The organism is Crossiella sp. NPDC003009 (genome assembly GCF_053591555.1).
Map to the genome: position 1 here is coordinate 1 of NZ_JBSFUA010000020.1, position 55,780 is coordinate 55,780.

Genomic DNA, 55,780 nt, shown 5'->3' on the forward strand with positions numbered 1-55,780 from the left:
GGCTGGCCGCGTCGCCGTGGCCGGCAGCGGGGGCCACGGCGAACGCGGGGTCGGTGTCCGCCGGTTGCCCGGCGAAGGTGGAGCCGGCCAGGGCGTGGTCCGTCGGCACGGCCTGTGCGGCTGGCGCCGCGGCGGCCAGCGCGAGGGCGAGTGCCAGGGTGGTGAGCAGGGGGCGGGAGCGAGCAGGGGTTACCGGCATGACCGTGCTTCCGTCTCGAAGGGGAAGGTGCTCCGGGTCACAAAAGTGAGCGCTAACATAACCAGGGCTCAGAGAGGTGTCAACGTCGCGACATTCCCGTTACCGACAGCTTGACGGGGAAGTTGTGAACGCTCACTCTTGTGGCCCACCAACCGCTCCATCGGAGGAATCCGTGCTGAAGAAGATCACGACCGCCGCCAGCGTGGTCCTGTTGAGCGCACTCGCCGCCTGCGCCGGTGGCCAGCCCGCCGGTCCGGGTGGCGCGACCACCATGGGCTTCGCCCAGGTGGGCGCCGAAAGCGGTTGGCGCACCGCCAACACCAAGTCGATCCAGGAGGAGGCCAAGGCCGCGGGGATCGAGCTGAAGTTCTCCGACGCGCAGCAGAAGCAGGAGAACCAGATCAAGGCGATCCGCTCCTACATCCAGCAGAAGGTCAGCGTGATCGCGTTCAGCCCGGTGGTGGAGACCGGCTGGGACACCGTGCTGCTGGAGGCCAAGCGGGCCAACATCCCGGTGATCCTGACCGACCGGGCGATCGACTCCGAGGACACCTCGCTCTACCGCACCTTCCTCGGCTCGGACTTCGTCGAGGAGGGCCGCAAGGCCGCCGACTGGCTGCTGGCCAACTCCCAGGGCCCGGTGAACGTGGTCGAGCTCCAGGGCACCACCGGCGCGGCCCCCGCCATCGACCGCAAGAAGGGCTTCGAGGAGAAGATCGCCGCCCGGCCGGAGGTCAAGGTGGTGGCCTCGCAGACCGGTGACTTCACCCGCTCCGGCGGCAAGCAGGTGATGGAGGCCTTCCTGAAGTCCACCCCCAAGATCGACGTGGTGTACGCGCACAACGACGACATGGGGCTGGGCGCGATCGAGGCGATCAAGGCCGCGGGCAAGACCCCTGGCAAGGACATCCGGATCATCACCGTGGACGCGGTCCGGGACGGCATGCAGGCGCTGGCCAACGGTGAGATCAACTTCATCGTGGAGTGCAACCCGTTGCTGGGCAAGCAGCTGATGGAGCTGACCAAGAAGGTGCTCGCGGGCGAGCAGGTGCCGGCCCGGGTGGTCACCGAGGAGGGCACCTTCACCAGCGAGCAGGCCAAGGCCGCGCTGCCGACCCGCCAGTACTGACCCAGGAGCCGGACGACGAAGGCCGATCCATGACCGAGTCCCCGACACCCGCCACCGAGCCGGTCGTCGACATGCGCGGGATCTCCCTGTCCTTCCCGGGGGTCAAGGCGCTGCAGGAGGTCGACTTCCGGCTGTTCCCCGGCGAGGTGCACGCGCTGATGGGCGAGAACGGCGCGGGCAAGTCCACCCTGATCAAGACCCTCACCGGCGTGCACACCGCGGACGCCGGAGTGGTGCGCCTGCACGGCGAGGTGGTCGAGTTCTCCTCGCCGGGGCAGGCCCAGCAGGCCGGGATCAGCACGGTGTACCAGGAGGTGAACCTGTGCCCCAACCTCACCGTGGCGGAGAACATCCTGCTCGGCCGGGAACCGCGCAGGTTCGGCCGGATCGACGGCAAAGCCATGCGCGCCAAGGCCGCCGGGCTGCTGGCGCGGATCGGGCTGGACATCGACCCGGCCTCCGCGCTACACGTGCACCCGATCGCGGTGCGGCAGCTGGTCGCGATCACCAGGGCGATCGCGGTGGACTGCCGGGTGCTGGTGCTGGACGAGCCGACCTCCAGCCTGGACACCGAGGAGGTGGCGGAGCTGTTCCGGATCATCCGGGTGCTCCGCGCCGAGGGGGTGGCGATCCTGTTCGTCTCGCACTTCCTGGACCAGGTCTACGCCATCGCCGACCGGATGACCGTGCTGCGCAACGGTTGCCTGGTCGGCGAGCACCGCACCGCCGAGCTGGACCGGCGGTCGCTGGTGGCCGCGATGCTCGGCCGTGAGCTGGGCACCCTCGCCGAGATCGAGCGGGCCGCGCACCAGGAACGCCCGGCCGCGCCGGTGCTGCTGCGCGCCGAGGGACTGGGCCGCAGGGGCGCGATCGCGCCGTTCGACCTGGAGGTCAGGGCCGGGGAGATCGTCGGGCTGGCTGGGCTGCTCGGCTCCGGCCGCACCGAGCTGGCCAGGCTGCTGGCCGGGGCCGACCGCGCCGACTCCGGCAGGCTGCTGGTCGACGGCAGGCCGCTGCGGGCACGCGGGCCGCGCGGCGCGATCGCGGCCGGGATCGGCTTCTGCTCGGAAGACCGCAAGGGCGAGGGGCTGGTCGCCGACCTCAGCGTGCGGGAGAACCTGGTGCTGGCCAGCCAGGCCGCCCGCGGCTGGGCCCGGCCGCTGCCCCGCCGCACGCAGGACGAGCTGGTGGCGGAATACCTTGCCGCACTGGACATCCGCCCGGCCAACCCGGAGGCGCCGGTGGGTTCGCTCTCCGGCGGCAACCAGCAGAAGGTGCTGCTGGCCCGCTGGCTGGTGACCAAGCCCCGGCTGCTGATCCTGGACGAGCCGACCCGCGGCATCGACATCGGCGCCAAGGCGCAGATCCAGCAGCTGGTCACCGACCTCGCCGCGGACGGCATGGCGGTGCTGTTCATCTCCGCGGAACTGGAAGAGGTGGTCCGGATCGCCGACCGGGTGGTGGTGCTGCGCGACCGGCACAAGGTCGCCGAGCTGGACGGCGCGAGCACGAGCGTGGACGAGGTGGTCGAGCTGATCGCCAGCGGAACGGCGCCGGAAAGGGCGGTCTCGTGAAGTCCCGGCTGTGGTGGCCGCTGCTGGCCCTGGGCGGGCTGCTGGCGCTCAACCTGGTGCTGGCGCCCGCGTTCTTCGCGCTGCGCTTCCAGGACGGGCACCTCTACGGCAGCCTGGTCGACGTCCTCAAGAACGGCGCGCCCACCCTGCTGGTCGCGCTGGGCATGACCCTGGTCATCGCCACCCGCGGGGTGGACCTCTCCGTCGGCGCGGTGGCCGCCATCGCGGGCGCGGTGGCCTGCACGCACCTGGCCGGCTCGGCCGATCCCGGCGGAGTGGGCACCGCGGTCACCGCGATCGCGCTGGCGCTGGGCCTGTGCCTGGTGCTGGGCCTGTGGAACGGGTTCCTGGTGGCCGCGCTGGGCATCCAGCCGATCATCGCCACGCTGGTGCTGATGACCGCGGGCCGTGGTCTGGCCATGCTGCTCACCGAGGGCCAGATCGTCACCGTGGACAACAGCGCCTACCGGGCGGTCGGCGCCGGTCACCTGGTGCTGCCGGTGTCGATCCTGATCAGCGCCGCCGCGGTGGCCGCGATCGCGCTGCTGACCAGGCGGACCGCGCTCGGCCTGCTGATCGAGTCGGTCGGGGTGAACCCGGAGGCGAGCAGGCTGGCCGGGGTGCGCTCCCGCCGGATCATCTGGACCTGCTACGTCTTCGCCGCGCTGTGCGCGGGCGTGGCCGGGCTGATGATCAGCTCCAACGTGAGCGCGGCGGATGCCAACAACGCCGGGCTGTGGATCGAGATGGACGCGATCCTGGCCGTGGTCATCGGCGGCACCTCGCTGGCCGGCGGCCGCTACTCGGTGGCCGGGACCGTGCTCGGCGCGCTGATCATCCAGACCTTGACCACGACCATCCACACGGTCGGCGTCGCCCCGGAGGTCACCCTGGTGCTCAAGGCGATCGTGGTGATCTGCGTGTGCCTGGCCCAGGCGCCGAAGGCCCGCGCGCTGCTGCTGCGCCTGGCGCCCGCCCGTGCCGAGACCACGAAGGCGGCCACGCCGTGACCAAGACCTTCCTGCCGGCCCGGTTCCGACCGGTGCTGATCACCTACGCCCTGTTCGCGCTGGTCTTCGGGGTTGGCGCGGTGGCCTACCCGGGTTTCGCCAGCGGTCAGGTGCTGCTGAACCTGTTGGTGGACAACGCCTTCCTCGTGGTGCTCGCGGTCGGCCTGACCTTCGTCATCCTCACCGGCGGCATCGACCTCTCGGTCGGCTCGGTGGTGGCGCTGTCCACCATGGTCACCGCGACCGGGCTGCGGGCGGGCTGGCCGGTGCCGGTGGTGGTGGCCGCGGTGCTGGCCATCGGCTCGGTGCTGGGCCTGCTGATGGGGCTGGTGATCCACCACTTCGACATTCAGCCGTTCATCGTCACCCTGGCCGGCATGTTCCTCGCCCGCGGCCTGTGCTTCGTGATCAGCGTGGAGTCCATCCCGATCAAGGACCCGGCGTTCCGCGCGGTGGCCACCGCCACCCTCGGCCTGGGCGGGCTGAACATCACCTACGGGGTGCTGATCGCGCTGCTGACGGCGGCGGTGGCGGCCTACGTGCTGCACCTGACCCGCTTCGGCCGCACCGTCTACGCCGTCGGCGGCAGCGAGGCCTCCGCGCGGCTGATGGGCCTGCCCGCCGGGCGGGTCAAGGTCGGCGTGTACGTGATCAGCGGGTTCTGCTCCGCACTCGGCGGGCTGCTGCTGAGCGTGTACATGCTCTCCGGCTACAGCCTGCACGCGGTGGGCATGGAGCTGGACGCGATCGCGGCGGTGGTGATCGGCGGCACCGTGCTCACCGGCGGCGCGGGCTACCTGGCCGGATCGCTGGCCGGGGTGCTGGTGCTGGGCGTGATCCAGACCCTGATCTCCTTCCAGGGCACGCTCAGCTCCTGGTGGACCAAGATCGTGATCGGGCTGTTGCTGCTCGCGTTCGTGGTGGTACAGCGAGTGCTGCCGGGCGCCCGGCGGGCAACTGATGCGGTCACACCGGCGGGTCGGTCCGCCATCGCGGCACGGTGACCAGGTTGACTACGGACATGCTGGAGATCAGTCTTCTCACCTGGTCGGTGACCATCAGCCTGGTCATCGCCCTGCTCGCGATCGACCTCATCCTGGCCGCGGTTCGCCCGCACAAGGTCGGCTTCGGCGAGGCGACCACCTGGTCGGTGATCTACGTCCTGGTCGCGATCGGCTTCGGTATCTGGTTCGCCTGGCAGTACGGCGGGCAGTTCGGCACCGAGTACTTCGCCGGTTACATCGTGGAGAAGAGCCTCTCGGTCGACAACCTGTTCGTCTTCGTGATCATCATGACCACCTTCGCGGTGCCGGAGGAGCACCAGCACAAGGTGCTCACCTTCGGCATCGTGCTCGCGCTGGTCATGCGCGCGATCTTCATCGCGCTGGGCGCCACGCTGCTGTCGCTGTTCTCCTTCATGTTCCTGCTCTTCGGCCTGCTGCTGGTCTTCACCGCGGTGCAGCTGTTCCGACACCGCAACGAGGACCCGGACGTGGAGAACAACATCATGGTGCGCACCGCGCGCCGCCTGTTCCCCACCACCGACACCTACGTCGGCGGCAGGCTGTTCACCAAGGTCGACGGCAAGCGGCTGGCCACCCCGCTGTTCGTGGTGCTGCTGGCCATCGGCAGCGTGGACCTGCTCTTCGCGCTGGACTCCATCCCCGCGGTCTTCGGCGTCACCGAGCAGCCCTACATCGTCTTCACCGCCAACGCCTTCGCCCTGCTCGGCCTGCGCGCGCTGTACTTCCTGGTCAAGGGCCTGCTGGACCGGCTGGTCTACCTGTCCACCGGTCTGGCGCTGATCCTGGCCTTCATCGGCGTGAAGCTGATGCTGCACTGGGCGCACGTGGACATCGACGAGCGGGTGCCGGAGATCTCCACCGCGGTCAGCCTCACCGTGATCATCGGCGTGCTGGTGGTGGTCACCGTGGCCAGCCTGCTCAAGACCCGCCGCGACCCCACCGCCAAGGCGCACGCCGGTTCCCTGCGCGCCCACCGGGAGGACTCAGACTGAGCCCAGCGCCCGCTCGAACCGCAACCCGGGACGGCCACTGAGCACCACCTCACCGGTGACGGTGAACCCCGCCTTGGTGAGCACGGCCCGCGACCCGGCGTTGTCCACCGCCGCCCGTGCCCACAGGGAGGTCAGCCCGTAGTCCGTGGCCGCCAGCGCGCAGATCTGGTTCACCGCGCTGGTGGCCAGGCCACGGCCAGCCGCCTTCTCCGCGATCCGGAAACCCAGCTCGGCCGAGCCGTCGGCCAGGTCGAGCAGGTTGACCCGGCCGAGCACCTCGCCGTCCTCGGCCACCAGCAGGTGGAAGCGGCAGATCCCGGCTTCCTGTTCGGCGAGCAGGGCCTGGTGGCGTTCGGCGAAGCGGGCGAAGTAGTCGTCGCCGCGGTCAGGCACGGAGGCGGCGAAGTAGGCGCGGTTGGCCCGCTCGAAGGCGAGCACGGCGGCCTCGTGATCGGCGCGGAGGCGGTGCAGTTCCGGCATCAGGGCACTGTATCGCGCGACCCGGACCGTCCACTGTGGTCGGCTGGAGCGGACCGCGGGAGGAGCCGATCGCCGGGGAATCTTTCCACGACGGCGTGCGGAGTTCGGAGGTGGCACAGTGGGAACGCACAACCGCCGGTCGTTCGCCGAGCGCTCGGAAAGGTCACCCATGCCGATGCCTCGCCTGGAGCACGCCCTCATCCTGGGCGGCGGCCTGGCCGGAACACTGGCCGCCTTCGCCGTGGCCGGGCACGCCGACCGGGTCACCGTGGTCGACCGCGACCGGTTCACCGAGGGCAGCGCCCACCGCAAAGGCGCCCCGCACGCCCGCCACACGCACGTGCTGGTCTCCGGCGGCGCCCGCGCCATCGATGCACTGGCGCCCGGCACCACCGCGAGCCTGCTGGCGGCCGGGGCCCAGCTGATCGACATACCCGGCCGGTACCTCACCATGGCCCCGCAGGGCGGCTGGTTCCCCCGGTTCCCTGGCAGCCAGTTCATCCTCGGCTGCAGCCGGGCCCTGCTGGAAACGACGCTGCGCGCACGGCTGCGGGAGCACGAGCACGTCAGGCTGCTGGAGAACACCGACGTGGCCGGCCTGACCGGTGACCACACCGCGATCACCGGGGCTCGCCTGCGCACCCGGCCCACCGGCGAACTGGGCGCGGTAGCGGCCGATCTGGTCGTCGACGCCACGGGCCGCGGTTCCGGCGTCCTCGACTGGTTGACCGAGCTCGGCGTGCCGGCTGTGCCGGAGTCCGTGGTCGATCCCGGCATCTTCTACGCCACCAGGATCTACCGGGCGCCAGCCGCGGCCGGATCGGCGTTTCCCGGCGTCAACGTGCAGACCAGTCCGGCGCGCGATCCCGGTGTCCGGCGCGGCGGGACCCTGATCCCGATCGAGGACGGCCTGTGGACGATCACCGTGGCCGGTGCCACCGGCGACCACCCCGGCCTCGATGACGAGGGCTTCCACGCGTTCGCGGCGAGTCTGCCCGATCCGGTGCTGGCCGAGCTGATCGCCGCCGCCGAACCGGTCGGACCGGCCTTCGGCTTCCGCGCCCACGCCAACCGTCGCCGTCACTTCGAGCGGCTCCGCCCAGCGCCTGGCGGGTTTCTCGTGCTCGGTGACGCCCACGCCACCTTCAACCCGATCTACGGCCACGGGATGTCCGTGGCGGCCCTGGCAGCCCTCGCCGTCCGGGACGGCCTGCCGGGCCACGGCACCGCGGCGATCCAGCGGGCCATCGCCCGTACCTGCGACAGCGCCTGGCGGATGGCCACCGGCCAGGACCTCCGCTACCCCCAGACCACCGGCCCGCGCCCAGGGCCGGCCTCCCGCCTCGCCCACCGGGTCCAGGACTGGATCAATGCCAAGGGCATGCACAGCCGGACCGTGGCGACCACGCAGATCGACATCTTCAGCCTCACCGCCCCGCTCACCCGCGCTCTGCGGCCGCGGTTCCTGCTGAGCGCGCTGTTCAGCCCCCAGCGTCCCGGCCTGCCCGCGCCACCGTTCACCGACCAGGAGCGTCGCGTGCTGGACTGATCACCGCGGGCGGGACCAGCCGCACCAGCTCGCTGGGCACGTCGAAGGCCATGGCCTGCCGCTCGTCAAGGGTGTAGCCGGGCCAGCCCGCGTCACCGGTGCGGGCGAACCGGACCCACGCGGTCTGCGCCGCCGCCACCAGCTCCCGCTGCTGCTCCGGCGGGCCGGCCAGCAGCGGCGACCCGGCGAAGGCGTCCAGCGTCCCGAACACGTAGGGCAGTTCGGCGCAGTGGTAGACGCCCTCGTCATCGGGCCAGCGCCACCAGTAGAACGGGGCCGGCCTGCCGAGCTCGGCCCGGCGTTCGGCCAGGCCGAAGCTGCCCGCGACGAAGTGCGCGGCGAAGGCCCGCGGCGGGATGTGCGGGGGCAGGCCGTCCATCCGCTCCCCCGCGGTGCAGCCGATCATCAGCTCCAGCCCGGGCAGGCCACCGGCGATCGCGGCCGCGCCGGGAGCCGTGGTCAGCACCCGGCCGTCCACGTGCGGGACGAACGCCGGGCCGCCGGGTGAGATGGTGCGCCACTCCGCGGCCGCGGCCAGCTGCGCCGTCAGGACCTGGTCGGCGGACAGGGCGCGCAAGGCCGTCAGGTCGCCGTCGGGCACGCCGGCCGCGGTGTGGAAGACCTCTGATGCCAGGGTGGCGCGGTCCTGCTGGCCCGCGTCGACGTCGAACGGGGTGCTCTGCAGGATCGCGCGCCGGAACAGGCCGCGGGCACCGGGCAGGGTGGCCAGGGCGAGGATGGAGTAGGCGCCCGCGGACTGTCCGGCGAGGGTGACCTGGGCGGGGTCGCCGCCGAAGGCGATGATGTTCTCGCGCACCCAGTTCAGCGCGGCGAGCTGGTCCAGCAAGCCGAAGTTGCCCTCACCCTCGGCGGTGCGCAGGTAGCCGAGCGCGCCGAGGCGGTAGTTCACCCCGACCACGACCAGGCCGCGGCGGGCCAGGTGTGCGCCGGAGTAGCAGGCGGCCGAGGCCGAGCCGAGCTGGAACAGGCCGCCGTGCAGCCACACCAGCACCGGCAGGCCCTCGGCGTCCGCCGGCGCCCAGACGTTGACGGTGAGGCAGTCCTCGCCGAAGCCGGGCACCGCCTTGGGCACCAGCCGGCTGGGCGCGGGGTCCTGGAGCGCGGCCAGGCCGGGCGCGACGGCCGGGCGGACGCCGGTCCACGGCAGGACCGGCGCGGGGGCGGCCCAGCGCAGGTCGCCGACCGGCGGGGCGGCGTACGGGATGCCCAAATAGGCGCGGACGCCGCTGGTCAGGACGCCGCGCAAGGCACCGGAGGTGATCGACACCGTGGTCATGCCCGCATTCTGCCAGCCGTTGTGTCGTTTGGCCCCAAACGTTATAACTGGGGCATGCAGGGCTTCCTCTACCCGCGCACCCCCAGCGGCCGGGCCGCGCTGGTGCCGCCGCCCCCGTGGCACTACTCCGGCGACCTGCTTACCGTGGAGTACCGCACCGACCCGGCCAAGGTGGCCGCCCTGCTCCCGCCGCCGCTGCGGCCCGCGCCCGAGGATCCCGGTGCGGTGGCGGTGATCTGGGCCGACTGGCAGTCCTGTTCGGACGGTCGGGCCGAGCTGCTGGACCCGGTGCGCAGCCAGTACCGGGAATGTTTTGTGGTGGTGCGCTGCGAGTTCGAGGGCCGGGTCTACTCGCGGTGCGTCTACATCTGGGTGGACAAGGACTTCGCCATCGCCCGCGGCCTGCACCAGGGCTACCCCAAGAAGCTGGGCAGCATCCACCAGACCCGCCCGCACCCCTACGGCCCGGCCCCGCGGATCGAGCCGGGGGCCCGCTTCGGCGCGACCCTGGCGGCAGCAGACCGGCGACTGGCCGAGGCGGTGGTGGAGCTGGTGGAACCCGCTGAGCGCAACGGTTTTGTCAACGCCCACCCGATGGCCCACCACCGCTGGCTGCCCGGCATCGAACGCGGCGGCCCGGATGCGCTGGCCCAGCTCATCTCCTCCGGCGCGGCCTCGGTGGAGACCGGGCAGCCCTGGCGTGGCACGGCGGAGCTGCGCCTGTTCGACTCCCCCACCGAGGAGCTGGCCGACCTGACCGTCGAGGAGCCGCTGGGCGCCTACTTCTGCCAGGTCGGCGCGGCCTGGGACGGCGGCGCGGTGCTGGCCGAGCGGGTCACGGCAGGCTGATCCACGTCGTGGTCAGATAGGGCGCGCGGGTCCTGGGCGCGAGTCCGGACCAGCGCGGGAAGGCCGCCCGCGCCGCCATCACCGCACTGTCCATTTCGGACTCTCCAGCCACCCCGACCTCGGCTAACAGCCTGCCGTCCCGGGGCGAGAACACCGGCAGTGAACCCGTCACCGGCACGAAGTCGCCACCGAGGCACACCCCGGCCGGATGCCGCAGCGCACCGGCCCGTTCCACCCACTGCTCCCGAGTCAGCACCGCGCCTGCACCCTTGACCCATCCGGCCGCACTCCGTACCGTTTGGACCCAAACGATATTCCGGGAGGCAGCGAAATGCCACAGCAGGCCGGGCTCGCGGTGGACCCCGGACACTGGATCGGCGGCCGCAGGCACGCCTCGGCGGCGACCTTCGCCGACCACTCCCCCATCGACGGCACCCCGCTCGGCGAGTTCGCCCGCGGCGGCGCGGCGGAGGTCGACGCGGCGGTCAGCGCCGCCCAGCAGGCGTTCCCGGCCTGGGCGCGGACCTCACGGGAGGAGCGCGCCCGGCTGCTGCACGCCATCGCCGACGGCATCGAGGCCCGCCTGGACGAGCTGGCCACCGCCGAGACCCTGGACAACGGCGCGCTCCTGCGCTCCCACCGCACCAGCGTGATCCCCAGGGCCGCGCACAACTTCCGGTTCTTCGCCGACTGGCTACTGGACGGCCTGCACCGTCCCGACCTGGACACCAGGGGCCACCGCAACCGGATCAGCTGGGACCCGGCCGGGGTGTGCGCGCTGATCACCCCGTGGAACGCGCCGCTGATGCTGGCCACCTGGAAGATCGCGCCCGCGCTGGCCGCCGGGAACACCGTGGTGCACAAACCCGCCGAGTGGTCCCCGCTGACCGCCTCCCTGCTCGCCGACATCACCGCGGACGCCGGCCTGCCCGACGGCGTGTTCAACCTGGTCCAGGGCCTGGGCGCGGAAGCGGGCGAGGCCCTGACCCGGCATCCCGGCGTGCGGCGGATCAGCTTCACCGGCTCGGTGCCCACCGCCAGGACGATCGCCGCCAACGCCGCCGCGCGACTGACCCCGGTCTCCCTGGAACTGGGCGGGAAGTCACCGCTGCTGGTCTTCGCCGACGCCGACCTGGACCTGGCGGTGGAACTGGCGATCGAGCAGTACGACAACGCGGGCCAGGTGTGCCTGTCCGCGGTCCGGCTGCTGGTCGCCGAGGAGGTGCACGAGGAGTTCCTGCACCGCTTCCTGGCCAGGGCGAGCCTGCTCCGGCAAGGCGATCCGCGACTGCCGGAAACCGACCTCGGCCCGCAGGTCCACCAGCGCCAGTTCGACCGGATCGACGGGTTTGTCCAGCGCGCACTGGCCGAAGGGGCGACCGCGCTGCTCGGCGGCGGCCCCAACACCGACCTCGGCGGCCTGTACTACCGGCCCACCCTGCTCACCGGCGCGGTGCCGGGCAGCGAGATTCTCACCGAGGAGGTCTTCGGCCCGGTGCTGACCCTGCAACGCTTCCGCACCGAGGCCGAGGCGGTGGCACTGGCCAACAACACCCGCTTCGGCCTGGCCGCCGCCGTGGTCACCGGCGATCCCGAACGGGCCGAACGGGTCACCCACGACCTGATAGCCGGCACGGTGTGGGTGAACTGCTTCTTCGTCCGCGACCTGCGCGCGCCCTTCGGCGGCAGCCGGGAGTCCGGGATCGGGCGCGAGGGCGGCGACTGGAGCTTCGACTTCTTCTGCGATGTGAAGAACACCGTGTTCGCGCCGAACGGCTGGGGGCAGTAGTGGGTGAGGTGGTGGGCGCCGGCCTGCTCTCGCACGTGCCGACGATCATGCTCGACGAGCGGGTCCGGCGAGAGCTCAACAACGGCAAGGACACCACGCTGGTGGCCGGGCTCCAGCGGCTGCGCGCCGAGGTGTTCGACACCCTGGACTACGACACCGTGGTGGTGCTCGACTCGCACTGGGCGACCACGGTGGAGTTCGTGGTCACCGCGCACGACCACCGCGCCGGGCTGTTCACCTCCGAGGAGCTGCCCCGCGGCATGTGCCGGATCCCCTACGACTTTCCAGGCGACCCTGAACTGGCGCACGCGATCGCCGCGCACGGCGAAACCAGGGGCACCTGGATCACCCCGATCGCCGACCACCACCTGCCGATCCTCTACGCCACGGTCAACCTGTGGCACTACCTCGGCGCGCCCGGCAAGCGCTGGATCTCCATCGGCGTCTGCCAGACCGCCGACGAGGAGGACAACCTGCGGCTGGGCCGGGCACTGGCCGACGGCATCGCCGCCACCGACCGCAAGGTGCTGCTGCTGGCCTCCGGCGCGCTCTCGCACACCTTCTGGCCACTGCGCGAACTGCGCGCGCACGAGGCCTCCGGGGTCGAGCACATCTTCACCCCGGAGGCGGCCAAGGCCGACCTCGAACGCATCGACTGGTTCGGCGCCGGTGACCACGCCCGGGTGCTGGACACCATGCCGGAGTTCCGGAAGTTCAAGCCGGAGGCGGGTTTCGCGCACTACCTGATGCTCGCGGGCGCACTCGGCGAACGCCGGTGGAGGGCGCCGGGCCGGTTGTTCTCCGCCTACGAGAACGCTATCGGCACCGGGCAGGCGCACATCTGGTTCGACCGTCCGGCCACCGGCTGGACCGGCGAAGGGGCCTGACCGTGGTGGAGTTCCGGCGCATCCTGCTCGACGGCGTGGTCACCGAGGCGCACCGGGTGGGCGAGCGGCTGGTCTGCCGCGACGGCCGCGCCGTGCACGTGGACCAGGCCACGCACCTGTCCCCCGTGCTGCCCAGCAAGATCATCGCGGTGCACCTGAACTACCGCAGCCGGGTCGAGGAGTTCGGCACCACGCTGCCGCCCGCGCCGACCTACTTCCACAAACCGGTCTCCGCGCTCAACGCCCACGGCGGCGACGTGGTCCGCCCAGCAGGCTGCCGGTTCCTCAACTACGAGGGCGAGATCGCGGTGGTGATCGGCCGCACCTGCCGCAACATCGCGCCGGCCGAGGCCGCCACGCACATCGCCGGGTACACCGTGGCCAACGACTACGGCCTGCACGACTTCCGCGACACCGACGCCGGATCCATGGTGCGGGTCAAGGGATCCGACACCCTCGCCCCGCTCGGCCCCGGCGTGGTCCCGGACTGGGACTTCCGCGGCAAAGGCATCCGCACTCTGGTCAACGGCACGGTCGTGCAGGACGGCAACACCGACGAGATGCGCTGGGACATGCACTACCTGGTCGCCGACATCGCCCGCACCATCACCCTGGTCCCCGGCGACGTGCTGCTCACCGGCACCCCGGCCAACTCCCGCCCGGTCCAGCCCGGCGATGTGGTGGAGGTCGAGGTGGAGGGGCTTGGCGTGCTGCGCAACCGGATCGTCACCGGCCCGGAGCCGGTCCGGGCCGATGTGGGCGCGCAGCCGACCGAGTCCGAGGAGGTCCGCTCCACCGCGCTGGGCGGCGACTGGGAGTTCCGCGGCATTCGCCCGCCCAAGCGGTAGGTTGGCCCGATGTTGCTGGAGCACAAGCAGGCCGTCATCTACGGCGCGGCAGGCCAGATCGGCAGCGCGGTAGCCGCCGAGTTCGCCCGCCAGGGCGCCACCGTCCACCTCACCGGCCGCACCCGATCCCGCCTGGACGCCCTGGCCGAGGCCATCCGCGCCGAGGGCGGCCGAGCCGAGGTCGCCGTGGTGGACGCCCTCGACGAGGCCGCGGTGGACGCACACGCCGCCGAGGTGGTGGCCCGGCACGGCAGCCTGGACATCAGCTTCAACCTGATCACCCACGGCGACGTCCAGGGCATCCCGCTGGAGCAGATGTCCACAGTGGACTTCATGACGGTGGTGGACACCGCCGTGCGCACCACCTTCATCACCGCCCGCGCCGCCGCCAGGCAGATGATCCCGCGCCGCTCCGGCGTGATCCTCACCTTCGGCGGCAAGGGCGACCCACCGGCCGGCTACCACCTGGGCGGCCTGCAGATCGCCTTCGACGCGGTGGACTCACTGCGCCGCACCATGGCCAACGAGTGGGCCGCCACGGCATCCGCGCGGTCACCCTGCTCACCTCCGGCGTGATCGACTCCGTCCCGGGAGAGGCGGCGGGGATGGCGGAGGTGCTCCAGGACATGGTGGAGAGCACCATGCTCAAGCGCGCGGCGACCAGGGCGGACGTGGGGCGGGTGGCGGCGTTCGCGGCCTCGGAGCACGCGCGCACCATCACCGGCTCCCCGATCAACATCAGCTGCGGCGCGATCGTGGACTAAGTAATCAGTTCAGAATGAGCTGGCGTGTCGGCTTGAGCCGCTGATCCCGGTACGCCCGAGGCGCTTCCGTCATCCCGGTCGCAGACGTGCCGATGACCGGGCGGCATTGGAGGGCATCCTGTACGTGGTGCGCACCGGCATCGGGTGGAACCGATTGCCCACCACCCTGTTCGGCGCCTCGGGCGCGACGTGTTGGCGGCGACTGACCGAGTGGCATGAGGTCGGGGTGTGGCAGGAGTTGCACGAGCGGCTGCTCGCCGAGTTGCGAGCGGCAGGGCTGTTGGACCTGTCCGCGATCTGGTGCCGCAGGGCCAGAATCTCCGCGTCCTTGTCCCTCAGGGGTAACAAGCGCAGCAGCGCGAAGCATCGGTCACGGTCAGGTACGCCAGTCGGAGCAGCACAGCCAGTCATCATGCTGCGTCAGTCGCCGAAGCTGTGGATCACGAGCACTCTACGGGCTATCCGAGTCCCTTTGCCCTGCTCACGCTTCTCACCCGCATGGATGCGGTTATCGGCAGGCGCAACGCCGGGGCGCGGCGCGTCATGGCGGGTTTGGGGAAGTGCGCGGCGAGGAACCTCGCACCCATGGGGAACTTGTCGTCCCGGCGTCCGCCGGCGTGGTTGTTCGGGTTGGTCGGCGCGATCGTGATCGGGGGCTTCGCTTGGGCGGCCTACCAGGTGTGGAGCAACGACCAAGCGTTGGCCGAGCGCGGCCAGCGGGCGATGGCCAAGGTGGTGGACACGAACAAGCGTGACGAAGTGGAGTTCCGCACCCAGGACGGCAGGCAGGTGCGGGCGTTGATCGGGCAGCGGCTGTCCGGTTCCGCGGTCGCGGTGGGGGAGGAGATCGAGATCGTCTACGACCCCGCCGACCCGACGTCGGATGTCGACGACGCGCGAGCGACCGGCGACCGGTCCTTCGCCTACCTGATGTCGGCCATCACGATCTTCGCCGCAGCGGCCATTTCCGCGGTGACCTGGCACCTCGCCCGGATGTCGAGGACAAAGGTCCGATAGCCCTTCCACCCTGTGCCGCTCGAAAAGTCATCGCTGCTGGCCAAGCGGCATACCCGTACTCGTTGAGGATGCCGCCGAGGATGCGGGTGCGGTTTGCGGGTGTCGAGGTCGTGGACTGCGGTGGGGTGCTGCTGAGCTCCGGCGATAGCTGGTCACGGGCTTGATGGGGTCGGTGTCGGTTGTAGTGGTCTTCGTAGCTCTTCAGGACCTGGCGTGCGTGGGCTTCTCCCAGGATCAGGATGTGGAAGACCACCTACACCTACGACCTGGCAAGCGGCCGCGTGACCCGCATCCTCGCACCCGCCGCGCCCGGTGGTCACTGCGCAGCCTGGTGGCATCGCATTGGCTGATCGAGCACGGCTTCGATCCGGACGCGCCGGGGTGCGAGTTCGACGTGCTCAGATCCCGGATGCGGGAACCCTGAGTTGCGTGACATCCCGCGGCTGGCCGTATCCGTTCCAGGAGGTCCGCTGGAACTACATCGCCGAGTACGTCCACGAGTACGCCGCCAGGGAACGGGGTTTCCGGCACATGGCCGACCTGGTGGACAGCATCCTGGCCCGCGGCGGCGCGGCCCAGCTGGCCGGGCTCACCTCGATGTACGACCTGCTGGTCACGCCCCGCCCGGTGCCGAAGACCGCCCCGGTCCAGGTCGTCGCCGTCCGCACCCACGTTGGCACGAACAGCGTCCTCATCGAGCACCTCTCCTACACCGGCCACAACGACCGGATCCGCCGCCCGGTGGCGGAGACCGTGCCGCTGTTCTGGCAGTTCACAAGCGAGAAGTTCGGCGTGCGACCGAACCCGCTCAGCCCAGGAACCGGTCGATCATCGGCAGCAGCAGGTCCGTCCGGCGGATGACGTCCATGTGCGTGGTCTGCGGCAGCACCGCCAGGTGTGCCTGCCGCAGGTGATCGTGGAACTCCACCGCGTGCGAGAGCTTGATGAAGTCCTTGTCCCCCACGATGAGCAGCGTCTCCGCGGTGATCGTGTTCAGCTGCTCGGGCGTCCACCCGGTCCAGCCGTGCACGGTGACCTGGAGGTTGGCCATGAACTTGTCGAAGTGGTCCGGTTCCGGCGCGACCGCGCGGTAGGCCTGCACCATCGCGGCGAAGTCGGCTTCGGTGGGCAGCAGGTCCGAGGTCTGGGCCGGGTCGGTGATCTCCGGCTTGTACCCGTCCGGGTGGAAGTGGGTGGCCGCCGCGACCACCCGGCCGGCCCGCGCGGGGTGGTCCAGCGCGACCTGCACCGCGACCAGTCCGCCCAGGCTGAAGCCGAACAGGTCCGCCTGCTCGACGCCCAGGTGGTCCAGCACGCCCACCACGTCGGCGGCGAACTCGGCGATGGTGCCGGGCCGGTCGCGGTCGGCGGTGTGGCCGTGGCCCTGCAGCTCGATCGCGATCACCTGGCGTTCCTCGGCCAGTGCGCCCAGCAGCGGGCCGAAGGACAGGTCGATGGTCAGCGCGCCGCCGTGCAGCAGCACCAGCGGGCGGCCCTCGCCGTGCACCTCGTAGTAGACGGCCAGGTCGGACAGCGGGGCGTAGCCGGTGGTGGTCATGGTCTTCTCTCCTTGGTTGGCACCTTCACCAGCATGGACGAGCGCCGGACACCGAACTCATCGGCGACACGCTGTGGGCTGGGTCACAGCACCGGGTGGCGGCGCGCCCGCCGGAGTGGACTGGCCGCATGATCACCGTGGCCCCCGCCGATCCGGCGCAGCTCCCGGCCCTGGTCCGCCTGCTGACCGGCTACCACCTGGCCACCGAGGCGGAGAAGGGCAGCCCGGTCCCGGACGCCTCCGCCCTGCCCGAGCACTACCGCCGCGAGATCCTCGACCCAGCCACCGCCTTCGCCGGGGACCTGGTGCTGCTGGCCATTGCGGAGGAGCCGGTGGGCTGTGTGGTGCTCACCCCGGACGCCGAGCTGAAGCGGCTCTGGGTGGATCCGGCCTGGCGGGGACGCGGGGTGGCGCGGCGGCTGACCGAGGCCGCGGTGGCCGCCGCCGGGACCGGGGTGCGGCTGTCGGTGTGGCGGTGGCGGACCGGGGCGATCGGGCTGTACCGGCGGCTGGGGTTCACCGAGGTCGAGTCCTGGGACGAGCGGGACGGGATGGTGTGCTTCAGACTGGCCGGGTCACGGTGACCTCGATGCCCAGGGTGGTGTGCGGGCCGAGCACCTCGCACTCCACGATCTCATCCGGCGGGTTCAGGTTGCCCAGCGCCGCGATCGGCCGCGGCAGCGGCGACTCCAGCCACACCTCCAGCGACGAGCCGCCATCCGGGTACTCGGCCATGCGCGCGCTGCCTGGGAAGCCGAGCTTGCTCACGGTGCGCTGACGCGGCACCACCGCGCGGTCGCCCCATCTCCGGCAACCACATCACGCTGCGCGCCGAGGAGTACAAGGGCAGGGTGGCCACCGGCAAGGGCATGCGCGGCATCGGCGTGTTCGCGGTGGAGAGCAACGAGGGAGCGCCCAGCATCGGTTTCCGCAACCTGCTGGTGGCGGGCAACACCATCCGCTATCCGCTGGAGCACGTGGCGCTGGACTACGTGTTCCTGACCGAGCTGGAACGGCGGGCCGGCGCGATCTCCTTCGCCTTCCACAAGACCACCGCCGCGAACGCGGTGTACGAGAACGTGCGGATCACCGGCAACGTGGTGCACGACTGCGCGTTCTCCGGGCTCTACATCGAGGGCGGGCGGTGGCGCGGGCTCCAGGTGGACGGCACACCACCGCAACCGGGTCAACGGCTACCTCCAGGTCGAGCACACCGGCCCGGACCGGCAGCGGTTTGTGCTCTCCGGCAACGTGATCGCCATCGACCCGGCGTTCCCGGCGAGCGAGATCACCGAGTACGCGCACATCGCGGGCGCGAACACCCAGTGGTCCCTGGACGGATCGGTGCCCAGGGCCAGCGTGCCGATCAGCAACAACGCGCCGGGCGGCACCGGCTCCAGGGTGCGGGTGGCGGAGTCGGAGATCACCGCGATCCGGACCGCGAACGCGTGGCAGCAACAGGGTTCTGGCACCGCCGCGCCCACCGGCGGCGGGTTCGCGCCCGGCGACGTGTGGGTCAACACGGCGGTCTCGGCGGCGAACCCGGTGCACTCCTGGGTGTGCGTCACCGGCGGCGCGAGCCCGGTGTGGCGGGAGCTGCGGCTGTCCTGAGTCAGGGCGCCGCGGTGAAGAACTCGTAGGCGTGGCCGTCGGGATCGCGCACGTAGACCCCTCGGCCGCCGCCAAGGGTGTTGGTGCGCCGGTCCCAGCCGTGTTCCGGGCCGGAGCCGTAGACCAGGCCCGGATCGGCGGCGAGCACGGTCAGCAGCGCGTCGAACCGGGCGTCGTCGACCAGGAACGCGTAGTGCCCGGCGGCCAGCGGCTGGTCGTCGGCGAAGTCCAGAGTCAGCTCGGCGTTGACCCGCAGTGCGGCGAACGGGCCCGCCGCAACGGGTTCGCCGCCGATGAGCCGGGCCAGGAAGCGGGCGCCGGCCCAGCGGTCGGCGGCCAGGATGATCAGGTGGTTGAGCGTGATGGTCACAAAGTCCTCCAGATGTATGCGTTTCGCACGCAATAAGGGTGCGTTTCGCACGCGTCTGTGTCAAGCTGCGCGGTATGGCGCTCTCTGACGGCGGTCCGGCGTTGTTCCGGCTGGTGCGGTTCTGGTCCCGGCGCTGGGCCGGGCTGGCCGCGGGCGAACAACGCCGGGTGCAGCACGTGCACACCCTGGAAGCCGTGCACAGCGCGGAGACCACCGGCGCGGAGCCGAGCGTCGGCGAGATCGCGCACCGGCTGGGCCTCGACCACTCCGGGGCCAGCCGGTTGGTCAGGGACGCCACCGCCGCCGGCTACCTGGAGCGAGTCGAGTCCGAAGTGGACAGACGTAGGACGGTGCCCAGGCTCACCGAGTCCGGCCGCGAGCTGCTGACTAGCGCGCTGGACTGGCAGCGGCAGGCCTTCGCCGAGCTCACCGCGGACTGGCCCGAGCCGGACCGGCGGCGGTTCGCGGAGTACCTGCGCCGACTGGCCGAGCAGGTGGACCGCCCGAGCCGGTCAGGCTGAGGCCCCTCGCTCCCCCAGCCACTTCTCACGCAGCTCCTCGGGAATCGTCAGCGCGGTGGACTGCCCGTCGGTCAGCTGCCGCACGTTCACCGAGAGCAGCAGCCGCGCGGCCCGGTCCAGCACCCGCCTGGCCAGCTCGCTCTCGTCCTCGGCCCGCTCCAGCCGCCGCATCACCCGCGCTCCCGCGCCCACCAGGCGTCCCCAGCCGCGCTGTTTGGGCACCCGCAGCCATTCGGCGACCTCGGGGTTCACCACCTGCCGGACCATCGCGGGCACCACGCCGTCAAAAGCCTTGCCCGGCATGAGTTTCCGGTACAGCGCCAGCAGGTTGGCGGTCAGCTCGGCGCCCTCCGCGGACGGCCCGTAGCTGGCCTCCACCAGGCTGGCGTTGAGCTGCTCCGCCTCGGCCAGGGTCTCCGGCATCGCCTCGGTGCGGATGCCGAGCAGGTGCCCGGCGACCCGCCACACGTGGTAGTAGTCCTCGGCTTCCTGCTCGGTGACCGAGATGCCGATCCGGCGCATACCGATGATCACCTGCACGGAGAAGATGAGCAGCGCGCCGAGCAGATCCTGTTGGCAGATCGGCACTCCGTCGCGTTCGTGGTCCCAGTGCGGCGAACGCGAGATGAAGTGGCGCACCGCGGCGTGGATCAGCCGGGTCTTCTGGATCACCGGCACGAACGAGCCGCCGCTGGTGAACGGGTGCGGGGCCATCATGCTCAGCACGAACTGCGCGGTCTCGGACAGCCTGCGGTGTGGCTGGTTGAGCCGGTGGGTCAGGGTGAGCACCTTGGACGGGCGCGGCTGGGCGTAGCAGTTGACCATGGCGCCGAAGGAGAGCACCGAGGCCACGTGCATGCCGTCGTCGAGGAAGAACTCCTGCGCGCGGGCGACCCTGGCCAGGTCGGTCCAGGGCGGCGGGTTGTCGGTGGCCACCAGGAACTCGCGCACCACCGGCGGCAGGTGTTCCGGGATCGGCTCGTCGTTGGCCCGCAGCTCGGCCAGCAGCGAGTTGACCCGGCCGATCTCGCCCCCGGCCACCAGCGCGGCGATCACCGCATCGGCCGGCGGATCGCCCTGGTACTTGAGTTCCTCGACAAACCGCTGGTCCATGCCCTGGATCGTCACCCGGTCCGGCCCGTCGGCGCTGCCGCCATTCGAGCGCTACCCGCCCACCGGTCGAGTGATCAGATGTTCGGGATGATGCTCTCCGGCACGCCCTGCACACCCTGCTGGAGCACCTCGGCCGCCACCGGGTACCGCTCGGCCACCTCGCCCGCGATCCGCTTGGCGGTCTTGCTGCGCCCGGCCACCAGCTGCACCAGCCCCGCCGCGGACAGCAGCGAGATCAGCACTTCGTCCTGCTCCGCCACCTCCTCGGCGCCGAAGAGCGCGGCCTTGAGGTCGGCGTGGATCTTCTCCCGCCGCGCGGTGTCCTTGACCTGCCAGGTCGTGCTGGTGAAGAACAGCCTGCGCCGCTCGGTGTGCTCGGTGACCGCCCCCTCGGCGACCAGCCGCCCCATCACCCGGTCCCGCTGCCCGATGGACAGCTTCCCCATGGCCTCCTTGAGCACCGAACCCTGGTTCTCCTCCAGCGTCGCCAGCGCCTCGTCCAGGGCCGCCACCCCGGTCTCGGAGTTGTCGGTGACGAACAGCCGGAAGTCGTCGCCGAAGAGCTCCAGGCGCTCCAGCTGCGCCAGCTCGATCAACAGGGCGACCGCGAACAGGCCATCGGCCGAGCGCTTGGTGGCGAACTGACCCTGTTCGTTGAGCAGGAGCAGGGCGAAGTCGTCGACCAGCGCGGAAGGGGCGTCGTTCGTGTGCACGCCCGCATCCTAGGCGCTCGGGTATACGGGCAGGTCGTGGTGCCCGGCGATAATGGCTGGATGGAGCGGAACACGGCCTACCGGGTGCTGTCCACGCGGGCGATCCTGCTGTGCGCGATCGCGTTGACCGTGATCGCGGCCGGCGCGGCGGCAGGCCTGCTGCTCGCCTTCGGCGGCGGTGGCGAAGGCGACCGGGTCCGGCTGGAGGCGATCAAGACCGCGGGCGCCATCGTGATCGGCACCGGCGGGGCCGCCGCGCTGTGGCTGGCCGCGCGCAGGCAGCGCACGACCGAGATCGCGATGCGGCACCAGGAGCGGGTGGCCGAGGCGACCGAGGCGGATGCGGCCGAGCGGCGGGTCACCGAGCTCTACACCAAGGCGGTGGAACAGCTCGGGTCGGAGAAGGCCGCGGTGCGGCTTGGCGGGATGTACGCGCTGGAGCGGCTGGCGCAGAACACGCCCAGCCAGCGACAGACCATCGTCAACGTGCTGTGCGCCTACCTGCGAATGCCCTACTCGCCGCCCGAGGAGGGCAGCGAGCAGGAACAGTGGGAGCCCCGCGAACAGGAGCGGCAGGTCCGGCTGACCGCCCAGCGCGTCCTGGCCGCGCACCTCCAGCCAGGCGAGGCGTTCTGGCCGGACATCGACCTCGACCTCACCGCGGCCACACTCGTCGACTTCACACTGACTGACTGCCGAGTGCGTACCGCACGGTTCGACCGGGCGGACTTCACCGGTGCCGCCAGCTTCACCGGGACCGAGTTCGCCAGGGACGTCACGTTCAGCCAGGCGATCTTCCGCGATCTGGCCGGGTTCAGCGGGATGGTGGTCGGCCGAACGGCCGGGTTCGGCCGGGCGACCTTCAGCGAGGACGCCGTCTTCGGCAAGGTGTGGTTCCACGGAGAGGCCAGGTTCGGCCGGGCGGAGTTCGGCGGGGCGGCCAGGTTCAGCGAGGCGCGGTTCGGCGGAGAGGCCGACTTCAGCAGCGCCAGATTCGCCGGGTACGCCTGGTTCGACGTGACGAAGTTCGTCAAGGTCGCCCGGTTCAACCGGGTCGAGTTCGGCCGTGACGCCCAGTTCAACCGGGCGAGCTTCGGCGACGTGGCCAGGTTCGACGGGAGCACCTTCGCGGGAAAGGCCACGTTCACCGAGGCGCGCGTGCGGCTGGACGTACCGGCGGACACGACTCGGTCCTGGCCCGCCGGCCATGCCGTGCAGGCCTCGGCGGACGGGTGGGGGCTGCTGGTCACGGAACCGGCGCGGCCCACGGGGTGAGCACGCGGCAGCACGGCCTGACTGTCAGTGCCCGCCGCTACGGTCGAGATCATGACCGAGGAAACAACGCAGGTTTCGGTGTCCCGGCGGATCGCCGCCCCGGCAGCCGACATCTTCCGCGTCCTGGCTGAGCCACGACGGCACGTGGACCTGGACGCCTCCCGCATGCTCCGCGAGAGCCTGTTCGAGGGGGCGATCACGGGCGCCGGGCAGGTCTTCACCATGAAGATGCACTTCAAGCAGCTCGGCGACTACGAGATGGACAACCACGTGGTGGCCTTCGAGCCGGACCGGCGCATCGGCTGGGCTCCGGTCGCCGGTCGCGGCCACCCGGAGCAGGGCAGCTCGTGGGGCCACCGGTGGATCTTCGAGCTGAGCCCAGACGGTCCGGATGCCACCGTGGTGACCGAGATCTTCGACCTCACCGGCATGCCAGAGCACCGCCGCGCCGAGGTCGGCCAGGGCGAGGTCTGGCTGCCTGGTATGACCAAGACCCTGGAGCGCCTCGACGCCTTGTGCACCGGCGGCTGATCACTCCACCAGAACGCGCGGCATGACATTCTTACGATCATTCAGTGAGTTTTTCGACTGCCATTCCCTGACACCCGGCTTCGCCGCCGCCACACCGGTTCAGCCGCCCATTGGAGAGGCCACCGCGGGCACCTACCAGCTCCGAATGGTCAAGTCCGAGGGACTGACCGCCCAGTTCCAGGTCACCTTCAGCAAGGCCAACCGGCTGGTCGTCGCGGACGGGCAACTCCAGGTCGGGGACAGTGCCGACCGGGTGGTCGACGCCGTTGGGCCGCGGCTGGCCACGCCGGGTCGGGCGGTGGGCGGCGCGCTGCTCGGTGGGCCGGTCGGGGCCAGGCTCGGCATCGGGACCAGAATCGCGGCGGCCGCGGCGTTCTCAGTCGGGGTGCTCGCGTACTGGCTGCACCGCTCCCAGCGGAAGTTCCCGCTTGAGGGCTGACAACCGGCCGTTGTTGCCTCGGGACGGCCGGTTGTTTGCCCCGGCCCACCGGGGTCGCTTTGATCCCGGGGTGCGACTGGGGCGGGAGTTCGGGTGGTTGTGGGCTTCGTACACGGTCAGCGCGGTCGGCAGCCGGTTGGCCTTCAACGCCTTTCCGCTGGTCGCGATGCTCGTGTTGCAGGCGAGCACGGCGGAGGTGTCCGTGCTGGCGGCGGCGGGGCTGGCCGTGGGGGCGGTGGTGGCGATTCCGCTGGGGCCGTGGGTGGAGTTCCGGCGCAAGCGGCCGGTGATGATGGGGATGGACCTGCTGCGGTGCGTGGCGCTGCTGAGCGTGCCGGTGGCGTATGCGCTGGGGTGGCTGGGTTTCGCGCAACTGCTGGTGGTGTCGGTGGTGGTCGCGGCGGCCGAGATCGCGTACCGGGCGGCCAGTGGGGCCTGGCTGAAGTCCTTGCTGCGGAAGGAGGACCTGGTCCTGGCCAGTGGGCGGCTGGAGGCGACCTCGTGGACCGCCACCGCGCTGGGGCCGCCGCTGGGTGGGGCGGCGATCGGGGTCTTTGGGCCGATGATGGTGCTGCTGGCCGACGCGGTGAGCTATCTGCTCTCCGCGCTGGGCATCCGGGCCGCCGGTGGGCGGGAGCAGCCGCCGGAGCGGGTGGGCGCGCCGAGGGCTGGTGAGGTGCTCGACGGGTGGCGGCACATCTGGCGGCATCCGGGGCTGCGGTCGTTGCTGGGCAACACGGTGCTGGTCAACGGGCTGATCATGGCGACGGCGCCGCTGATGCTGGTGCTCATGGTGCGGGAGCTGGGGTTCTCGCTGTGGGCCTACGGGCTGGCGTTCTCCGTGCCCTGTCTCGGCGGACTGCTCGGCGCGCGGCTCGCGCCCCGGCTGGTGGCGCGGTTCGGGCAGGAGCGCGTGCTGTGGGTGGCCGGGGTGTTGCGGGTGTGCTGGCCGGTGTGGCTGGTGTTCGTGACGCCGGGCGTGATCGGGTTTCTGCTGGTGCTGGTGGTGCAGTTCGGGCTGGTGGGCTGCATGGGCGTGTTCAACCCGGTGCTGGTGGCCTACCGGCTCGCCGAGATCCCCACCGGGCTGGTGGCGCGCGTGCTGACCGCGTGGACGATCTCCAGCAACGCCACGGTGGCGGCGCTCACCGCGGCCTGGGGTGTGCTGGCCGGGTTCGCCGGGGCGCGGACCGCGGTCGGGGTCGCCGGGCTGGTGATCCTGGCGACCCCGATCCTGCTGCGGAAGGTCAGGCCGGCGCGTGCCGCCGGGACTGCACGATGTGGAAGCGGCCGGTGACGTAGGCCGGGTCGGTCAGCGCGGCGGTGGCGGCCGGGTTGGCCCCGGTGCCGTGGAAGTCGCTGAAGGCCGCGCTCTGGTTGACGAACACGCCGCCGGTCAGGTTCTCCGACAGGTGCACGCCGGCATCGAGGGCCGCCGCGCGGGCCGCGTCGATCACCGCCGCGTCGGTGGAGTAGACCGAGGCGGTCAGCGCGCCCTTGGCCCGCACCGAGGAGCGGAAGATCTCCAGCGCGTGCTCGGTGGAGTCGGTGCTGATCACGAAGGAGATCGGGCCGAACCACTCCTTGGTGTAAGTCTCCTCGTCCTTGGCGTCCAGGCGCACCACCAGCGGGGTGCGGATGGTCGCGCCCGGGTAGGCGGGGTCCTCGACCGGGGTGGAGGCGTGCGCGACCGCGCCCAGGTTCTCCGCCTCGGCCAGGCGCTGCTTGACGCCCTCGTTGACGATGGCGCCCAGGGTGCCCGCGGCGCGGGCCGGGTCGCCGAGCAGCTTGTCCAGCGCGGCGCCCAGGTCGGCGGCGAAGTCCTCGGGGCTGCGGGTGCCGTCCTCGGTGCGCACTCCCCCACCCGGCAGCAGGATGTTCTGCGGGGTGGTGCACATCTGTCCACTGTAGAGGGACAGGGAGAAGGACAGGTTGCGCAGCAAGCCCTTGTAGTCGTCGGTGGAGTCGACCACGACGGTGTTCAGGCCGGCCTTCTCGGTGTAGACCACGGCCTGGCGGGCGTTGCCCTCCAGCCAGTCGCCGAACTCGGTGGAGCCGGTGAAGTCCACGATCCGCACGTCGGGGTGGGTGGCCAGCTCGGCCGCGATCGGCTGGCCGGGGGCCTCCACCGCCAGGGTCACCAGGTTCGGGTCGAACCCGGCCTCGGTGAGCACCTCGCGGGCGATGGTCACGGTCAGCGCCAGCGGCAGCACCGCGCCGGGGTGCGGCTTGACGATCACCGGGTTGCCGGTGACCAGGCTGGCGAACAGGCCGGGGTAGGTGTTCCAGGTGGGGAAGGTGTTGCAGGCGATGACCAGCGACACCCCGCGCGGCACCACGGTGAAGGTCTTGTCCATCACCAGCGGGTCGCCCTTGCGCTGCGGCTTGGCCCAGCGGGCGCTGCGCGGCTGCCTGGCCTGCTCGGCGTAGGCGTAGGCGATGGCCTCCAGCGCGCGGTCCTGGGCGTGCGGGCCACCGGCCTGGAAGGCCATCACGAAGGCCTGGCCGGTGGTGTGCTGCACGGCGTGCGCGAACTCGAAGCTGCGCGCGTTGATCCGGTGCAGGACCTCCATGGCCACCCCGGCGCGCAGGGCCGGTCCGGCGTCCCGCCACGCGGTGATCCCGGCCTTGGCCGCGGCGATCAGCTCGGCGGGCTCGCTGCGCGGGTAGCGGATGCCCAGCTCCAGCCCGAACGGCGAGGTCTCGGTGCCCACGTGGTCGATGACGCCTGGCTGGTCGAGGGGGTAGTCCTTGCCCAGCAGCGCCTGGAACGCGGCCTCACCCGCGGGCGCGGCCTCCTCGCCGTAGACCGACTTGCTGGGGGTCTCCGGGAACGGCGACCAGTACTCGCGGGCGTCGATCGCGGTGACCGCGTGGTCGAGCTGCTCGGCGTGCTTGGCGTGGAAGTCCTGCGCGGACATGCCCTCTCCTCGGAATTGGCTGATCACAGTCTGGCGAGCAGGCCCAGTGGGTTCTCCACCGCGTCGGCGACAAAACGGAGGAAGCCACCGGCCACTCCACCGTCGCACACCCGGTGGTCGAAGGTGAAGGACAACTGGGTGATCTTTCGGACGGCCAGCTGGCCGTCCACCGCCCACGGCCGGTCGATGATCCGGCCGACGCCCAGCATGGCGGCCTCGGGGTGGTTGATGATCGGGGTGGAGCCGTCCACGCCGAACACCCCGTAGTTGTTCAAGGTGAAGGTGCCGCCGGTGAGGTCGGCGGGCTCCAGCGCGCCGTCGCGGGCGCGTTCGGTGAGCGCGGCGATGGCCGCGGCCAGCTCGGCGGTGCTGAGCTGATCGGCGTTGCGCACCACCGGAACCACCAGGCCGCGGTCGGTCTGGGCGGCGAAGCCGAGGTTGACGTGCGGCCAGCGCAGGATCTCCCTGGCTTGACCGTCCACAGAGGAGTTGAGCTCCGGGAACCGCTTCAACCCGGCCACGCAGATCCGGCCGAACAGGGCCAGCAGGCTGATCTTCTGCTCCGGACAGGCCGCCTGCACCGCCTGCTTGGCCGCCAGCAGCGCGGTGGCGTCGGCGTCGACCCAGGTGGTGGCGTCGGGGATCTCGGCGCGGCTGCGGGAGAGCTTGTCCGCCACCGCCCGGCGCACTCCGCGCAGCGGGATCCGTTCCGGCCCACCGGCATCCGGCAGCGGCACGGCGGTGCTGGCGGCCGCGGCGATGGCGGCCTCCACGTCCTTGCGCAGCACGATCCCGGCCGGTCCGCTGGGGGTGATGGTGGCCAGGTCGATGTCGTGCTGTTTGGCCAGCCCGCGCACCAGGGGGTTGATCACCCGGGGCGCGAGCTGGGGCTCGCGGGCCGGCACGGCGGCGACCACCGAGGGGGCGGGCTGGCGACGGCGGCGACGGCGGGAACCGTTGTCCTCCTTGGTGCCGTAGCCGATGAGCACGTTGCCCGAGCCCGCGGCGGCCTTGCCGTTCTCCGCCGCCGGGGCCTTCGCACCCGCGCGTTCCTCGGTCCGGTAGGTCTCGTGCGCGCCCTCGGCCGCGACCGTGATCAGCGGTTTGCCGACCTCCAGCACCGCGCCGGCCTCGCCGTGCAGGGTGAGGACCTTGCCCGCGAACGGGATCGGCACCTCCACCGCGGCCTTGGCGGTCTCCACCTCGACCACGACCTGGTCCACGGTCACCGTGTCGCCGACTGCGACCCGCCAGCTGACCACCTCCGCCTCGGTCAGCCCTTCACCGAGGTCCGGCAGGCGAAATACCTGCTCGCTCACGCGACCACCTCGGCCACGTAGCGCAGGTCCGGGGTGTCGTCGCGCTGCAACCGGTCCAGGGTGTCCAGGATGCGGTCCACGCCGGGCAGGTGCGCGTGTTCCAGCATCGGCGGCGGGTACGGGATGTCGAAGCCGCTGACCCGCAGCACCGGCGCGTGCAGCGAGTGGAAGCAGCGTTCCTGCACCCTGGCCGCGATCTCCGCGCCGACCCCGGCGAAGCCCTGGGCCTCCTGCACCACCACGCAGCGGCCGGTGCGGCGGACCGAGGCGGCCACCGTCTCGTCGTCGAAGGGCACGATGCTGCGCAGGTCGACGACCTCCACGTCCCAGCCCTCCTCCTTCGCCGCCTCGGCGGCCTGCATGGCCACCGGGGTGGACGGGCCGTAGGCGATGAGCGTGACGTCCTTGCCCTGCCTGCGGATCGCGGCCCTGCCGAAGGGCTCGCCCCTGGTGAGCTCCACGTCGGCCTTGGCCCAGTACAGCTTCTTGGGCTCCAGGAAGACCACCGGGTCGGGGTCGTCGATGGCCTCGCGCAGCAGCGAGTAGGCGTCGGCGACGGTGGCCGGGGTGACCACCTTCAGGCCGGGGGTGTGCGCGTAGTAGGCCTCGCTGGAGTCGCAGTGGTGCTCCACCCCGCCGATGCCGCCTGCGTAGGGCACCCGGATGACCATGGGCAGGGACAGCGCGCCGCGGGTGCGGTTGCGCAGTTTGGCCACGTGCGAGGCGATCTGCTCGAAGGCGGGGTAGGCGAAGGCGTCGAACTGCATCTCCACCACGGGTTTCATCCCGCCCATGGCCATGCCCACGGCCAGGCCGACGATCCCGGCCTCTGCCAGGGGGGTGTCGAAGCAGCGGTCCTCGCCGAGGTCGCGGGTGATGCCGTCGGTGATCCGGAAGACGCCGCCGAGCGCGCCGACGTCCTCGCCGAAGACCACCACCCGCTCGTCTTCTTTGATCGCGTCCCGCAACGCCTGGTTCAGCGCCTGGGCCATGGACAGGTTCGGCATCTCAGCGCTCCTCGGCGTCGAGCTCGGCGCGCAGCAGGTCGCGCTGCTCGCGGAGCTGGCTGGTGGGTTCGGCGAAGACGTGCTCGAACAGGTCCATGGGCGCCACGGCCGGTTCGGCGTTCATCCGGGTGCGCAGGTCGGCGGCCTTGGCCTCGGCCTCGGCTGTCCAGTTCTGGATGTCCTCTTCGGACAGTGCGCCGATGCCGCGGAGATGTTTTTCCAGCCGGGCCATGGGATCGCGGCCCAGCCAGCGCTGGACCTCCTCGTCCTCCCGGTACCGGGTGGCGTCGTCGGCGTTGGTGTGCGCCTCCATCCGGTAGGTGTGCGCCTCGATCAGGAAGGGGCCGTTGCCGTTCCTGGCGTGCTCGACCGCGGTCTGCAGCACGGCGAGCATGGCCACCGGGTCGTTGCCGTCGACCTGTTCGGAGCGCACGCCGTAGCCGATGCCCTTGTAGGACAGGGCGGGCGCGGCGCTCTGCTTGGCCAGCGGCACCGAGATGGCGTAGCCGTTGCTCTGCACCAGGAACACCACCGGCGCGTTGAACACCGCGGCGAAGTTGAGGGCTTCGTGGAAGTCGCCCTCGCTGGTGGCGCCGTCGCCGATGAAGGCGAGCACCACGGTGTCCCGGCCCTGCCGCTTCTCCGCGAAGGCCAGCCCGGTGGCGTGCAGGGTCTGGGTGGCCAGCGGGGTGCACTGGGGGGCGGTGCGGGTGGCCTTGGGGTCGTAGCCGCAGTGCCAGTCCCCGCGCAGCAGGGTGAGCACCTCGACCGGGTCCAGGCCGCGGGCGACCAGGGCCATGGACTCGCGGTAGGTGGGGAAGACCCAGTCGGTCTCGCGCAGGGCGAGCACCGCGCCGATCTGGCAGGCCTCCTGGCCACGGCTGGAGGGGTAGACGGCGAGGCGGCCCTGTTTGGTCAGGGCGGTGGCCTGGGTGTCGAACCGGCGGCCGATGATCATGCGCCGGTATGCCTCGCGGAGCAGTGCCACGGGCGGTTCGGGGTAGCCGCTCTGGTACTCGGCTGGACTGCCGTCCTCGGCGAGGAACCGGACCGGGGTCACGGAGGGCAGCAGCGCGTCAGGGCGCGCGGGAGCTTCGGTCACGGCGAACCTCCTGGTCGGACGTCCCTGTCTGACAGGCGTCCTCAAATGGTTGCCCCGACCGGGTGGCTGGCTCAAGATGTGGCGAAAACGGCAGACGAACTGCTCACCTGAAACGTGAAAGGCGGCAATGTGTCCACCGACAGCAGCACCGTTGGCGCACCCGGCGGACAGATGGCCACCGCTCTGGACGAGGTGGACCGCTCGATCCTGCGGCTGCTGGCCAGGGACGGCCGGATCTCGATCAGGACCCTCGCTGAGCGACTGCACATCTCGCGCACCAACGCCTACGCCCGGATCGACCGCCTGGTGGCCGACAAGGTGATCACCGGCTTCGGCGCGAAGATCGATCCGGCGCGGGCCGGGCTGGGCACCACCGCGATGGTGGTGGTGACCATCGAGCAGGCCTCATGGCGCGAGGTGTCCGAGCAGTTGCGCTCGATTCAGTACGTGGAACACCTGACCTTGGTCGGTGGCGACTTCGACGTGCTCGTGCTAGTGCGCGCCCCCGACAACCAGGCCCTCAGGGAGATCGTCCTGGAAAGGATTCAAGAGGTGCTCGGGGTCCGCTCCACCCGTACCTGGCTGGTGTTCGACGAGGTCACCGGCACACACCCGGGGCTAAGTTGACTCAATTGTGACTAAAAATGTGAACTGTGATGTAACGCGACCTACTTTCGTTGCCTTGCTTACTCCGTTCGGGTCAATCAAGCTAGTTCTAGTGGCTGCGAGTAGTCGCCCCCTGAACAGCAGCCACAACTCCGTGTGGTGAGGGCTACACGGCGGAGTGAACGGAGTAATCGATGGCACGAAACCGACGCAGGGCCGTCGTGGGCGCCGGGCTGATTGCCGGCACCTCCCTGCTCGCCCTGGTCGCTTCGGCGCTGCCCGGCCTCGCCGCGCCTGCCGAAGGTCAGATCCTCAACGCGGGAACCGCCAACGCCGTCTCCGGCAGCTACATCGTCACGCTGAAGGACAACACGGTTGGCGCGCAGGACCTGGCCTCCCGGTTCGGTGGCAAGGTCACCGCGACGTATGACAAGACCCTCAACGGCTTCGCCGTCTCGCTGAGCGAGCAGCAGGCCAAGCGGCTGGCCGCGGACCCGCGGGTGGCCACGGTGGAGCAGGACGGCAAGGTCAGCCTGGCCGGGGAGCAGCTGAACCCGGAGTGGGGCCTGGACCGGCTCGACCAGCAGGCGCTGCCGCTGGACAAGAAGTACCGCTACGCCAACGAGGGCGCGGGCGTGACCGCCTACATCCTCGACACCGGCGTGCGCCTGACCCACCAGGAGTTCGGTGGCCGCGCCAAGAGCGGCTACGACTTCATCGACAACGACGCGGACGCCAGCGACTGCCAGGGGCACGGCACGCACGTGGCCGGCACCGTGGGCGGCAGCAAGTACGGCGTGGCGAAGAAGGCCGACCTGGTGGCCGTGCGCGTGCTCAACTGCCAGGGCAGCGGTCAGTGGTCGCAGATCATCGCGGGCATCGACTGGGTCGCCAAGAACGCCAAGAAGCCCGCTGTGGCGAACATGAGCCTCGGCGGCACCGGCAGCAACGCGGCCATGGAGAACGCGGTCAAGAAGGCGATCACCGCCGGTGTGACCTTCGCGATCGCCGGTGGCAACTCCGGCGCCGACGCCTGCAGCTTCACCCCGGCCCGCGTGCCGGAGGCGATCACCGTGGGCGCCACCCAGCAGAACGACGCCCGCGCGGTGTGGAACGGCCAGTCGGTCGCGTCGAACTGGGGCCGGTGCCTGGACATCTGGGCGCCCGGCACCGCGACCGTGTCCGCGATCCACACCAACGACACCGGCACCTCCACCAAGAGCGGCACCAGCATGGCCACCCCGCACGTCGCGGGCGCGGTCGCGCTGTACCTCTCCGGCAACCAGCAGGCGACCCCGCAGCAGGTGCGGGACGCCCTGGTGAACAACGCGGTGAGCGACAAGCTGACCGACATCAAGACCGGTTCGCCGAACAAGCTGCTCAACATCAGCTTCATCAAGTAGGGCACAGCACTGGCTGAAGGCCGGGCGCGCCGCGAGTTCAGCGGCGCGCCCGGCCTTTGTCGTGCTCCGGCTCAGCGGGTGGTGAACGCGCCGCCGTTGACGTGCAGCGTCTGCCCGGTGATGTGCCGCGCCCCGGCCGAGGCGAGGAAGTACGTGGTCTCGGCGATATCGCTGGGGTGGCCGGCGCGCCGGTTGTGGGTCGCCTTGACCAGCTCGGCGATCCGCTGCTCGCTGAGGTTGCCCTTGAAGAACTCGGTCTCGGCGATGTAGCCGGGCGCGACCAGGTTGGCGGTCAGCCCCTTGGGGCCGACCTCGGCGGAGAGCCCGGCGTTCCACGCGTGCAGGGCCGCTTTCGCCGCGCCGTAGGAGAATCCGGCGTACTCCGCGGCGATGGAACCGACATTGACGATGGTCCCGCCGGGGCGGAGCTTGTCCAGCACGGCGGTGGTGGTGAGCACCGCGCTGAGCAGGTTGGCCTCCAGGTTCGCCCGCCAGCCCGCCGCGACCCGCTCCAGCGGGGACAGCGCCGGGCCGGACTCGTCGAAGTCGGTGTTGCCGCCGGCCATGTTGACCAGCACGTCCAGCTCCGGCCCCAGCTCCTCGGCCAGCCGGGCCACCTGAGCCGGATCCGTTGCGTCGCAGGCGATCGGCCGGGCGTCGATCTCGGCGGCCGTCCTGGCCAGGCGGTCGGCGTCCCGGCCGGTGATGACCACGGTGTCGCCGTCGGCGCGGAACCGGGCGGCCACCGCCTTGCCAAGCCCAGTGCTAGCGCCGGTGACCAGCACGATTCGGGTCATGTCACATCCCCCTCTGCTATATTTAGCTCTAAACGTTTAGCGCTGAACGTAGCAAGGGACGGTGCACGTGTCCAACGAGACCGAGGGCTACCCGCTGGGCTCGAACTCCCGGTGGCCCGCGGCCGACATCGCCGCGGCCTGGCAACGCGAGCTGCCGGGGGTGCGCACCGAGTCCATCGAGATCATCACGCCGGTCTGGCGGATCGCCAAGATCCTGGCCGACGACCGGCGGCGGACCCTGGCCGCGCTCGGCATCGATCCGTCCACTTTGGACCTGCTCAGCGTGATCCGGCGGGCCGGACCGCCGTATGAGCTGACCACCAAGGAGATCACCCGCCGGACGCTGATCACCGCGGGCGCGGTCTCCCAGCGGGTGGCCCGCGCCGAGCAGGCCGGTCTGGTGGCCAGGTCGCCGTCCGCCGCCTCGCACCGCGCGGTCGCGGTTCGGCTCACCAAGGCCGGGCACGAGCTGGTGGAAACCACGGTGCGCCAACTGCTTGAGCACGAGGCGGAGCTGATCGGCGCGCTCAGCGGCGCCGAGCGCGCGACGCTGACCGGCATCCTCGCCCGGCTGGAGCAGACCCTCGCGGATCAGTCCGAGGTGTGACGCCAGACCTCCAGGAACGCGACCTCGCCACCGCGTTCCAGGCGTTCGGGTTCGCCCTCCACGAGCTGGTACCCGGCGGCGCGGGCGACGCCCTGGCTGGGCGCGTTGTCGGTACGGATGCGCAGGCGCAGCTCCGGCAGGCCAAGGGTGTGGTGGCCGAACTCGGTGAGCAGCCGGGTGGTGCGCACGGCCAGGCCCTGGCCGCGGTGCGCGCGGCCGATGACGTACCCGGCCTCGGCGCGGGCCGGGGCCAGGAAGGCCAGGCCGAGCGGGGTCTCGCCGTCGGTGGTGATGGCCAGGTGCAGGCGGTTGTCCTCGGCGCGGGTGCGGCGGATCATCGCCAGGTACGCCACCGGGTCGAAGGGGAACGGCACCGGGGTGTTCCGCGCGACCTCGGGGCTGTCCAGCACCTCGATCATGGCCTGGTGGTCGGTGTCCTCCCACTCGCGCAGGACCAGGCCGTGGCCGGTCAGTCGCAGGGGCGGGGCCAGCTGGTCCACGGGCGCTCCTTCACAGATCGCGGGTCGGGTGGCCGCGGTGCCGACGCTACGGGAGAGCGGGAACGGCCCGCGAGCGAGTTCCGACCCGCGCAGTGATCTTGCCGTGATGGCAAGTTTGCCTTTTAGGCAAGTTTTGCTAGCGTGGCCGTCATGGACGACCTGGGGTTGCGGGAGCGGAAGAAGCGGCAGACCCGGCTCGCGCTGAGCCAGGCCGCGATCCGGCTGACCGTGGCACGAGGCTGGGAGTCGGTGACCATCGAGGACATCGCCGCGGCGGCGGAGGTCTCGGTGCGCACCTTCCGCAACTACTTCGGCGGCAAGGCCGAGGCGGTCGCGGCCAGCCAGCTGGACCGCGGCCTGCGGATCGCGGCCGAGCTACGCGAGCGACCGGCCGCGGAACCGCTGTGGACCGCGCTGACCGCGGTGGTGCGCGCGCAGTACGCCACCCCGCCGGTGGCCGGGCCGGAGCCGGCGCGGGACGAGCGCTGGCTGACCGGGTTGCGCGCGGTGCTGGCGGTGCCCGCGGTGCAGGCCGAGGTGCAGCGGGCGAACCTGCTGGCCCAGGAAGAGCTGGCCGCGGCGATCGCCGAACGGGCCGGGCTCGGGCCGGATGAGGTGTACCCGCGACTGGTCGCGGCCGTGGTCGGCGCGGGCAGCTCGGTGGCGGTGGCCCAGTGGCTGCGCGCCGACCCGCTCGGCTCGGTGGTCCCGGTGCTGGACGAGGTGTTCGACCACATCCGGGCCGGGTTGCCCGTGCCTGCCAAGGGGGATGCGTGATGACGGTGGACGTGGTGATCGCGGGCGGCGGTCCGAACGGGCTGATGCTGGCCGCCGAGCTGGGCCTGGCCGGGATCCGGCCGGTGGTGCTGGAGAGCCTGCCCGAACCCAGCCAGGAGCCCAAGGCCAACGGACTGCTCGGCCAGGTGGTCCGGCTGGTGGACCACCGGGGGCTGCACGAGCCGCTCACCGGCAGCCCGGAACCGCCGCGCCCCAACAACGGCTACTTCATGTTCGCCGCCCTGCCCCTCGACCTCAGCGGCCTGTCCCCCAGCCCGGTCCACAACCTGCCCGCACCGCAGCAGAAGATCGCCGGCGCGCTGACCGACCGGGCGGCGGAGCTGGGCGCGGACATCCGCTGGGGACACCGGGTCACCGGCCTGACCCAGGACGAGGACAGCGTCACCGTCGAGGTCGACGGACCACAGGGCGGCTACCAGCTCACCGCCCGCTACCTGGTCGGGGCCGACGGCGCGCACAGCGTCACCCGCAAGCTGCTCGGTATCGGCTTCCCCGGCCTCGCGCAGGACCGCGCCACCAGCAGGACGGCCCACGCCGAGGTGCCCGCGGACTGGGTCGACCCGGCCACCGGCGTCCTGCACGTGCCCGGATTTGGTGTGGTGCGGCCATTCCTGCCGGTGCGCACCGAACACGGCGGCTTCTCCTACGCACCACTGCCCGGCCAGCCCCCGATCGTCAGCACCGCCGAATGGGACCAGCCGCCTGCCGAGGTACCGATGACCCTGGCCGAGCTTCAAGCCAGCGCCCGCCGCGTGCTCGGCGCGGACCTGCCGCTGCGCCCGGCCCCCGGCGGTACCCTGCTGCGCAGGCTGCCCGGCAGCCACACCCGCGTCGCCGACCGGTACCGGCAGGGCAGGGTGTTCCTGGTCGGCGACGCCGCGCACGTCTTCGCCGCGGGCGGCCAGGGCCTCAACATCGGCCTGACCGACGCGGTGAACCTGGGCTGGAAGCTCGCCGCCGCACTGCGCGGCCAGGCCCCGCCCGGCCTGCTGGACAGCTACGAGTCCGAACGCCGCCCGGCAGCGGTGCGGGTGAGCCTGCTGTCCCAGGCCCAGTCCGCGCTGCTGGCCCCCGGCGCGGAGGTCACCGCACTGCGCGAGCTGTTCGGCGAGCTGCTCGGCCACCAGAGCACCGTGCGCCACCTGGCCGGGCTGATCGCGGGCTCCGACATCCGTTACGACACCGGCGACTCCCACCCGCTCTCCGGCCACTTCGTCCCCGAGCTGGACCTCGACGGCCCCCGCCTGGCCGAACTGGCCAGGACCGGACGGCCACTGCTGCTGAACCTCACCGGCGACGAGGACCCGGCGCTCATTCCACAGTGGACAGACCGGGTGGACGTCATCACCGCCCGCTGCCCGAACGCACCGGCCGCTGTGCTGATCCGCCCGGACGGCTACGTCGCCTGGGCCGCTGAGGAGCTGGATCCCGTTGCCCGCCAAGCACTCCGCACCGCCCTCACCCGCTGGATCGGCAAGGCTGGCCGGTGACCACCACCAGCGCCGCGTCAACAGGTGTTCTGCCGGGGCACCCCCGGCAGGTGCCGCTGCCACTGCTCCTCCGTCAGCTGGCCCGTCGCCGAGCAGATCCGCTCCACCGCCTGCCCGATGTCCAGGTTCAGCACCCTGGCGGTGTTCGTGCCGTCGCTGACGATCAGGCTGCGGCCGTCCGGCCGGAAGTGCAGGCCGACGCCCACGTTGTGCACGGTGCCGATCGGGCCGCCGATGGGGCTGGGGCGGGCCGGGTCGCCGACCCGCCACAGGCGGATCGAGCGGTCGCTGCTGGCTGAGGCCAGGGTGGCGCCGTCGGCGGAGAAGGCCAGGCCGGTGACCGGTTTGGTGTGGCCGGCCAGGGTGCCGAGGGGTTGCGGGTGCGCCGGGTCGGCGACCTGCCAGAGGGTGATCGTCTCGGCCCGGTGGGGCACGGCGAGGGTGCGGCCGTCGGGGCTGAAGGCCAGCCGGTCGACCTGGCCGGGGGCGGTGAACCTGCCGCGCAGCACCGGGTTCCTCGGGTCGGTGACGTCCCACAGGCGGACGGTCTTGTCGTAGCTGGCGGTGGCCAGCAGCCGGCCGTCCGGCCGGTAGGTCAGGGCGCTGACCTCGGCGGTGTGGCCGGTAAGCGCGCCCATCGGCCGGGGCTCGCGCGGGTTGCTGATGTCCCACAGCCTGCTGGCCAGCTCGTTGTCGTTGACCGCGAGGGTGCGGCCGTCCGGGCTCAGCGCGAGCGGGACGGTGAACCGGGTGTCCACGCTGAACTTGCTCAGCAGCACCGGTTTCTCCGCATCGCGCACGTCGAACAGCCGCACCAGCGAGGTGTTGCTGAGCACCGCGAGCAGGGTGCCGTCCGCGCTGAGCCGGGTCTGCGTCGAGCACTCGGTGCACACCCTCGGCTCGTTGATCACGGGCAGCTCGTGCAGCAGCCGGACCGGGGCGCCGTCCACCGCGGACCACAGGATGATCTTCTGGTCCTTGCCGCCGGTGACGGTGAGCCGGCCGTCCGCGCTGACGGTGACCGAGTCGATCCGGTCGTGGTGGCCCAGCAGCAGCGCCGAGGGCAGGTTCCACAACCGCACCACGCCGTCGGCCGAACCGGTGGCCAGCGTGCGGCCGTCCGGGCTGAACCCGACCCCGTACAGCCCGCTGCCGCTGCCGGACAGCGGCGGGCCCAGCTTGGTCACCGCGGCCCCGTTGACCGTGTTCCACAGCTGCGCCACCCCGTCCGCGCCGACCGTGGCCAGGATCGAGCCGTCCTGGTTGAAGGTCAGCTTCCACACCGGGCCGACGTGCCCGGTGAGCTGGCGGCCCAGCGGGCTGCCGTCCTCGGCCCGCCACATCCGCACGGTGGCGTCCCGGCTGCTCGCGGCGACGGTCTTGCCGTCGGGGCTGAACACCACCGCGTAGACGCTCTCGGTGGCGCCGCTGAGGTCGCGCAGCGGCCGGAACCCGGTGCCGGTGACCTGCCACAGCCGCACCAGGCCGTCGTCACCGGCGGTGGCCAGGGTCTTGCCGTCCGGGCTGAACGCCAGCGCCCACACCTCGCCGATGGACCCGGCCAGGTCGCGGCCCAGCGACACCGGCCTGGCCAGGTCGCTGAGATCCCACAGCCGCAGCGCGCGGTTGGCGTGCGCCACCGCCAGCCGCTGGGTGCCCGGCTGGAAGGCGATCAGGTTGATCTGGTTGTCCTCGCTGGTCAGCTCGGTCGGCAACGGCTTGGGCTTGGCGGGATCGGTGATGTCCCACAGGAAGATCCGGCCCTGTTTGCCCGCCGCGACCAGCAGCGTGTCGGAGCGGCCGAAGGTGACCGTGCTCAGCCAGCCGCCGCCGGGGCGCAGCGGTTCGCCGAGGGGCTTGGCGTTGGCCGGATCGCGCACGTCCCACAGCCGGACGCTGCCGTCGTCGCCGGTGCTGGCCAGCAGCTTCCGGTTGGCGGAGAAGTCGGTCTGGTAGACCTCGTTGGTGTGGCCGGGCAGCAGGTCGGCCAGTGGCGCGCCCCTGGTGCTGAGCAGCCGGGTGTGCACGGTCTCATCGGCCGGGCGCATCCGGTGCGCGGCCAGGGTGAGCTGGGCGGAGAGCGTCGGATCGCTTTCGGCCAGCCGGTCGGCCTCGGCCAGCACCTGCCGGAAGGTCGCGTCGTCGCGCTGCTGCTCGGCGGTGGCCTGCTGGTCCAGCGCCAGCAGCGCGGTGGCCGAGGCCAGCAGCGCGAACACCACCACCGCGGCCACCAGCTGCCGCAGCCGCCTGGTCCGCCGCCGATGCCCGGCCGCCTCGTCCTCGCGCGCCTGTTCGGCGGCACGCAGGAAGTCCCGTTCCCGTGCCGACATCGACTCGGCGTTGTGCACCGCCCAGGCGCTGGCCTCGGCCAGCCTGACCCCTCGGTAGAGCGCGGCCGGGTCGCGGTCCAGGGACTCCCAGGTGTCGGTGGCCTCGGTGAGCAGCCGGTGCACGCGCAGGCCCTCGCGGTCGGCGGCCAGCCACTCGTGCAGCCGGGGCCAGCAGCGGATCAGCGCCTCGTGGCTGATCTCCAGGCCGTCCTGGTCCGCGGTGACCAGCCTGGCCCTGACCAGGCGGTCGACCACGTGCGCGGTGTCCGGGTGCTCATCCAGCTCCCGGTGGTAGACCCGGCGCTTGGTGTCCTCGGTGCCCTCGCCGAGCGCGGTCAGCCGCAGGAACAGGTGCCGGGCCACGGTCTGCTGGGCGGCGTCGAACTCGGCGTAGGTGCCCTCGGCGGTGCGCGCGATGGCGTGCGCGATGCCACCCGCGGCCTGGTAGCCGGTCGAGGTCAGCGTGGTGCCCTTGCGCCGCCGCCAGGTCTCCAGCAGGGCGTGCGAGACCAGCGGCAGCACACCCGGCTCACCCGCCGTCTCCGCCATCACGGTGGCCACCAGCGCGTTCTCCAGCCGGTAGCCGCGGTCCAGGGCGGGCCGGGTGATCGCCTCGCGCAGCTGCTCGGTGGTCATCGGCCCGAGCAGCACCTGCCCGTCCTGCATGGCGGCGACCAGGTCGGCGTGTGCGGCGCAGTGGGTGTAGAAGTCGGTGCGCACGCCGAGCACCACCCGGGTCCGGCTGGTCGGCGCGGCGGTGGCGCAGAGCAGCATGGCCAGGAAGCGTTCGCGTTCGGCCGGGTCGGCGCAGAGGGTGAAGACCTCCTCGAACTGGTCCACCACCAGCAGCAGCTCGGCGTCCGGCCGGTCGGCGAGGGCTTGGCGGACCCGCAGGTGCAGGTGCTCTGGGCCCTCGGCGAGCTCCGCGCCCAGCACCGCGGCGGACTCGCCGGTGAGCGCGGCCAGCTGCACCGCGCACTCCTCCACCGGCTGCCTGCCGGGGGTCATCAGCAGCACCGGCGGCGGGTGCTCCGCCTTGCGCACGGTGGCGATCAGCCCGGCCCGCAGCAGCGAGGACTTGCCCGCCCCCGAGGCGCCGAACACGGCGAGGAACCGCCGCTGGGCCAGGCGGCCGATCAGCTCCGCCACGGTGTCGGCGCGGCCGAAGAACCGGTCCGCGTCATCGGTCTGGAAGGCGGCCAGCCCGACGTAGGGCGCGTCGGACTCCTGGACCGCGGGCTTGTTTTGCGGGCTGGACGGCTGGGCGAGCTCGGCGGCGACGAAGTGCCAGCGGGTCTCCCATTCACCGGTGTCACCGGAGCAGGCCCGGACAAAGGCGAGGGTGGCCGCCAGGCTCGGCAGGCGCTTGCCACCGGCGGCATCGGCCAGGGTGGTCGCCGAGTAGTGCGAGCGCCTGGCCAGTTCCCGGTAGGTCGGGCCGCCCGCGGCCGCGCGCAGTGCTCGAAGATCACGGGCGAAGCTGGTCAGGGCGTCATCGCCCGGCCCCAGCGGTTGTTCGGTGCGTGGCATCCCAGTCCCCAGCGTGCAGCGGGGTTGTCCGGATCATGTTGTACGACCCCCGTCGGCGCGACACCGGACAACCTGAAGGCATTAGACATCAGCCTGTCGCTCCCGGTGCCGGGTCGCGACAACTCACAGAACACGCGCCGGCCGGCGGGGCGGGAGGCTGTCAGTTCCGGGCGGGCTTGGCAGCCGACCATGCCGGCCGGCGCGTGCTGGGGGAGGGGGCAGGCGCCGCGCCGAATGGCTGGGGGTTCTTCGGCGCGGCGCGTTCCACCTCAGGTGCCGTCGATCAAGCGGATCGCCAGCGCGGGGCTGAACTGCCCGGCCGGCACGGTGGGGGCGATGCCGCACTCGCCGTCGGAGTTGCCGGGGGTCTTGACCCACAGCAGCAGTTCGGCCCCGCCGCCGACCCGCGCGGGCACGCCGAGCTTGCGGCCGGGTGGGTTGCACCACTGGCCGTTGTGGCCGTTGCCGTTGCGGCTGGTGTCGATCACGAACTTGGCTGGGTAACCGAGCGCGGCGACCACCGCGCCGGCGTATCCGGCCGATTGGCCGGTCGGGTAGTAGTTGGACACGTTGACCGAGAAGCCGCGCACGTTGCGGATCCCGGCGGCGGCGAGCCGGCTGGCCATGGTGGCGGCCGGTATCCAGCCCGCGTTGCCGCCGTCGAGGTAGGCGTAGGTGTTGGCGGCCTTCTGCTGGAGCATCTGGGTGGCGTAGGTGAGCATGCCGAGGCGTTCCTGGATGGCGGCCTCGCTCATGCACTCGAAGTCGCCGAGGGCGTCCGGCTCGAGGACCACCACCGCCGGTTTGGCACCGATGCCCGCGGCCAGGCTGGAGATCCAGGTGCGGTAGGCGGCCGGGCTGCCCGCGCCACCACCGGAGTGGCCGCCGCAGGCATCCCGGCCGGGCAGGTTGTAGGCCACCAGCACCGGCAGCTTGTCGTGACTGTCGGCGGCGCCGACGTAACCGGCCACGGTGGCGCCGATGTCCGGGTCGTTGCCGAACCACCTGCCGATCGGCCGCGAGCCAATCGCGGCCTGGATTCGGGCGGCCCGGGCGTCACCAGGGTTGTTCCGCGCCCACACCGCGGGCGCGGAGTTCGGGTTGACGTAGAAACCGCTGGTCAGCTCGATCGGGTTGGCCGCGAACGCGGGGGTCGCGGTGGCCACGAGCAGGGCGGTCGTGGCCAGGGTCAGGCGGGTGGTCCACGCCATTGTGGATCTCCCTTCGGTAGCGGGGTCAGCGGGTGTCGGCGAAGGCCGTCACCCAGGCGAGGGCGGAGTTCCAGTTGATCGCCACTTCGTTGGTGGAGTAGGAGCCGATGTCGTCGAGGTAGCACTTGGCCGGGGCGCAGCCGGGCAGGTTCTGTTGCGCCACCGGGTCCTCCAGGCTGGGGTTGGGGCCACCGGCCAGCGAGCCGGCCGGCGGGTTGGGCAGCGTCGGGTCGGCCTGGTTGGCCCAGTGCCGGTGGTGCTGGTTGCGGCTGTCCCGCTCGCCGTAGCCGGTGACGAAGGACTGGTTGAGCGCGTTGCGGCCCAGCAGGTAGTCCAGGGCCGAGAGCACCGCGTCCCGGTAGCGGGCCTCGCCGGTGAGGTCGAAGGCGGTGGCGATGATCACCGCGTTGTTGGCGGTGGAACTGGTGGAGCCCCACACGTACTCGCCGGTGTTGGGGTAGCCCTGCGCGCCCTGGGCGCGGACGAAGCCATCGGCCACCGACCGGAGGCGTTGGCGGGCGGCCAGCACGCGGTCGAGGGGGAAGCGCAGCGGGTGGCGCAGGATCGTCAGGTCGGTCAGGGCCGCGGTGTCCCGCCAGGAGAACCCGGCCGGGGTGAGCGTGCTGCCGATGTGCCGCAGGTACCCGGGATCGCCGGTGGTGGCGTGCAGTTCGGCTGCCGCCCAGGAGAACTCGTCGGTGACCTCGGTGTCGTCGTAGGGACCGCCGCCGACACTCTCCTTTGGCGCGAACCGGTCCGGGTGGGCGCGGGCGGCCCGCCAGGCGGTGTCCGCGGCCGTACGGCAGCGCTGGGCGAAGGCCTTGTCCCACGAGGTCCAGATCCGGGCGCAGCGGGCGGCGGTTGCGGCCAGGTTCAGGGTGGCGGCGGTGGACGGCGGGTGCAGGTAGCGCGGCTGCGGGTCCAGGTGCGGCAGCATCGGGTGCCCGGTCCAGGCCAGGTCGTGGATCTTGTGGTGCGCCATGCCCGCGAAGGGTTTGCCCTCCGGCACCTGCATGCGCAGCAGGAACTCCAGCTGCCAGCGGGCCTCGTCGAGCACGTCCGGCACGCCGTTGCGCTGCTCGGGAATGCGCAGCAGGCCATCGCGCAGACCGGTGGCGTCCCAGCGGGAACGGGCGCGTTCGTAGAGGTCCAGCAGCTGCCAGGCGGCCAGCGCGCCGTTGACCACGTACTTGCCGTGGTCGCCCGCGTCGTACCAGCCGCCGCGCACGTCCAGGGTGTAGTCGCAGGTGCCGGGCAGGCAAGGCACCGCGGTGTCGCCCCGGTTCGGCGCGAGGTCCAGGTGACCGGCCGGCCGGGCGTGCGCCGCGCCCACGTGGGCGGCCTCGATCGGGATGCCGCTGCGGTTGTGGAAGAAGTAGTGCAGCGCGTCCCGGCGCAGGTTCTCATACGGCCGGGCCAGCAGGTCGAAGGGCAGGCTGACCTCCTCCCCCACCGCCAGGGTGTAGCCGGTGCCCAGGGTGCGCAGCGCGGAGAAGTCGGCCAGGTGCACGTGGTCGCGGGAGGCGGCGTCCTGGCCGTGCACCCGGGTCTGGCCGCTGGCCACCACCGCGCCCGCGGCATCGCGGACCTGCCAGGGCTTCGGCTGTGTCGCCTTGTCCACAATGGACGCTTGTTTGCGGCCGTCGGACGGGTAGCCGTGCTGGTTGACCCGGACCGCGGAGCCGTAGGTCCAGCCGCCGCCTGGCGGGATCACCCCGCCGGTGAGCGAGATGTCGTCCAGGCACAGGGTGTAGGGCGCGGTGGCGCCACCGGCTTGGAAGGAGACCTGGGCGTGCCGGCTGGCCACTGTGGACAGTCCGGTGAACTCGAAGGTCCGCGGTGTGTCGGTCAGGGTGACCTGTTGGTTGAGCGTGCTGGTGCCCGGTGACGCGGCCAGCTGCAGGCTGCCCCGGATGGCCGCCTTGCCGCTGGCGGTGAAGCGGAGGGTGTAGGGCTGCCCGGCCTCCACCGGGATGTCGTTCTGGCCGATCATGGCGTCCCACGGGTTGGTGGTGCCCGCGGGGACGTCGGCGCAGAGCCGTCCGGCCTCGATCCGGGTCGGCGTGTTCGCGCTGCTCCACCACGGGGTCTTGCCCTGGTCGAAGCCGCCGTTGAGCACACGCTGGTAGGGCTGGGCGTGCGCGGGCGGGGCCAGGCCGGTGAGCAGCACGGGTAGCAGCAGCACGGTGGCGAGCCTGCGGGTGATGGGCATGCCGGGGACCTCTCGGGGTACGGGCACGCCACGGCGTCAGTGCCGAATGGTGACTCTGGCGAGGCGGACTGTCAACGGCTACATTGTCTGTAAGCGCTTCCAATTTGATACCTGCCCACCGGCTCCAGCCACGGCGTCACCGCAGTTGGAAGGTGTGCAACCCTGCTGTCATCGCTTCCGTTATCACCAGCTTGATAGGCTCAGGACCATGATCGGTCGGCCACCCACCCTTGACGAGGTGGCCCAGCGCGCGGGCGTGTCCACCGGCACGGTGTCCCGGGTGCTGAACAACGCCCAGCACGTCAGCCAGCGGGCGCGGCAGGCGGTCGAACGGGCGGTCGAGGAGCTCGGCTACGTGCCCAACACCGCGGCCCGCTCGCTGGCGGCGCGGCGGCGGGGCGCGGTGGTGCTGGCCATCTCCAGCGAGGACCCCGCCCTGTTCGCGAACCTGTTCTTCGCCGAGGTGATCACCGGTGTGAACGCGGTGATCGAGGAGACCGACCTGCAACTGCTGCTGGTCCTGGCCGCCTCCCAGCGCGGCCAGGACCGCTTCGGCCGCGTGCTGGCCTCCCGCGCCGCCGACGGCGTGCTGCTGCTCGCCCTGCGCGAGCGGGACCCGCTGACCAAGCTGGCCGCCGACAGCGGCCTGCCGGTGGTCTTCGGCGGCCGGCCACTGGGCCACACCCCCCGGTTCTACGTGGACGCGGACAACCGCGGCGGCGCCCGGCTGGCCGCCGAACACCTGATCTCCCTTGGCCGCACCAGGATCGCCACCATCACCGCGGGCACCGACCAGCAGGCCGCCCAGGCCCGCCACCTCGGCTTCCGCGAGGCCCTCGCCCTGGCCGGACTACCGGCCGACCGGTTGGCCCACGGCGACTTCACCGAGGCAGGCGGCGCCACCGCGATGGCCGCGCTGCTGACCGAGCACCCGGACCTGGACGCGGTGTTCGTCGCCTCCGACGACATGGCCGCGGGCGCGCTGACCGTGTTGCGCGAGCACGGCCGCCGGGTGCCCGAGGACGTGGCGGTGGTGGGGTTCAACGACATCGTCACCGCCCAGCACACCCAACCGGCGCTGACCACGGTGCGCCAGCCGATCGAGGCGCTGGGCCGGGAGATGACCAGGATGCTGATCAGGCTGATGAACGGCGAGGAACCGACCTCGCTGATCCTGCCCACCGAGCTGGTTCGCCGCGCCTCGGCCTAGCCCGCCGTCCCGCATAGTGGATCACCGAGCACCGCGTCCCGGATCGCATTAGTCTCCCGCCACGGCGCCGGTTTCCTGGCGCCTGCCGAAGTCGAGGGAGTCGCTGATGCGACACGTGCTCAGGGGCACGGTGCTGTTCCTGCTGTTGCTGATCGTCACGGCCGTGCCGGCCAGCGCGGCGACCGCGCAGCCGGTGGTCCGGGTGGGCACCGAGGGGACCTATCCGCCGTTCTCCTTCCACGATCCGCGCTCGCAGCAGCTCACCGGCTACGACATCGAGGTGGTCAAGGCCATCGCGGACAAGGCGGGCTGGCGGCTGGAGTTCGTGGAGACCCAGTGGGACGCGATCTTCCCGGCGCTGGACGCGCGGCGGATCGACCTGATCGCCAACCAGGTCTCGGCCAACGAGGAGCGCAAGGCCAAGTACGGGCTCTCGGCCACCTACGCCTTCTCCCACGGGGTGATCGTCCGCCGCACCGGCGACTCCAGCATCACGACGCTGGCCGACCTGAAGGGCCGGACCACCGCGCAGTCCAGCACCAGCAACTGGGCCAAGGTGGCCCGGGAGGCCGGCGCGAAGGTCGAGGCGGTGGAAGGGTTCGCGCAGGCGGCGGCGCTGCTGGCGCAGGGCCGGGTGGACGCGATCGTCAACGACAACATCGCCGTGCTCGACTACCTGGCCAGCACCGGCTCCACCGCGGTGGAGATCGCCGGGAAGGCCGGGGACAAGACCAGCGAGCAGGTGCTGACCTTCCGCAAGGACGAGCAGTCGCTGCTCGCCCAGGCGGACCAGGCGATCGCCGCGCTCAAGGCCGACGGCACCCTCGGCGGCATCTCGCGGAAGTACTTCAAGGCCGACGTCTCGGTGCCCGACGGCGGCAGCGCCGACCTCTCCCAAGGGCGTGGGCACCGCAGCACCTGGGAAGTGGTGGCGAGCACCGCGTGGCCGATGTTCGCCGGGCTGGTCAAGGTGACGATTCCGTTGACCGCGTTGAGCTTCGCCATCGGGCTGGTGCTCGCGCTGCTGGTCGCGCTGGCCCGGATCTCACCCTACCGGGTGCTGGCCGGGCTGGCCAGGGCGTTCATCTCGATCATCCGGGGCACTCCGCTGCTGTTGCAGCTGTTCATCGTCTTCTACGGGCTGCCACAGCTCGGACTGAAGTTCCCGCCGTTCACCGCGGCGGTGATCGCCTTCAGCCTCAACGTGGCCGGGTACGCCGCGGAGGTTATCCGCTCGGCGATCCTGTCGGTGCCCAAGGGTCAGTTCGAGGCGGCGGCCACCATCGGCCTCGGCTATTCCCTGACCCTGCGCCGGATCGTGCTGCCGCAGGCGGCCAGGACCGCGGTGCCGCCGCTGTCCAACACCCTGCTCTCCCTGGTCAAGGACACCTCGCTGGGCTCGGTGGTGCTGCTCACCGAGCTGTTCCGCCAGTCCCAGCTCGCCGCGGCCGAGAGCAACGAGTTCCTCGCCCTGTACTCCTTCGCCGGGCTGTACTACTGGCTGATCTGCGTCGGGCTCTCCGCCGCGCAGAAACGACTGGAGATCCGACTGAACAGGTATGTGGCCGCATGACTGACATCCGCATCCAGGTGCGCGGGCTGGCGAAGTCCTTCGGGGACAACGAGGTCCTGCGCGATATCGACTTCGAGTCCGCGCGCGGCACCTCCACTGTCCTGTTGGGACCGTCCGGGTCGGGCAAGACCACCCTGCTGCGCTCGCTCAACGCGCTGGAGACCCCCGAACGTGGTCTGGTTCGCATCGACGAGGTGGAGGTCGACTTCGCGAGGTTGCCCAAGGGCAAGGCCGGGCGCAAGGAGGGCGGCAGGCTGCGCGGGCAGAGCGGGATGGTGTTCCAGGCGCACAACCTGTTCCCGCACCGCACGGTCCTGCAGAACGTCATTGAGGGTCCGGTGGTCGCGCAGCGGCGTCCGCGCGAGGAGGCCGTGGCGGAGGCGAAGGTGTTGCTGGACCAGGTGGGTCTGGGTGACCGCGCCGATGCCTACCCGTTCCAGCTCTCCGGCGGGCAGCAGCAGCGGGTCGGCATCGCGCGGGCCCTGGCGCTCAAGCCGAAGGTGGTGCTCTTCGACGAGCCGACCTCGGCGCTGGACCCGGAACTGGTCGGCGAGGTGCTGGCGGTGATCAAGGACCTGGCCGCGGACGGCTGGACGATGGTGGTCGTCACGCACGAGATCCGCTTCGCCGAGCAGGTGGCCGACCAGGTCCTGTTCCTGGACGGCGGCGTGATCGTCGAGCGCGGACCCAGCGCCCAGGTGATCGGTGATCCGCGGGAGGAGCGCACCCGGCGCTTCCTCCAGCGGATCCTCGATCCCGGCTGAGCGCGGCGGTCAGCAACGGTCAGCAACGGCCAACCGCGGTTGCGCGGGCTCGCCGCTGAGCACCGGCGCGCCCAGCTCGATCCAGATCCGGGAGCCCGGCTCGCCCCACACCAGCTCGATCCGGTCCCCGGCCACCGTGACCTCGACGACCGGCAGCGGCTCCTCCGGCGTACCGCTCAGCGTCGCCAGCGCCACGTGCAGCGTGGTGCCACCGGCCGCGCCGACCAGTCGGGGCACCTCCGCGAACCGGGTGTAGGCCGTGCCCAGCGGGGCCCGCACCGCCTCGGTCGCAGACCAGCCGTGCAGTCCACGGAGGCAGGCGCGCACCTCGGAGTCCGCCCCGGTGGCCCACCCGGTCAGCTGCACCTCGGCCCCGTGCGGCGCTCCGACCACCCGGTGCACCCGCAGTTCAAGCTGCCCTTGGACCACGGTGAGGCTCTCCACCCGCAACCCGGGCACCATCGGCGGCCCGGCCGGGAACACCGGCCGGTGCCAGGACGCCGCCCAGCCCCAGTCGCCCCCTCCCCCGGTGCCCAGCGGGCGGATGCGCCGCCGGACGCTGCGCACCCCGCCGACCAGCACGCTGAAGTGGTTGTCCGCCAGGTTGGTCTTCGCGGTGGGGCCGGTGTGCGTGGAGTAGGCGAGCCTGCCGTAGTGCGGATCGTCCTGCGCCGCCGACTCGGGCTCGTGCGGCCGCACGTGGTCGCTGCCGTGGTTGTGCAGCCGCACCAGGCCGTCGGCCCGCGTGCTCTGCACCAGCAGCCCGGGACCCGGCAGCGCGACCACCCGGTCCGGTCCCTCGCTGGGCGCGGGCTGCTCCACCTCCGTCCACAGTGGATGATCCGGCGGCGCGAGCAGGCAGACGAAGGCTTTTGAGGCCCAGTAAGGGGATGACGGGCCGGAGTAGTGCTGGAGGGTGGGCTCGTGCGGACCGTGCCAGCCGAGGCTGAGCAGGCCGTCCTCGGTCAGCGCGCCGCGGTCGAGGAAGTAGCGCAGCGAACCGCTCATCAGCCGCCGGGACACCCCTGGACGCAACGGGGTGTGGCCGGTGAGCGCGCCGAGCCCGACCGCGGTCGCGGCGGCGAAGCGGTAGGACAGCGACCGTCCGAAGTGGATCGGCGCGCCGTTCCTGGCGAACAGCAGGGAGAAGCCGTCCAGGTGCTCGCGCAGCCGCGCGCCGTGCACGGTCTCGCCCTCGCCTGCCAGGTGCTGGTCCAGGACCGGGTACAGGTGCAGGGCCCAGCCGTTGTAGTGGTCGAAGGCGCGGCCGTCGCCGTCGGCGTACCAGCCCTGGCCGCGGTACCAGGTCTCCAGCAGCTCCAGCGCCCGGTCGCGGGCGCGCCGGGTGTGCTCGTCGGCGCGGCCGACCGACTCCAGGAACCCCGCTACGGCGTAGGGGAAGAAGTACCAGTTGTTGGGCGCGGGCACGTGGGTGAGCGAGTCGTGCAACCAGTCCGCCGCCCGGTCCTGGACCGCCGGGTCCAGGTTGTCCCACAGCCACCGGCGGGTCAGTCGCAGGCTCAGGGCCACCGAGGCGGACTCGACCATGGGCTGGCCCTGCACGTCGTGGTCGCGGATCACCGGCCAGGACTCGGCATCCACCCGGCCGGGGGTGGCGGTGCCGGCGGCCAGGCCCTCGGCGTAGCGGCCGAGCCAGCCATGCGGGTCCGCGCCATCCTGTCCAGCCACCCGGAACGCGGCGGCCAGGAAGGTGCGGGCGTAGCCCTCCAGGCCGTCGGAGCGCACGCCGCTGCCCGAGGGCCTGCCGGGCAGGTCGAGCAGCGCCCCGCGCGGAGTGGCCCAGCGCCAAGCCGCGGTGAGCAGCCCGTCGGCCGCGGCCACCCAGTGATCACGGGTGAAACCGGTGTGCGGACTGAGGTTCCGGTCCTCCTCGGGCAGTCTCATGCCAGGCGGTCCAGCCTTTCGCGTCGTACCGGATGGGCGAAACCCGCGCCCGAGCTCCAGCGGGCGATCTCGGCCACGGCGTGCTCGGCCAGCCGTTCCCACTCGTTGCCCTGGGACCCGGCCAGGTGCGGGCTGATCAGCACGTTCTCACTGCGCCACAACGGATGCGAGCCGGGCAGCGGCTCCGGATCGGTGACGTCCAGCACCGCCCTGACCCGCCCGGCCAGTGCCGCCTCGGCCAGCGCGTCCTGGTCCACCACCGCGCCGCGGGCGGTGTTGATCAGCGTGGCGTCCTGCGCCATCAAGTTGATCAGCTCCCGGCTGACCAGGCCCACGGTGGCCGGTAGCAGTGGGGTGTGCACGCTGACCACGTCCGCGCGGGTGAACAGCTCGGCCAGGCCGACCGGCTCAGCCCCGAGCTCGGCCGCCTCGGTGCCGGAGACGTAGGGATCGTGCAGCAACAGCCGGAAGTCGTAGGGCCGCAACAGTTCCAGCACCCGGCGGCCGATCAGCGAGGCGGACAGGATGCCCACCGTGCGGCGGTAGTTGCCCACCGCGTGCGGGGTGTCCAGCCACTGGCCGGGCTGCCCGATACTGGCCCGGTACTCGCGGGCGCGCTCGAGGACTTTCTTGCCGCTCAACAGGATCATCGCCACGGTGTACTCGGCCACCGGCAGCGCGTTGGCCGCCGCGGCCGAGGACACCTCGATACCCTTGTCCCACACCGCCTGCGTGACGTGCCCGCGCACGGTGCCCGCGGTGTGCACCACCGCGCGCAGCCGAGGCGCGGTGGCCAGCACCTGTTCGGTCAGCTCCGGGCAGCCCCAGCCGGTGACCAGCACCTCCACCTCGGCCAGCGACTCGCCGGTGAACTCGTGCAGCACACCGGGGACCGGATCGCAGACCTGGGCGAAGGCGGCCAGCGCTGCCGGGCGCAGCACCGCCTCGGCGGCCTCCTTCGACATGGCGAAGGCGGCGCGCGGACGGTTCACTTGACCGCTCCCGCCGTCAGGCCGGATCGCCAGAAGCGTTGCAGCAGCAGGAAGGCGACGATGAGCGGCAGCACCGCGAGCAGAGAACCCATGATCACGAGCGGGTAGTATTCCGGAGAAACCGTGGCCGCGCTGTTCCAGGCGTAGAGGCCGAGGCTGACCGGGTAGAGCTTCTGGTCCGAGAGCATCACCATGGGCAGGAAGAAGTTATTCCAGATCGCGGTGAGCTGGAACAGGAACACGGTGACCAGCCCGGGTCCGAGCATGCGCAGGGCCACCCGGAAGAACATGGTCAGCTCGCCTGCGCCGTCGATCCGCGCGGCCTCCAGCACCTCGCCCGGCACGTAGCCCTGGCTGAAGATCCGGCCGAGATAGACGCCGAAGGGGTTGAACAGCACCGGGATGAACACCGCCCAGAAGGTGTTGACCAGTCCGGCGGCCGAGGCCATCAGGTACAGCGGCAGGGCCAGCACGGTCTGCGGCACCATCACCGCGGCCAGCACCAGGCCGAAGAGCTTCTCCTTGTGCCGGAACACATATTTGTCGAAGGCGTAGCCGCAGGCGATGCTCACCATCGCGCTGATCGCGGCCCCGATGCCGGCGTAGAGCAGGCTGTTGAGGTACCAGCGGCCGAACAGCCCGTTGTCCTCGGCGAAGATCTCGGTCAGGTTCTGCCAGAAGGAGAAGTTGGTCAGGGACAGCACATCGCTGTTGAACAGCGCGTCCCGGTCCTTGGTGGCGGCCAGCAGCAGCCACAGCACCGGCAGCAGCGCGTAGAGCACGGACACCCCGACCAGGGTGTTGACCGCGAACCGGCCCAGCAGCCCGGGCCGCAGCGCGGCAGGCAGGTCGTTGGCGCTCATGCGGCCTCCCCGGTCTTGGCGGTGCGGTTGCTCCAGCGGGTGATGCCGTAGGAGAGCGCGACGGTGGCCAGCAGCAGGACCACCGAGGCCGCCGCGGCCAGGCTGTAGTTGTTGCGGGTGAAGGCCGCGTCGTAGATGTACATGCTCGGCGAGAACCGCGAGTTGATCATCGGCGTGGACTGGCTGAGCAGCACCGGTTCGGTGAACAGCTGCAACGCCCAGATCAGGGTGAACATCGAGACCATCACGATCGAGGAGCGCACCAGCGGGGTCTTCACCCGCAGCGCGGTGCGGATCGGCCCGGCGCCGTCGACCACGGCGGCCTCCACCACCTCGCGCGGCACGGCCTGCAGCGCGGCGTAGAAGATCACCATGTTGTAGCCGAGGTTGCTCCACAGCGCGATGTTCACCATGGACGGCAGCACGGTGTGCACGCCGAGGAAGTCGATGGTGATGTCGGCCTGGCCGAGCAGGTCGATCACCGGGCTCAGGCCTGGGGTGTAGAGGTAGAGCCAGATGATCGCGGCGATGATGCCGGGCACCGCGTGCGGCAGGTACAGCGCGAGCTGCGCCGAGGCGCGCAGCCGGGCCGCGCCGGAGTCCAGCAGCAGGGCCAGGCCGAGCGCGCCGACCACCAGTACCGGGATGTAGATCAGGCAGTAGAGCGCGACGGTGAGCAGGCTGTTCAGGAAGGTCGGGTCGGTGAGCACGGCCGCGTAGGCGCGCAGGCCGATGAACACGGTGGACTCCGGGCCGAAGCCGAGGCCGGGCTGGTCGTCACTGAAGAAGCTCAGCCACACCGCGGTGCCGACCGGGATCAGGAACACCACGGTGAACAGCACGAAGAACGGGGCCATGAGCAGCGCGCAGGCCAGGCGGTGCGCTTTCACCGGCTCACCTCGGTGGCGGAGAGGCCGAGCGCGAGCAGGTCCGGCATGGTGCCGTTCTGCGCGTCCCGCACCGCGTCCAGCAGGGTGCCCTGGCCGCCGCCCGCGCGGGCGAAGCCGTCCTGCATGACCTTGAGCGTGGCGGTCATCCGCGGTCCCCAGATCCAGCCGTCGCGGATCTTGCGGGCCTCCTCGTCGAAGAGGCGGTAGATGTCCTGGCCGCCGTAGTAGGGCAGGTCGAAGGCGGCGCTGCCGACCGGCACCAGCGCGGGCGCGGCCGGGTACATGCTGCTGGTGCCGCTGGAAAGCCTGGCGCGAAAGGAGTCCGGGTGCGAGACCTGCCACTCGATGAACTCCATCGCGGCTTCCGGGAAAGCGCTTGCCTTGGTGATCGCGAAGGTGGACCCGCCGTGCGTGGACACCGACTCCTTGGCCGCGTCGTCCCACTGCGGCATCGGCGCGATCCGCCACTGCCCCTTCTGCCCAGGCCGCGCGTTCTTCTGCGCCCCGGCCTCCCAGGCCCCGCTGAGCCGGGTGAGCAACCGGCCCTGGCCGATCTGGGCGTCGGCGTGCTTGCTGTCCGCGGCGTTGGTGTGGACGAGCTGGTCGTCGATGAGCCGCTGCCAGTACTCGGCGACCCGGCGGCTGGGGGCGTCGGTGAGGGAGACCTGCCAGCTGCCGCCGGTGGTGCTGAACCACTGGGCGCCCGCCTGCCAGGAGAACGCGGCGAACTGCGTGCCGCCGTCGGTGGGGAACAGCGCCAGCCGCCGGTCGCCGGGCAGGCCACGGACCACCTTGGCCAGGTCGGCGAACTCGGTCCAGGTGCGTGGCACGGACAGGTTGTGCTGGGCGAACAGGTCGGTGCGGTAGTGCAGCACCATGGGTTCGACGTCCAGCGGCACCGAGAACACCCGGTTCTCGAAGGTGGTCAGCCCGAGCGCCTGCGGCAACAGCTTGGCGCGCAGGCGATCGCTGACCAGGTCGGTGATGTCGCGCAGCACCCCGTCGATGGCGAACCCGGGCAGCTGCGGGTACTCGATGGTGGCCACATCGGGCGGGTTGCCCGCGCGGGCGGCGTTGCTGAGCTTGGCGTACCCGCCCTGCCCGCCGGAGGGCACCTGCTGGAAGTCCACGAAGATCCGGTTCTGCGACTTGTTGAACGCCTCCACCACCTGGCGGCTACCGCGCAGCGGGGACCAGAAGGTGATCCGAGTCGGCCCGCCGGGCCCCGGTCTGCTCCGAGTGGTGTCCGGCCCGCAGGCGCCGAGCACCGGAAGCGCGGCAGCCGCGGCAAGCAACGAACGACGGCTCAGGCGAGCAGGCATCGGCGCCTCCACTGCAGTGGTCGAGACACCGAATCCTGATCGCCTGAGCGATTCAGGTCAAGAGAACGATCAAATTTCCCACAAACGCTCAAACGATCAAATACGTCGGGTCGATCTCCGCACCATGAGGTCCGGCAACAACTCAACCCGCCGCGTCCGCCAAGGCCCGGCACTGGCCAGCCGGGTGAGCAGCAGCTCGGCGGCCACCCGGCCCACCTCGGCCTTGGGCGGGGCGACCGCGGTCAGCGGCGGACTGCCCAGGGCGGCGACGACGTCGTCGTAGGCGACCACGGAGCAGTCCTGCGGAACGCGGATACCCGCGTCGGCGAGCTGCTGGACGAGGATGAGGGCGTCGACATCGCCGTGCAGGATGACGGCGGTGGTGCCACGAGCGCGCAGGATCGCGGCGAGCTCGCTGGGCGGGGTGGCGCGGGAGCCGGCGGGGATGGAGGCGGTGACGGATCCCGGGCGGGTGGGGGCGGTTGGCCTGCGGTTTGCGAAGGGGCGGTCGGTTGCGCGGGGCGCGGCAGTGGCGGGCGGGGCGGTGGCGGGGCTCGGCGCGGCGGTGGCGTGCGGCGGGGCCGCCGCACCCGGCGCGGCGGTGACGTGTGGCGGTGCAGCCGCACCCGGATCGGTGGCGGCGTGCGGGGAGGCCGCCGCGCCCGGCTCGGCGACGGTCTGCGGCGGGGTCGCCGCGTCCGGCATGGCGGCGGTCCACGGCGCGGCTGCCGCTCTCGGCACGGTGCCGGTCTGCGGCGAAACTGCCGCACCTGACGCGGCGGCGGCTTGCGACAAGGCTGCCACGCCCGACTCGGTGACGGGCTGCGGCGCGGATGCTGCGCTCGGCTCGGCCGAGATCTGTGGCCAGGTTCCCGTCCCCGGACCACCGGCGGCCTGCGGCGAGGTCACCACACCCGGCCCGATGGCGGTCTGTGGCCAAGCCACCGCGCCCGGCTCGGCGACAGTGTGCGGCCAGGCCGTCCCACCTGGCCCAGTGCCGGTCCGCGGCCAAACCGCCCCGCCCGGCTCGACGGTGGCCTCCGGCCAAGCCGCCGGGTCCGGCGCGACGGACATCTGCGAAGCGGCCACCCCATCCGGCCCGGCGACACCCGCCACTCCCCCGCCACCCGGCACCGCGCCCCCAGCCCCGCCCTCCGGCCCCGGCCCGGCGTCCGCCGCGCTGAGCAGCACCGTCCAGTCCTCGATCTCCGCCCGATAGGACGCGATCTCTGCGAACGCCGCCCGCAACGCCCGCGCGGTCGGGCTGTCATCCCGAGCCGCCAGCACGATCCGCCGGTGGCCCAGCGACACCAGGTGTTCCACCGCCAAGTGCATCCCGTACCAATGATCCGAGCACACCGAGTCCAGTGCGTGCAGCCTGCTGCCCGGCCATGGCCTGCGTTCCATCAGCACCAGGGGGACCTTAACCTCGGCGAGCCAGGCGTCGGCGAGTTCCGCTTGGGTGGTGCGCCAGCGGGGGGCGATGAGCAGTCCTCGGATGTCCTGGGTGAGCAGGCGTTCCACGATGGGGTGTTCCGCGCCGGGGGGCTGGGGTGCGATGTGCAGGACCACTCGTTGGCCCGCGGCCTCCAAAGCCGTGCGGGCGCCGTGCATGGTCTCGTGCAGGTAGGCGTGACGCTCTGGGACGACCAGGGCGATCGCGCCGCCTTCGGGGAGGGTGGGGGCCGGGGCTGGTTCGCGGCTGGTCAGGGAGCGGGCGACGCCGTGGCCTCGGCGCAGGGCACCGAGTCTGGCGAGTTCTTCCACGTCGCGGCGGGCGGTGACCACCGAGACGTCCAGCTCGGCGGCCAGGTCGCTGACCCGGACCGCGCCGCGGGCCTGCACGGCGGCCAGGATTCGCTGGCGTCTGGCCTCGCCCGGCTCTCGCATACCGGCTTACCGCCCATGTTCGTTTGATCGTTTGAGCGAATCATAGCCAGGGGCGGGGTGAGTCGGTCAAGCGGTCGTCGATCAAGGGGGCGGGGTGAGTGGGGCGGCGGTGGCCGCCCCACTCGGTCAGCCGGCCGGGGTGAACTGGGCGGAGTACAGGCGGTGGTACGCGCCTTGGGCGGCCAGGAGCTCCTCGTGGTTGCCCTGTTCCACGATCCGGCCTGCCTCCATCACCAGGATCAGGTCCGCGTCCCGGATGGTGGACAACCGGTGCGCGATCACGAAACTGGTCCGGCCGCCCCGCAGGTTGGCCATCGCGTGCTGCACCAAGGACTCGGTGCGGGTGTCGACGGAACTGGTCGCCTCATCCAGGATCAGCAGGGACGGATCCGCCAGGAACGCCCGCGCGATGGTGAGCAGCTGCTTCTCACCGGCGCTGACGTTGCCGCCCTCCTCGTCGATCACCGTGTCGTAGCCCTCGGGCAGCGTGCGCACGAAGTGGTCCACGAACGCCGCCTTGGCCGCGGCCTGGATCTCCGCCTCGGTGGCCTCCGGCCTGCCGTAGGCGATGTTCTCCCGGATGGTGCCGCCGAAGAGCCAGGTGTCCTGCAGCACCATGCCGATCTGGCCGCGCAGGTCCTCCCGGCGCAGGCCGGCGATGTCCACGCCGTCCAGGGTGATCCGGCCGGCGTCCAGCTCGTAGAAGCGCATGATCAGGTTGACCAGGGTGGTCTTGCCCGCGCCGGTGGGGCCGACGATGGCGACCGTCTGCCCCGGCTGTGCGACCAGGGACAGGTCCTCGATCAGTGGGCGGTCCGGTTGGTAGGCGAAGCTGACGCGCTCGAAGACGACCCGGCCCTGACGCCGGGCCGGCAGTGGGGCGTCGGCTGGGTCGGGGCTCTGCTCCTCGGCGTCGAGCAGCTCGAAGACGCGTTCGGCCGAGGCGACGCCGGACTGCATCAGGTTGGCCATGGAGGCGACCTGGGTCAGCGGCTGGG

Annotated in this window: 52 protein-coding genes and 2 pseudogenes (1 of these 54 cut by a window edge); 29 read left to right on the top strand and 25 right to left on the bottom strand. The window is 71.6% G+C overall.

From position 1 onward, the window contains the following. A partial coding sequence (locus ACWDY5_RS21500) for a hypothetical protein (protein ID WP_449723941.1) occupies window positions 1-199 on the bottom strand: 199 nt, incomplete at its 3' end. A gap of 172 nt (window positions 200-371) precedes the next feature. Here ACWDY5_RS21500 and ACWDY5_RS21505 point away from each other — a divergent pair. Genes ACWDY5_RS21505 through ACWDY5_RS21525 form a run of 5 tightly spaced genes read left to right on the top strand, consistent with a single transcriptional unit; the run spans window position 372 to window position 5,929 of the window. Beyond that, complete coding sequence (locus ACWDY5_RS21505) at window positions 372-1,328, top strand: ABC transporter substrate-binding protein (protein ID WP_449723942.1); 957 nt, start codon at window positions 372-374, stop codon at window positions 1,326-1,328. Between the two features lie 29 nt (window positions 1,329-1,357). Beyond that, complete coding sequence (locus tag ACWDY5_RS21510; protein WP_449723943.1) at window positions 1,358-2,902, top strand: sugar ABC transporter ATP-binding protein; 1,545 nt, start codon at window positions 1,358-1,360, stop codon at window positions 2,900-2,902. Beyond that, window positions 2,899-3,912, top strand: a complete 1,014-nt coding sequence (locus tag ACWDY5_RS21515) for an ABC transporter permease (RefSeq protein WP_449723944.1) — start codon at window positions 2,899-2,901, stop codon at window positions 3,910-3,912. The genes ACWDY5_RS21510 and ACWDY5_RS21515 overlap by 4 nt, the downstream gene beginning before the upstream one ends. Beyond that, window positions 3,909-4,916: a galactofuranose ABC transporter, permease protein YjfF gene (gene yjfF / locus ACWDY5_RS21520; protein ID WP_449723945.1), complete on the top strand. Its 1,008-nt coding sequence runs from the start codon at window positions 3,909-3,911 to the stop codon at window positions 4,914-4,916. The genes ACWDY5_RS21515 and yjfF overlap by 4 nt, the downstream gene beginning before the upstream one ends. A gap of 17 nt (window positions 4,917-4,933) precedes the next feature. Continuing rightward, complete coding sequence (locus tag ACWDY5_RS21525; RefSeq protein ID WP_449723946.1) at window positions 4,934-5,929, top strand: TerC family protein; 996 nt, start codon at window positions 4,934-4,936, stop codon at window positions 5,927-5,929. Here ACWDY5_RS21525 and ACWDY5_RS21530 read toward each other — a convergent pair. Next, a complete protein-coding gene (locus ACWDY5_RS21530; RefSeq protein ID WP_449723947.1) occupies window positions 5,921-6,409 on the bottom strand; it encodes a GNAT family N-acetyltransferase in 489 nt (162 codons plus the stop codon). The genes ACWDY5_RS21525 and ACWDY5_RS21530 overlap by 9 nt on opposite strands. Window positions 6,410-6,578: 169 nt before the next feature. On the opposite strand from ACWDY5_RS21530, the gene ACWDY5_RS21535 reads away from it, so the two are divergent. Beyond that, entirely contained in the window at window positions 6,579-7,958 is a 1,380-nt protein-coding gene (locus tag ACWDY5_RS21535) for an FAD-dependent oxidoreductase (protein WP_449723948.1), read from the top strand. Here ACWDY5_RS21535 and ACWDY5_RS21540 read toward each other — a convergent pair. Further along, the gene (locus tag ACWDY5_RS21540; RefSeq protein ID WP_449723949.1) at window positions 7,927-9,255 is read right to left on the bottom strand and encodes a carboxylesterase/lipase family protein; all 1,329 of its coding nucleotides are present in this window, start codon (window positions 9,253-9,255) and stop codon (window positions 7,927-7,929) included. The genes ACWDY5_RS21535 and ACWDY5_RS21540 overlap by 32 nt on opposite strands. Before the next feature lie 54 nt (window positions 9,256-9,309). On the opposite strand from ACWDY5_RS21540, the gene ACWDY5_RS21545 reads away from it, so the two are divergent. Further along, a complete protein-coding gene (locus tag ACWDY5_RS21545; protein WP_449723950.1) occupies window positions 9,310-10,104 on the top strand; it encodes an acetoacetate decarboxylase family protein in 795 nt (264 codons plus the stop codon). Here the strand turns inward: ACWDY5_RS21545 and ACWDY5_RS21550 are convergent. Continuing rightward, entirely contained in the window at window positions 10,091-10,360 is a 270-nt protein-coding gene (locus ACWDY5_RS21550) for an aldehyde dehydrogenase family protein (protein ID WP_449723951.1), read from the bottom strand. The genes ACWDY5_RS21545 and ACWDY5_RS21550 overlap by 14 nt on opposite strands. 75 nt (window positions 10,361-10,435) lie before the next feature. Here ACWDY5_RS21550 and ACWDY5_RS21555 point away from each other — a divergent pair, with 75 nt between their 5' ends. From ACWDY5_RS21555 to ACWDY5_RS21585, 7 genes and pseudogenes are all read left to right on the top strand, one after another. Further along, the gene (locus tag ACWDY5_RS21555; protein WP_449723952.1) at window positions 10,436-11,893 is read left to right on the top strand and encodes an aldehyde dehydrogenase; all 1,458 of its coding nucleotides are present in this window, start codon (window positions 10,436-10,438) and stop codon (window positions 11,891-11,893) included. After that, window positions 11,893-12,780, top strand: coding sequence for a DODA-type extradiol aromatic ring-opening family dioxygenase (locus ACWDY5_RS21560; protein WP_449723953.1), 888 nt, complete (start codon window positions 11,893-11,895; stop codon window positions 12,778-12,780). The genes ACWDY5_RS21555 and ACWDY5_RS21560 overlap by 1 nt, the downstream gene beginning before the upstream one ends. Window positions 12,781-12,782: 2 nt before the next feature. After that, complete coding sequence (locus tag ACWDY5_RS21565; RefSeq protein WP_449723954.1) at window positions 12,783-13,628, top strand: fumarylacetoacetate hydrolase family protein; 846 nt, start codon at window positions 12,783-12,785, stop codon at window positions 13,626-13,628. Between the two features lie 9 nt (window positions 13,629-13,637). Then, window positions 13,638-14,392, top strand: a pseudogene (locus ACWDY5_RS21570) (SDR family NAD(P)-dependent oxidoreductase). Window positions 14,393-14,411: 19 nt separating this feature from the next. Further along, window positions 14,412-14,681: pseudogene (locus ACWDY5_RS21575) on the top strand (transposase); the annotation flags it as partial. A gap of 296 nt (window positions 14,682-14,977) precedes the next feature. Continuing rightward, a complete protein-coding gene (locus ACWDY5_RS21580) occupies window positions 14,978-15,409 on the top strand; it encodes a DUF3592 domain-containing protein (protein WP_449723955.1) in 432 nt (143 codons plus the stop codon). 429 nt (window positions 15,410-15,838) lie between these two features. Then, window positions 15,839-16,270: a hypothetical protein gene (locus tag ACWDY5_RS21585; protein WP_449723956.1), complete on the top strand. Its 432-nt coding sequence runs from the start codon at window positions 15,839-15,841 to the stop codon at window positions 16,268-16,270. On the opposite strand, the gene ACWDY5_RS21590 is transcribed toward ACWDY5_RS21585, so the two are convergent. After that, the gene (locus ACWDY5_RS21590; RefSeq protein ID WP_449723957.1) at window positions 16,218-16,967 is read right to left on the bottom strand and encodes an alpha/beta fold hydrolase; all 750 of its coding nucleotides are present in this window, start codon (window positions 16,965-16,967) and stop codon (window positions 16,218-16,220) included. The two genes, ACWDY5_RS21585 and ACWDY5_RS21590, sit on opposite strands and share 53 nt — an antisense overlap. A 128-nt stretch (window positions 16,968-17,095) precedes the next feature. Here ACWDY5_RS21590 and ACWDY5_RS21595 point away from each other — a divergent pair, with 128 nt between their 5' ends. Continuing rightward, entirely contained in the window at window positions 17,096-17,551 is a 456-nt protein-coding gene (locus ACWDY5_RS21595) for a GNAT family N-acetyltransferase (RefSeq protein WP_449723958.1), read from the top strand. Here ACWDY5_RS21595 and ACWDY5_RS21600 read toward each other — a convergent pair. Continuing rightward, a complete protein-coding gene (locus tag ACWDY5_RS21600; RefSeq protein WP_449723959.1) occupies window positions 17,529-17,756 on the bottom strand; it encodes a hypothetical protein in 228 nt (75 codons plus the stop codon). The two genes, ACWDY5_RS21595 and ACWDY5_RS21600, sit on opposite strands and share 23 nt — an antisense overlap. A gap of 447 nt (window positions 17,757-18,203) precedes the next feature. Between ACWDY5_RS21600 and ACWDY5_RS21605 the strand changes: the two genes are divergently transcribed. Continuing rightward, on the top strand, window positions 18,204-18,578 hold the full coding sequence (locus tag ACWDY5_RS21605) for a hypothetical protein (protein WP_449723960.1): 375 nt from the start codon (window positions 18,204-18,206) through the stop codon (window positions 18,576-18,578). 1 nt (window position 18,579) lies between these two features. Here ACWDY5_RS21605 and ACWDY5_RS21610 read toward each other — a convergent pair whose 3' ends face one another. Next, window positions 18,580-18,948 carry a VOC family protein gene (locus ACWDY5_RS21610; RefSeq protein WP_449723961.1) on the bottom strand — a complete coding sequence of 123 codons (369 nt, stop codon included), beginning with the start codon at window positions 18,946-18,948 and terminating at the stop codon, window positions 18,580-18,582. A 74-nt stretch (window positions 18,949-19,022) separates the two neighbouring features. Here ACWDY5_RS21610 and ACWDY5_RS21615 point away from each other — a divergent pair, with 74 nt between their 5' ends. After that, window positions 19,023-19,469 (top strand): MarR family winged helix-turn-helix transcriptional regulator, encoded by a 447-nt coding sequence (locus ACWDY5_RS21615; protein ID WP_449723962.1) that lies wholly within the window; start codon window positions 19,023-19,025, stop codon window positions 19,467-19,469. Here the strand turns inward: ACWDY5_RS21615 and ACWDY5_RS21620 are convergent. Both ACWDY5_RS21620 and ACWDY5_RS21625 read right to left on the bottom strand, forming a co-directional pair. Then, a complete protein-coding gene (locus tag ACWDY5_RS21620; protein ID WP_449723963.1) occupies window positions 19,461-20,582 on the bottom strand; it encodes an oxygenase MpaB family protein in 1,122 nt (373 codons plus the stop codon). The genes ACWDY5_RS21615 and ACWDY5_RS21620 overlap by 9 nt on opposite strands. Window positions 20,583-20,656: 74 nt before the next feature. Further along, a complete protein-coding gene (locus tag ACWDY5_RS21625) occupies window positions 20,657-21,295 on the bottom strand; it encodes a GOLPH3/VPS74 family protein (RefSeq protein WP_449723964.1) in 639 nt (212 codons plus the stop codon). Window positions 21,296-21,355: 60 nt separating this feature from the next. On the opposite strand from ACWDY5_RS21625, the gene ACWDY5_RS21630 reads away from it, so the two are divergent. From ACWDY5_RS21630 to ACWDY5_RS21645, 4 genes are all read left to right on the top strand, one after another. After that, window positions 21,356-22,570: a pentapeptide repeat-containing protein gene (locus ACWDY5_RS21630; RefSeq protein ID WP_449723965.1), complete on the top strand. Its 1,215-nt coding sequence runs from the start codon at window positions 21,356-21,358 to the stop codon at window positions 22,568-22,570. Window positions 22,571-22,621: 51 nt separating this feature from the next. Next, window positions 22,622-23,101, top strand: a complete 480-nt coding sequence (locus ACWDY5_RS21635; RefSeq protein WP_449723966.1) for an SRPBCC family protein — start codon at window positions 22,622-22,624, stop codon at window positions 23,099-23,101. A gap of 145 nt (window positions 23,102-23,246) precedes the next feature. Further along, window positions 23,247-23,540, top strand: a complete 294-nt coding sequence (locus tag ACWDY5_RS21640) for a hypothetical protein (RefSeq protein WP_449723967.1) — start codon at window positions 23,247-23,249, stop codon at window positions 23,538-23,540. Window positions 23,541-23,616: 76 nt separating this feature from the next. Continuing rightward, on the top strand, window positions 23,617-24,837 hold the full coding sequence (locus tag ACWDY5_RS21645) for an MFS transporter (protein WP_449724064.1): 1,221 nt from the start codon (window positions 23,617-23,619) through the stop codon (window positions 24,835-24,837). On the opposite strand, the gene paaN is transcribed toward ACWDY5_RS21645, so the two are convergent. From paaN to pdhA, 4 genes are read right to left on the bottom strand one after another with little or no spacing between them, the layout of a single operon-like run. Beyond that, window positions 24,788-26,461: a phenylacetic acid degradation protein PaaN gene (gene paaN / locus ACWDY5_RS21650; RefSeq protein WP_449723968.1), complete on the bottom strand. Its 1,674-nt coding sequence runs from the start codon at window positions 26,459-26,461 to the stop codon at window positions 24,788-24,790. The two genes, ACWDY5_RS21645 and paaN, sit on opposite strands and share 50 nt — an antisense overlap. A gap of 23 nt (window positions 26,462-26,484) precedes the next feature. Beyond that, window positions 26,485-27,780: a dihydrolipoamide acetyltransferase family protein gene (locus ACWDY5_RS21655; RefSeq protein WP_449723969.1), complete on the bottom strand. Its 1,296-nt coding sequence runs from the start codon at window positions 27,778-27,780 to the stop codon at window positions 26,485-26,487. Beyond that, a complete protein-coding gene (locus tag ACWDY5_RS21660; protein ID WP_252480962.1) occupies window positions 27,777-28,787 on the bottom strand; it encodes an alpha-ketoacid dehydrogenase subunit beta in 1,011 nt (336 codons plus the stop codon). Before ACWDY5_RS21660 ends, ACWDY5_RS21655 begins: the two co-directional genes overlap by 4 nt. A 1-nt stretch (window position 28,788) precedes the next feature. Then, window positions 28,789-29,889 carry a pyruvate dehydrogenase (acetyl-transferring) E1 component subunit alpha gene (gene pdhA / locus ACWDY5_RS21665; protein WP_449723970.1) on the bottom strand — a complete coding sequence of 367 codons (1,101 nt, stop codon included), beginning with the start codon at window positions 29,887-29,889 and terminating at the stop codon, window positions 28,789-28,791. Between the two features lie 171 nt (window positions 29,890-30,060). On the opposite strand from pdhA, the gene ACWDY5_RS21670 reads away from it, so the two are divergent. Both ACWDY5_RS21670 and ACWDY5_RS21675 read left to right on the top strand, forming a co-directional pair. Then, window positions 30,061-30,516, top strand: a complete 456-nt coding sequence (locus ACWDY5_RS21670) for an Lrp/AsnC family transcriptional regulator (protein WP_449724065.1) — start codon at window positions 30,061-30,063, stop codon at window positions 30,514-30,516. A gap of 173 nt (window positions 30,517-30,689) precedes the next feature. Continuing rightward, window positions 30,690-31,898: a S8 family peptidase gene (locus tag ACWDY5_RS21675; protein WP_449723971.1), complete on the top strand. Its 1,209-nt coding sequence runs from the start codon at window positions 30,690-30,692 to the stop codon at window positions 31,896-31,898. Between the two features lie 71 nt (window positions 31,899-31,969). On the opposite strand, the gene ACWDY5_RS21680 is transcribed toward ACWDY5_RS21675, so the two are convergent. After that, entirely contained in the window at window positions 31,970-32,695 is a 726-nt protein-coding gene (locus ACWDY5_RS21680; protein WP_449723972.1) for an SDR family NAD(P)-dependent oxidoreductase, read from the bottom strand. A 67-nt stretch (window positions 32,696-32,762) separates the two neighbouring features. Between ACWDY5_RS21680 and ACWDY5_RS21685 the strand changes: the two genes are divergently transcribed. Next, a complete protein-coding gene (locus ACWDY5_RS21685) occupies window positions 32,763-33,302 on the top strand; it encodes a MarR family winged helix-turn-helix transcriptional regulator (RefSeq protein WP_449723973.1) in 540 nt (179 codons plus the stop codon). Here ACWDY5_RS21685 and ACWDY5_RS21690 read toward each other — a convergent pair. Beyond that, the gene (locus ACWDY5_RS21690; RefSeq protein WP_449723974.1) at window positions 33,287-33,802 is read right to left on the bottom strand and encodes a GNAT family N-acetyltransferase; all 516 of its coding nucleotides are present in this window, start codon (window positions 33,800-33,802) and stop codon (window positions 33,287-33,289) included. The two genes, ACWDY5_RS21685 and ACWDY5_RS21690, sit on opposite strands and share 16 nt — an antisense overlap. Window positions 33,803-33,952: 150 nt before the next feature. Here ACWDY5_RS21690 and ACWDY5_RS21695 point away from each other — a divergent pair, with 150 nt between their 5' ends. Further along, window positions 33,953-34,579, top strand: a complete 627-nt coding sequence (locus ACWDY5_RS21695; RefSeq protein WP_449723975.1) for a TetR/AcrR family transcriptional regulator — start codon at window positions 33,953-33,955, stop codon at window positions 34,577-34,579. Beyond that, window positions 34,579-36,090 carry an FAD-dependent monooxygenase gene (locus ACWDY5_RS21700; RefSeq protein ID WP_449723976.1) on the top strand — a complete coding sequence of 504 codons (1,512 nt, stop codon included), beginning with the start codon at window positions 34,579-34,581 and terminating at the stop codon, window positions 36,088-36,090. Before ACWDY5_RS21695 ends, ACWDY5_RS21700 begins: the two co-directional genes overlap by 1 nt. Window positions 36,091-36,107: 17 nt before the next feature. Here the strand turns inward: ACWDY5_RS21700 and ACWDY5_RS21705 are convergent, their stop codons facing one another. The 3 genes from ACWDY5_RS21705 to ACWDY5_RS21715 all read right to left on the bottom strand — a co-directional run bounded on the left by ACWDY5_RS21705 (window position 36,108) and on the right by ACWDY5_RS21715 (window position 43,373). Continuing rightward, window positions 36,108-39,950: an nSTAND1 domain-containing NTPase gene (locus tag ACWDY5_RS21705; RefSeq protein WP_449723977.1), complete on the bottom strand. Its 3,843-nt coding sequence runs from the start codon at window positions 39,948-39,950 to the stop codon at window positions 36,108-36,110. Window positions 39,951-40,219: 269 nt separating this feature from the next. Further along, window positions 40,220-41,161, bottom strand: coding sequence for a glycoside hydrolase family 6 protein (locus tag ACWDY5_RS21710; protein ID WP_449723978.1), 942 nt, complete (start codon window positions 41,159-41,161; stop codon window positions 40,220-40,222). Between the two features lie 25 nt (window positions 41,162-41,186). Further along, a complete protein-coding gene (locus ACWDY5_RS21715) occupies window positions 41,187-43,373 on the bottom strand; it encodes a glycoside hydrolase family 9 protein (RefSeq protein ID WP_449723979.1) in 2,187 nt (728 codons plus the stop codon). A gap of 208 nt (window positions 43,374-43,581) precedes the next feature. Between ACWDY5_RS21715 and ACWDY5_RS21720 the strand changes: the two genes are divergently transcribed. The 3 genes from ACWDY5_RS21720 to ACWDY5_RS21730 all read left to right on the top strand — a co-directional run bounded on the left by ACWDY5_RS21720 (window position 43,582) and on the right by ACWDY5_RS21730 (window position 46,920). Continuing rightward, complete coding sequence (locus tag ACWDY5_RS21720) at window positions 43,582-44,583, top strand: LacI family DNA-binding transcriptional regulator (RefSeq protein ID WP_449723980.1); 1,002 nt, start codon at window positions 43,582-43,584, stop codon at window positions 44,581-44,583. Between the two features lie 106 nt (window positions 44,584-44,689). After that, window positions 44,690-46,156, top strand: coding sequence for an ABC transporter substrate-binding protein/permease (locus tag ACWDY5_RS21725; protein ID WP_449723981.1), 1,467 nt, complete (start codon window positions 44,690-44,692; stop codon window positions 46,154-46,156). After that, a complete protein-coding gene (locus ACWDY5_RS21730; RefSeq protein WP_449723982.1) occupies window positions 46,153-46,920 on the top strand; it encodes an amino acid ABC transporter ATP-binding protein in 768 nt (255 codons plus the stop codon). Before ACWDY5_RS21725 ends, ACWDY5_RS21730 begins: the two co-directional genes overlap by 4 nt. A gap of 9 nt (window positions 46,921-46,929) precedes the next feature. Here the strand turns inward: ACWDY5_RS21730 and ACWDY5_RS21735 are convergent, their stop codons facing one another. The 7 genes from ACWDY5_RS21735 to ACWDY5_RS21765 all read right to left on the bottom strand — a co-directional run. Beyond that, on the bottom strand, window positions 46,930-48,825 hold the full coding sequence (locus ACWDY5_RS21735; protein WP_449723983.1) for a DUF2264 domain-containing protein: 1,896 nt from the start codon (window positions 48,823-48,825) through the stop codon (window positions 46,930-46,932). Further along, on the bottom strand, window positions 48,822-49,817 hold the full coding sequence (locus ACWDY5_RS21740; RefSeq protein ID WP_449723984.1) for a hydroxyacid dehydrogenase: 996 nt from the start codon (window positions 49,815-49,817) through the stop codon (window positions 48,822-48,824). Before ACWDY5_RS21740 ends, ACWDY5_RS21735 begins: the two co-directional genes overlap by 4 nt. Next, entirely contained in the window at window positions 49,814-50,680 is an 867-nt protein-coding gene (locus ACWDY5_RS21745; protein WP_449723985.1) for a carbohydrate ABC transporter permease, read from the bottom strand. The genes ACWDY5_RS21740 and ACWDY5_RS21745 overlap by 4 nt, the downstream gene beginning before the upstream one ends. Next, window positions 50,677-51,570 (bottom strand): carbohydrate ABC transporter permease, encoded by an 894-nt coding sequence (locus ACWDY5_RS21750; protein ID WP_449723986.1) that lies wholly within the window; start codon window positions 51,568-51,570, stop codon window positions 50,677-50,679. Before ACWDY5_RS21750 ends, ACWDY5_RS21745 begins: the two co-directional genes overlap by 4 nt. Next, the gene (locus tag ACWDY5_RS21755) at window positions 51,567-52,892 is read right to left on the bottom strand and encodes an ABC transporter substrate-binding protein (protein ID WP_449723987.1); all 1,326 of its coding nucleotides are present in this window, start codon (window positions 52,890-52,892) and stop codon (window positions 51,567-51,569) included. The genes ACWDY5_RS21750 and ACWDY5_RS21755 overlap by 4 nt, the downstream gene beginning before the upstream one ends. A gap of 96 nt (window positions 52,893-52,988) precedes the next feature. Next, the gene (locus ACWDY5_RS21760) at window positions 52,989-54,782 is read right to left on the bottom strand and encodes a substrate-binding domain-containing protein (protein ID WP_449723988.1); all 1,794 of its coding nucleotides are present in this window, start codon (window positions 54,780-54,782) and stop codon (window positions 52,989-52,991) included. Between the two features lie 126 nt (window positions 54,783-54,908). Next, window positions 54,909-55,780: the end of an ABC transporter ATP-binding protein gene (locus ACWDY5_RS21765; protein ID WP_449723989.1), read on the bottom strand. It continues 991 nt past the right edge of the window; only the last 872 of its 1,863 coding nucleotides appear in the window; its start codon lies beyond the right edge, outside the window; its stop codon occupies window positions 54,909-54,911.

Bases quoted from the DNA above. Each gene is read 5' to 3' on its own strand.
- ACWDY5_RS21545 (WP_449723950.1), top strand. From the start codon at position 9,310: ATGCAGGGCTTCCTCTACCCGCGCACCCCCAGCGGCCGGGCCGCGCTG.
- ACWDY5_RS21595 (WP_449723958.1), top strand. From the start codon at position 17,096: ATGATCACCGTGGCCCCCGCCGATCCGGCGCAGCTCCCGGCCCTGGTC.
- ACWDY5_RS21680 (WP_449723972.1), bottom strand. From the start codon at position 32,695: ATGACCCGAATCGTGCTGGTCACCGGCGCTAGCACTGGGCTTGGCAAG.
- ACWDY5_RS21535 (WP_449723948.1), top strand. From the start codon at position 6,579: ATGCCGATGCCTCGCCTGGAGCACGCCCTCATCCTGGGCGGCGGCCTG.
- ACWDY5_RS21635 (WP_449723966.1), top strand. From the start codon at position 22,622: ATGACCGAGGAAACAACGCAGGTTTCGGTGTCCCGGCGGATCGCCGCC.
- ACWDY5_RS21700 (WP_449723976.1), top strand. From the start codon at position 34,579: ATGACGGTGGACGTGGTGATCGCGGGCGGCGGTCCGAACGGGCTGATG.
- paaN (WP_449723968.1), bottom strand. From the start codon at position 26,461: ATGTCCGCGCAGGACTTCCACGCCAAGCACGCCGAGCAGCTCGACCAC.
- ACWDY5_RS21725 (WP_449723981.1), top strand. From the start codon at position 44,690: ATGCGACACGTGCTCAGGGGCACGGTGCTGTTCCTGCTGTTGCTGATC.
- ACWDY5_RS21530 (WP_449723947.1), bottom strand. From the start codon at position 6,409: ATGCCGGAACTGCACCGCCTCCGCGCCGATCACGAGGCCGCCGTGCTC.
- ACWDY5_RS21590 (WP_449723957.1), bottom strand. From the start codon at position 16,967: ATGACCACCACCGGCTACGCCCCGCTGTCCGACCTGGCCGTCTACTAC.
- ACWDY5_RS21640 (WP_449723967.1), top strand. From the start codon at position 23,247: ATGGTCAAGTCCGAGGGACTGACCGCCCAGTTCCAGGTCACCTTCAGC.
- ACWDY5_RS21660 (WP_252480962.1), bottom strand. From the start codon at position 28,787: ATGCCGAACCTGTCCATGGCCCAGGCGCTGAACCAGGCGTTGCGGGAC.
- ACWDY5_RS21720 (WP_449723980.1), top strand. From the start codon at position 43,582: ATGATCGGTCGGCCACCCACCCTTGACGAGGTGGCCCAGCGCGCGGGC.
- ACWDY5_RS21735 (WP_449723983.1), bottom strand. From the start codon at position 48,825: ATGAGACTGCCCGAGGAGGACCGGAACCTCAGTCCGCACACCGGTTTC.
- ACWDY5_RS21730 (WP_449723982.1), top strand. From the start codon at position 46,153: ATGACTGACATCCGCATCCAGGTGCGCGGGCTGGCGAAGTCCTTCGGG.
- ACWDY5_RS21510 (WP_449723943.1), top strand. From the start codon at position 1,358: ATGACCGAGTCCCCGACACCCGCCACCGAGCCGGTCGTCGACATGCGC.
- ACWDY5_RS21675 (WP_449723971.1), top strand. From the start codon at position 30,690: ATGGCACGAAACCGACGCAGGGCCGTCGTGGGCGCCGGGCTGATTGCC.
- ACWDY5_RS21705 (WP_449723977.1), bottom strand. From the start codon at position 39,950: ATGCCACGCACCGAACAACCGCTGGGGCCGGGCGATGACGCCCTGACC.
- ACWDY5_RS21755 (WP_449723987.1), bottom strand. From the start codon at position 52,892: ATGCCTGCTCGCCTGAGCCGTCGTTCGTTGCTTGCCGCGGCTGCCGCG.
- ACWDY5_RS21695 (WP_449723975.1), top strand. From the start codon at position 33,953: ATGGACGACCTGGGGTTGCGGGAGCGGAAGAAGCGGCAGACCCGGCTC.
- ACWDY5_RS21620 (WP_449723963.1), bottom strand. From the start codon at position 20,582: ATGGACCAGCGGTTTGTCGAGGAACTCAAGTACCAGGGCGATCCGCCG.
- ACWDY5_RS21555 (WP_449723952.1), top strand. From the start codon at position 10,436: ATGCCACAGCAGGCCGGGCTCGCGGTGGACCCCGGACACTGGATCGGC.
- ACWDY5_RS21670 (WP_449724065.1), top strand. From the start codon at position 30,061: ATGGCCACCGCTCTGGACGAGGTGGACCGCTCGATCCTGCGGCTGCTG.
- ACWDY5_RS21745 (WP_449723985.1), bottom strand. From the start codon at position 50,680: ATGAGCGCCAACGACCTGCCTGCCGCGCTGCGGCCCGGGCTGCTGGGC.
- ACWDY5_RS21580 (WP_449723955.1), top strand. From the start codon at position 14,978: ATGGGGAACTTGTCGTCCCGGCGTCCGCCGGCGTGGTTGTTCGGGTTG.
- ACWDY5_RS21540 (WP_449723949.1), bottom strand. From the start codon at position 9,255: ATGACCACGGTGTCGATCACCTCCGGTGCCTTGCGCGGCGTCCTGACC.
- ACWDY5_RS21630 (WP_449723965.1), top strand. From the start codon at position 21,356: ATGGAGCGGAACACGGCCTACCGGGTGCTGTCCACGCGGGCGATCCTG.
- ACWDY5_RS21525 (WP_449723946.1), top strand. From the start codon at position 4,934: ATGCTGGAGATCAGTCTTCTCACCTGGTCGGTGACCATCAGCCTGGTC.
- ACWDY5_RS21615 (WP_449723962.1), top strand. From the start codon at position 19,023: ATGGCGCTCTCTGACGGCGGTCCGGCGTTGTTCCGGCTGGTGCGGTTC.
- ACWDY5_RS21710 (WP_449723978.1), bottom strand. From the start codon at position 41,161: ATGGCGTGGACCACCCGCCTGACCCTGGCCACGACCGCCCTGCTCGTG.
- ACWDY5_RS21715 (WP_449723979.1), bottom strand. From the start codon at position 43,373: ATGCCCATCACCCGCAGGCTCGCCACCGTGCTGCTGCTACCCGTGCTG.
- ACWDY5_RS21760 (WP_449723988.1), bottom strand. From the start codon at position 54,782: ATGCGAGAGCCGGGCGAGGCCAGACGCCAGCGAATCCTGGCCGCCGTG.